Here is a 56,769-nt window from a genome sequence, read left to right as displayed (position 1 = left end):
CGGACGTGCGCGTGATCGGCGTGCAGGCCGCCCGCGCCGCGTCCTACCCCGCCTCGCTCGCCGCCGGGCACCCGATCCCGGCCCCGGAGCTGCGGACCATGGCCGACGGCATCGCGGTCGGGACGCCGGGCTCCGTGCCGTTCGAGATCCTGGCCGGACACCACATCGAGGTGGTGACCGTCTCCGAGGAGGACCTCTCCCGTGCGCTCCTGCTCGTCGCAGAGCGCGCCAAGATGCTGGTCGAGCCGTCCGGGGCAGCCGCCGCGGCCGCGGTCATGGCAGGCCTCGGACCCCTCGAGGGTCCGGTCGTGGTGATCCTGTCCGGCGGCAACATCGACCCGCTCGTGCTCATGCGGGTGGTCCGCCACGGGCTCGCGTCGGCGGGGCGGTTCCTGCAGCTGCAGGTCCGGATCGACGACACCCCCGGCGCGCTCGCGGACCTGCTGCGGGCCCTGGCGGACACCGGCGGGAACGTCATGCACGTCTCGCACGCGCGGACCGTCGGCGACCTGCAGCTCGACGAGGTCGCGATCGTGGTCCAGGTCGAGACCAAGGGCCCCGACCACTGCGAGCACGTCGTGGAACGGTTGCGGGCGGCGGGCTACCGGCTCGGCACGTGAACGACGACGAGGCGCCACCCCGTGGGGTGACGCCTCGTCGTGGTGTGCGGGTCAGCCCGCGAAGGGCTTCGCGTCGGTGATCTTGACCTTGATCTCACGCCCGTTCGGCGCGGTGTACGAGGTGGAGTCACCGATCTTGGTGCCGTTGATCGCCGCGCCGAGGGGGGACGTCGGCGAGAAGACCTCGATGTCGGACGTCCCCGCGATCTCGCGGGAGCCGAGCAGGAAGACCATCTCGTCACCGGCGACGAGGGCGGTCACGACCATGCCGGGCTCGACGACGCCGTCGTCCGAGGGCGTCCCGATCTGGACGTTGCGCAGCTTCTCCTTGAGCTCACGGATGCGCGCGGCCTGCTTGGCCTGCTCCTCGCGAGCGGCGTGGTAGCCGCCGTTCTCCTTGAGGTCGCCCTCGTCGCGCGCGGCGGCGATGCGTTCGATGATCTCGGCGCTGCCCTCGCCCTCGAGGTGGGCGAGCTCGGCCGTGAGGCGGTCGTAGGCCTCCTGGGTCAACCATGTGGCCGCAGTCGTATCGGTCACGATCGCTCCTTTCCTGACGTGTGTGCCGGACGGGGCCGATCTGCACGCTGCCCGGGGGGTCAGCGCTCGGCAGTCCGATCGACCGGACGCATCCTGCGGACGCGTCCGGATAGCGGGTACTCCAGGGGTGCTCCGCCGTTCCCTCGCGGTCGGGTGGACCAGTGATGGCGCCGGACCGGGGCGGCGTTGAAACGAACAGGATAGCAAGGCGGGGCCGACGGAACCCCGAGTTCACCCGCCGCGCGGCCGGATCAGGGCGCGGGGTCCTCGACGAGCTCGCACGACTCCACGATCCCGGTCACGGCGAGCTCGGTGGTCTGCACGGTGACGGTGACGCGGCGGGTGGCGGTGTCCGCCGGGCCGACCTCGACCGTGCGGACCCCGACCTCGGCGTAGGACTCCGACAGCGCCGAGACCGTGCAGGTCACCGTCGCCTCCTTGGGCTTGGTCACCTCGAAGGTCACGTCGACCGACCGGGACCCGTCGACGTGGAAGCCCACGTCCTTGGTCGAGACGGGCTTCCCGGCCATGGCGAGGCCGATCCAGACGACGAGGGCGACGCCGACGACCGCGGCCACCACGATCCCGATCCGTCCGCGCCGGGCGGACCGTGCGGTCGGCTCGGGACCGTACCGACCGGCGGGCGGTCGGGTGGCGGGCGACTCGGTCACGGGGCTCCTCGTGCTCTCGCGCGGGCGACGAGAGCGGACGGTGTTCGGTGCGGATGGTGGCGCGACGTGCGCGTCGCGTGAGCGATCATTGTCTCTCGTCCAGCCACCCGCCCGTGCCGAGCGGACCGCGCCCCCGCGGTCCCGGCGGGCCACCGGCGGGCGACCGACGGGAGGCCCGAGGTGACCGGAGAGCGGCTGCGCCTGATGGCGGTGCACGCCCACCCCGACGACGAGTCGAGCAAGGGCGCCGCGACCACGGCGAGGTACGCGGCCGAGGGCGTCGACGTCCTCGTGGTGTCGTGCACCGGTGGGGAGCGCGGCGACGTGCTCAACCCGCAGCACCCGGCGGTCGAGGGCGGTCTGGACGGCATGCGGGAGTACCGCAAGCACGAGATGGCCGCCGCCGCGGCCGCGCTCGGGGTCCGGCACCGGTGGCTGGGCTTCGTCGACTCCGGGCTGCCCGAGGGTGACCCGCTGCCGCCGCTGCCGGAGGGCTGCTTCGCGCTCCTCCCGCTGGAGGAGGCGTCGGCCCCGCTGGTCGAGCTGGTCCGCGAGTTCCGGCCCCACGTGATCACCACGTACGACCCGTCGGGCGGCTACCCGCACCCCGACCACATCATGTGCCACCGCGTGTCGGCGGAGGCGTTCGAGGCCGCGGGCGACCCCGAGCGCTACCGCGGCCGCGGTGAGCCGTGGGCGCCCTCGAAGCTCTACTACAACCACGGCTTCTCGCTCGCGCGGATGCGCGCGGTGCACGACGCGATCGTCGCCGCCGGCCGCGAGTCCCCGTTCGGCGACTGGCTCGACTCCCGGCAGGCCCGCGAGGTCCCGGAGCGCGAGGTGACCACGCGCATCGAGTGCTCCGCGTACTTCCCGCAGCGGGACGACGCCCTGCGCGCCCACGCCACCCAGATCGACCCGGACGGCTTCTTCTTCGCGGTGCCGCGCGAGCTCGAGATCGCCCAGTGGCCCACCGAGGAGTACGAGCTCGCGTCCTCGCGCGTGCCCGTGACGCTGCCGGAGGACGACCTGTTCGCCGGCCTGCGTGAGGGCGCGACGCCGTGACCGGTGCCCTGCTCCTCGTCGCGCCGAGCCCGTCGCCGACGGACGTCTCGATCGACGGCACCCCACTGGGTTCGCCGGGGTTCCTCGGGTTCGTGTTCACGTTCGCGCTCGCGCTCGCGGTCGTCTTCCTGTTCCTCTCCCTGACCAAGCAGCTGCGGGTCGTCGACCGTCGTGCCAAGGCCCTGGGCCTCGACGACGACGAGGACGGGGACGACCGGACCGCCCGACCGCACCAGGACCTCGGGATGATCGACGCCGGCCCCGGTGGCCCGGACCTCGAGGTCGACGCGGACGTCGAGGTAGCCCCGAGGGACGTCCGTCCCGACGACGAGCCGGGCGACGGGTCGCCCGGACAGCCGGGCGCGCCCCGGTGAACGCGGCCCCGGCGCCGCCGCAGCGGCCCTCCGTGCGGGTGACCGTGGCGCAGCTGCAGGTCAGCGACGACCACACCGCCAACCGCGAGGTGGTGGAGGACGCCTTCCAGACGGCGTCCCGGGCCAGTGCGGACGTGCTCGTGCTGCCGGAGTACGCGTCGGGGTTCGACCCTCGCGGGGTCGGCGCCGAGCACGCGGAGCCGCTCGACGGGCCGTTCGTGTCGATGCTCCGCGCGCGCGCGAAGGCGACGGGCGTGGCCGTGCTGGCGGGTACGACGCTGCCCGCGGACGGTGACGACCCGCGCGCGGTGAACGCGGTCGTGGCCGTCGACGGGTCCGGCGTGCTGGTCGGGGTGTACCGCAAGGTGCACCTCTACGACGCGTTCGGCCAGCGGGAGTCGGACCGGTTGGCGCCGGGGCCGACGGACGCGCCGCCGCTCGTCGTCGAGGTCGGTGGCCTGACCTTCGGGGTGCTGACCTGCTACGACCTGCGGTTCCCGGAGTCGGCGCGCCGGCTGGTCGACGCGGGCGCCCAGGTGCTCGTCGTGCCCGCGGCGTGGGCGGCCGGCGACCTCAAGGCGATGCACTGGCGGACGCTCGCGATCGCGCGTGCGATCGAGAACACCGCTGCGGTGGTCGCCGTCGGGCAGGCCGGCAGGGGGGTCACCGGGCGCTCGCTCGTGGTGGCGCCCGACGGGATCGTCGGCCTGGAGATGGACGAGCAGCCACAGGTGCGGACCGTGGACCTGGACGGTGCGGCGCTGCTGCGCGTCCGGGAGCAGAACCCGTCGCTCGGCAACCGACGCTACACGGTGGTCGCGCTCGACTGACCCGTCAGACCGACCCGTACGACGCCAGCGAGACCGCGACGTAGTGGCACCCGTACCCGACCACGGTCAGCACGTGGAAGATCTCGTGGAACCCGAACCAGCGGGGGCTCGGGTTGGGCCACTTGGTGCCGTACACCACCGCGCCCAGCGTGTACGCGAGGCCGCCTCCGGCGATGAGCAGGACGATCGCCAGGCCGCCGGAGCGGTAGAACTCCGGGAAGAACCAGACCGCGACCCAGCCGAGCGCCACGTACACCGGGACGTAGACCCAGCGGGGCGCGCCGAGCCAGAACACGCGCGCGAGCAGGCCGACGAGCGCACCCGACCAGACGACGATCAGCAGCGTGCGAGCCGTGTCGGCGGGCAGCAGCAGGACCGACAGCGGCGTGTAGGTGCCGGCGATGATGAGGAAGATGTTGGTGTGGTCGAGCCGGCGCAGGACCCCGGCGACCTTGGGCGACCAGTGACCCCGGTGGTAGACCGCGCTGGTGCCGAAGAGCATGACCGCGGTGACACCGAAGACGGCGGTGGACCACTTGGCCAGCGGCGTCGGCGAGAGGACGACGAGGACGATCGACGCGACGAGCACGAACGGGGTGACGCCCGCGTGGATCCAGCCGCGCAGGTGCGGCTTGACGGTCTCGGCGACCCGGTCCACCAGCCCCTCGTGCTCGACGGCCTCGGGCGAGGCCGTGGCCGGTGCGCCCGGCTGTCCGGGCGCGGGCGCGGGGGTGGAGCTCATGGACCGGACTCGATTCGTCAGCGGAAACCTACGACACCGTAGGTTACGACACCGTAGGTAGCGTGTCGACCGTGTCGGGGGCGATGTGACGCGGTCGACGGAGCCCCCGGGTGATACCTCCGAAACTACCCCGCGACCGGTCCTGGGCGAGGCCTGTGAAGGTCCGGTGGCTGTCGTCCCGTGGGCGGGGACACCGGGTCCGCGGGGCGCCCCCGGCGAGTACGGTGAGCGGGTTCCCGTCGCCTGGACCAAGGAGTGCGCGTGCGTCTGCCCCACCCGCTCTACGGGCTGTACGAACGCCGGCTCGCGGCGTCGCTCCCGAAGGACGGACTGCCACGCCACGTCGGCGTGATCCTCGACGGCAACCGCCGCTGGGCGCGCAGCGTGGGGGAGTCCACCCGGCACGGGCACCAGGCGGGCGCGGACAAGATCGCCGACCTGCTCGAGTGGAGCGAGGACATCGGCGTCGAGGTCGTCACGCTCTGGATGCTGTCCACGGACAACCTCGCCCGCAGCGCCGACGAGCTGGAGCCGCTCCTGCGGATCATCGAGGACGCGGTCGGCGCCCTCGCGGCGACCGGGCGGTGGCGGATCCAGGCGGTCGGCGCGCTCGAGATGCTGCCGGACCAGACCGTCAAGGCCCTCGTCGCGGCGCAGGACGCCACGGCCGGTGTGGTCGGTCTGCACGTGAACGTCGCGGTCGGGTACGGCGGCCGCAAGGAGATCGCCGACGCCGTGAAGTCGTTCCTGCGCCAGCACGCCGACTCCGGGTCGAGCCTGGACGAGCTGGCGGAGGCGTTCGACGTCGAGCACATCGCCGAGCACCTCTACACCAAGGGGCAGCCGGACCCCGAGCTCGTCATCCGGACCTCGGGGGAGCAGCGGCTCGGGGGGTTCCTCCTCTGGCAGAGCGCGCACTCCGAGTTCTACTTCTGCGAGGCGTACTGGCCGGACTTCCGGCGCGTCGACTTCCTGCGCGCGGTCCGCGCCTACGCCGCGCGGGAGCGCCGCGGCGGACGCTGACACCGTTCGGGTTAATTCTGCGGACGCGCGTCCAGGCCGTTCCGGGCTGATCTGCCGCTCCCACCTGCGGCTCCGCCGCGAGTCGGCCGTCGGAGCCTCGAAACGTCAGATGAACGGCGTGTAACACCTTCGCGTGCCTCCCCGTGGCGGCGTCGCGACGGGCTTATGTTCCGCCGTAGAGGACAGCGACCGCCGTCCCCGGGAGGCCAGCCCATGGAGCATCCGCTCCGGGAGGAGGGCCGGATCCGGCCCTCTGTTCCTGGAGGGGCCGACCGCCCCCGTCCCGTCGCCGTACGTCGGTGCGTGGTCCTGCTCTGGCAGGACGCCGGTGTCCGGTGCCCGTCTCGGCGCACGTAGCGCCAGAGGGAGCCTGCCGTGGTCAGCAAGGCGCAGCTCGACCCCCAGTCCACGACCCCCGTCACCGTGACTGATGGCCGCAAGACCCACGTGCTCGACACCTCGGTCCTGCTCTCGGACCCGCGGGCGATCCTGCGGTTCGCGGAGCACGACGTGGTCCTCCCCGTCGTCGTCATCACGGAGCTCGAGGCCAAGCGGCACCACGCCGAGCTCGGCTACTTCGCCCGGTCGGCCCTGCGGATGCTGGACGACCTGCGCATCGAGCACGGCCGCCTCGACATCCCGATCCCCCTCGGGGACGACGGCGGCACGCTGCGCGTCGAGCTCAACCACACGGATCCCAGCGCCCTGCCGGACGGCTTCCGGCTCGGCGACAACGACACCCGGATCCTCGCCGTCGCGGCCAACCTCGCGGCCGAGGGGCGCGACGTCGTCGTCGTCTCCAAGGACCTGCCGATGCGCGTCAAGGCGTCGGCGGTCGGGCTGACCGCCGAGGAGTACCGCGCGGAGCTCGCCGTCGACTCCGGCTGGACCGGCATGGACGCCCTCGACCTGGCCGAGCAGCAGATGTCGGCGCTCTGGGAGCACGAGTCGGTGGCGCTGGCCGACGTGGCGAGCGGCTTCGGCGGGGGCCAGAACCCCAACGACATGCTCTGCCACACCGGCGTCGTGCTGCACAGCCCGCGCGGCTCGGCGCTCGGCCGGGTCACCGCGGACAAGCACGTGCAGCTGGTCCGCGGCGACCAGGACGTGTTCGGCCTGCACGGGCGCAGCGCGGAGCAGCGGATCGCGATCGACCTGCTGCTCGACGAGGAGATCGGCATCGTCTCGCTCGGCGGGCGCGCCGGGACCGGCAAGTCGGCGCTCGCGCTGTGCGCCGGGCTCGAGGCGGTGCTGGAGCGTCGGCAGCACCGCAAGGTCATGGTGTTCCGGCCGCTGTACGCGGTCGGCGGCCAGGACCTCGGCTACCTGCCCGGCAGCGCCGACGAGAAGATGAACCCCTGGGCGCAGGCCGTCTTCGACACCCTCGGGGCGCTGGTGTCCAAGGAGGTCGTCGAGGAGATCATGGACCGCGACATCCTCGAGGTCCTGCCGCTGACCCACATCCGCGGGCGCTCGCTGCACGACGCGTTCGTCATCGTCGACGAGGCCCAGTCCCTCGAGCGCAACGTCCTGCTCACGGTGCTGTCGCGCATCGGGCAGAGCTCGCGCGTGGTCCTCACGCACGACGTGGCCCAGCGGGACAACCTGCGGGTCGGCCGGCACGACGGGGTCGCCGCCGTGATCGAGGCGCTCAAGGGCCACCCCCTGTTCGCGCACATCACGCTCACCCGCTCGGAGCGCTCACCCGTCGCCGCACTCGTGACCGAGCTGCTGGAGAGCATCGAGGTCTGATCGACGACCGGACGCCCGGGCACCCGTGGGGGCCCGGGCGTCCGGCTGCCGGGCCTACCCGTGGCTCGCGTGCCCGTCGTGCTCCTGGTGGTGGGCGTCGAGCTCGCGGACGAGCGCGCCGAGCCCGACGCCGAGCGCGACCCGCTCCTCGTGGCTCAGCCGCGCGAGCAGCCGGCCGTGGTGCTCGCTCAGCTCCGTTCCCACGCGGTCGGCGACGTCCCGTCCGTGCGGCGTCAGCGTCAGCCGGTACAGCCGCCGGTCGTCGGCGTCGCGCTCGCGGCTCAGCCAGCCGCGCTCCTGCATCGCCGCCGCGAGACGGCTCACGGTGCTCTTCTCCAGGCCGAGCCGGGCGGCGAGCTCCTGCTGCGAGAGGGCGCCTGCCTCGACCAGCTCGCCGAGCGCGAACGTCTCCGACACGGACAGCCGGACCCCGGCGTGCTCGTGGGACCGCTGGACCGACTCGAGGAAGCCGCTCGAGCGGGCGATCTGCTGGATGAACCGGCGCAGGTCGTCCTCGGGGAAGGTTGTGCTCTGCAACTGTTTCGCCTACTGTCGTCGTCAAGAGTTGTGACGTACAACTGTAGGGGAGAAGCTCCATGACCGACACCGACCATCACCAGCACGAGCACCGGCACGGACGTGGGCGCCTGCACCGCCGGCTGACCCCGCACGGTCACGGGATGGGGCCGATGAACGACCCCGGGCGGTACGAGCGGCTCTCGGGTCGCCTGGCCGCGCGGCTCTACCGTCGTGTCGCCCGCGACGTCACGGCTCTCCGCCTCCCCGACGGAGCGCACGTGCTCGACGTCGGCACCGGCCCGGGGACGATGCCGCGTCTCATCGCAGAGTCCGCCCCCGGGCTCCAGGTCGACGGGATCGACGTCGCGCCCGAGATGATCGCCTGGGCGCAGCAGACCGCGACCCCGGGCGTGACGTACACGGTCGCCGACGTCGCGGCGCTGCCCTGGCCCGACGCCACCTTCGACGTCGTCGTGTCCACCCTCAGCCAGCACCACTGGGCCGACGTCGACGCCGGGCTGCGGGAGGTCCGACGGGTGCTGCGACCCGGCGGGCAGGCGTGGGTCTACGACGTCCGCTGGGCGCTCCCGCACGAGGACTCCGTGGCCGCGGCGCTCGGGACCGGCATGTCCGTCGTGCGCGAGCGGCGGCTCGCCCGGACGTCCTGGCTGAACCCCGTCGGTCGGCTGGTCCTGCGCCCCCTCTGACGCCTCAGGCGTCGACCAGCTTCCCGTCGGCGATGTGGATCACGCGGTCGGCCAGCGACACCATCAGGGGGTCGTGCGTCGACACGATCGCGGTCATCCCCTCGGCCTCCACGACCGCGCGGATCAGGGCCATCACGGCGGTGCCGGTCTCGGTGTCCAGCTGGCCCGTCGGCTCGTCGGCCACCAGGAGGCGCGGGGAGTTGGCCAGGGAGCGGGCGATGGCGACGCGCTGCTGCTGACCGCCCGACAGCTCGCCGGGCCGCTGCAGCGCGTGCGGTCCGAGGCCGACCAGGTCCAGCAGGAGCTGGACCCGGGCCTCGCGGTCGGCGGTCGGCAGCTTGCGCAGCCGTAGCGGTACGCCGATGTTCTCCGCGGCTGACAGGACCGGCACCAGGCCGAACGTCTGGAACACGAACGAGACGACGTCCCGGCGCAGCTCGACCAGGCCCCGCTCGTCGAGCGTCGAGACCTCGCGCCCGTCGACGACCACCCGGCCACCGTCGGGGCGGTCCAGCCCGCCGATCACGTTGAGCAGAGTGGTCTTGCCGGAGCCTGAGCGACCGACGAGCGCGACCAGCTCACCCGGCGCGATCGTGAAGGAGATGTCCTGCAGCGCGTGCACCGCGGCGGAACCCGTGCCGTAGGTGCGGCTGACGTGCTCCACGCGGACGACGGGCTCCGCGTTCCCTGCGGACGGGGGGACGGGGGTGCTCACGGCGGTGGTCACCGGTCGGCCTCCTGGTCGGCGGGGGGAGCCGGGACAACGGGGGTCGCCCCTGTCGGGGTGGCGGAGTGCCGCCCGGCAGGTCGGCCGGGGTCGCGCGCCGGCACCGGCCGGTCCGGCCACAGCGACACGTGCGACTCCTCGAGGGCCAGCCGGACGCGGCCCACCAGGTTCAGCGCCTCGCGGTACTCGCGCGGCAGCTGCACGCGGCCGGCGCGGTCGAGCACGGCCAGCTCCTCGGCGACCACGTGCTCGGTGCCGTCGTCGCGGGTGTGCGTGCGCCGGACGGTCTCCGAGCTCGTGCGACCGTCGCGGATGGCGACGGTCCGCTGCACGTGCTCGCTGACGCCGGGGTCGTGCGTGACGACGACGACCGTGGTGCCCAGCTCGCGGTTGACGGTGCGCAGGCCCTCGAGGACGTCGTGCGAGGTGGCGGAGTCGAGCTCGCCGGTGGGCTCGTCGGCGAAGAGGACCTGCGGCGAGTTGGCGAGGGCGACCGCGATGGCGACGCGCTGCTGCTCGCCGCCGGACATCTGCCCGGGCCGACGGTCGGCGCAGTAGCCGACGCCGAGGACGTCGAGCAGGTCCGTGGCCCGACGGTCGCGCTCCTTGCGGGGCACCCCGGCCAGCGCCATCGGGAAGGCCACGTTCTCGGTGCCGGTCAGGTACGGCACGACGTTGCGGGCGGTCTGCTGCCAGACGAACCCGACCATGGATCGCCGGTACTCCACCCGCTGCTTGCTCGACATCGCCATCAGGTCCCACGGGCCGACGCGCACCTTGCCTGCGGTGGGGACGTCCAGCCCGGACAGCACGGACAGCAGCGTCGACTTGCCCGATCCGGAGGCACCCACGATCGCGACGAGCTCGCCGTCCTCGACCAGCAGGTCCAGGCCCTGCAGCGCCTGCACCTCGACGCCCTCGGACTGGTAGATGCGCACGAGGGAGTCGCACACGATGAGCGCGTGCTCGCCGAAGTCCCCGGTCCGTCTCCGGGCGCGCGCCTCGAGCGTGTCCAGCGTCGGCTCCTCGACCGTCTGCACCGCGTTCATCCGTGCCTCCTTGTCGTCGTGCTCATCGCTCGCCCACCCGCAGGACCTCGCCCAGCCGGTCCCGGCGCCGGACGGCAGACTCGACACCCACCGCGACCGCGAGGGAGCCCAGGACCACGACCGTCGCCCCGACCACGGGGACCCACGTGACCTGCAGCTGCGTCGCCGCCGGGTGACCGGTGACGAGGTCGAGACCCAGAGCCCCGGTGAGCAGCCACGGCACCGCGACGCCGATCGCCGTCCCCGCCAGCACCGCGGCGAGAGCCAGGGGCGCCAGCTCGCCGAACGTCATCGCGCGGGCCGTGCGTGCGTCGAGGCCGAGCGTCCGCAGCGCCGACAGGGTGCGGCCCCGCTCGCGGCTGGTGGCCACGACGGTCAGGACGAGCCCCAGCGCCGCGTACCCCGCGAGGATCAGGCCCGTGGCCACGAGCAGCGCCAGCAGCCCCGCGTTCAGCGGCGACTCCTGCCACGTGCGCAGCCAGTCGTCGCGCTCCGTGACGACGACGCCGGGCGCCTCGGCCAGCTGCGCGTCGCGCACGGCCGCCACGGCCCCCGGACCGTCGACCCAGGTCGTGGTCGCGGGCACCTCGAGCTCCGCGGACTCGGCGAACACCGTGCGGTCGACGATCACGAGGCCTTCCGTCTGGGAGGGCGTCGTCGACTTCTCGGGCAGGACGGGCGGGTGGTCGGCGCTGCCGACGACGCTCAGGTCGACGAACTCCTGCCCCCCCAGGAGGGCGGGCGCGACGAGCGCCGCCGTGCTCCGCAGCGACGGGGAGATGAGCGCCGGGATGCCGTCGTCCCGCAGGGAGCCGAGCTCGGTGAGGCCGGGGTCCACGGGATGGTCGTGCGCAGCGAGGATCACCGCGAGCTCCGCGGAGTCCACCAGCATCAGCCGGGTCTTGACCCCGCTGGACCGGCCGAAGGTGCGCTCGCCGAGCGTGGCGGCGCCGGCCACGCCGGTCACACCCGGGGCGGACCGCAGGAAGGCGGTGACCGCCGGGTCGAGGGTGCCGTCGACGCGGACCTCGGCCCCGACGATGATGTCCGCGGCCGTGCGCTGCCCGGCGGCGATGGTGACGGCGGTCGTGCCGCAGAAGACGACCAGCGCGATCGAGATCGTCAGCGTGAGCAGGGGGACGCGTGTGCCGGACGTGCGGCTCGCCCGGGCGGTCGCGACCACGGGCACCAGCCCGCGTCGGTGGGAGGCCAGGCCGGACAGTGCGCGCAGCGTGGGCGGCAGGACCCGCGCGACCAGGACCGTCGCGGCACATGCCAGCAGCACCGGTGTCGCGGCGAGCAGGAGGTCGACGCCCCCCGTCGCGGTCTGCACGAGCCCACGGCCACGTGCCGACACCAGCGCGGCCGCGGCGATCGCGACGAGCGCGAGCTCGGCGGTGAGCCGGCGGGCACGACGTCGGCCGAGCACCCGTTCGCGGTCGGCGCGGTTGGCGGGCAGTCGACGCCCGGTCCACGCACCCGCGACGACGACGGCCGCGGAGACGGCGGGCGCGGCCGCGGCGACCAGCACGATCGTCGCCGCCACCGTCCAGTTGCCGCGCACGTCGGGTGCGACGAGCCACGCGGCGGCGACGCCGACGGCCGTGGCGAGGGCGACGAGCGGCACGCTCTCCACCAGCGCCCGCACGGCGACGGAGGCCACCGATGCCCCGCGAGCCCGCTCGGCCAGCAGGAAGGTCTCGCGCCGGACCACGAGCAGCCGAGCGGCCAGGACGAGGGTGAGAGCCCCGACGGCCGCGAGCCCGACCAGCAGCACCGACGTCTGAGCCGTCGCGGAGAGGAGGCGGGCCTCGGCCGCGCGCAGCACGGTGTCCAGCTCGGTGTCGATCGACGGCGTGAGCCCGTCGGAGTTCGTCAGCGGACCCGGCAGGGCGGCGATCTGCGCGACGGACCGGGCGACCGCCCCGGCGTCGGTGGCCCGCAGCGCCGACGGCTCCGCGGGGAACCGGAAGGCCACGGTGACCGCCTGCGCGGACTGCATCGCCAGCAACGCGTCGGGCAGCGAGGCGTCCGAGGCGAGGAGCCCCAACCGGCCGACGACCGCTGCGGTCGCCGGTGGGGGCCCGAGGTCGAGGAGGTCGCCGTAGGTCGACCACACCGCCGACGTGGCGTCCACGGGCTCGTACAGGCCGGTCACCACGGCCTCGACGTCACCGCGCGTCGGCCCGGTCAGCGGCAGGTGCTGCCCCACGTCGAGGCCGAGCCGGTCCGCGGCCGCGGCGGACACGCCGACCTCGACGAGCCGCGCTTCCGTCGAGCCGGCTGCAGGCTCGGGCGTCATGCGGGGTTCGATCCCGGTGACCCACCGGACGACAGGCTCGGTCGTGGTCGGCGTCCCCAGCTGCACGATGCGGGTGGCCAGCAGGTCGTCGTCGAGGCGTGCGGTGAGCGGCGAGGTCCGGACCGCGCTCACGACCGGCCCCGTCGCGGCCTGCACGGGCTCCGGCAGGGACGTCGCCATGGCGTTCGCGGCGTTCGCGACGAGGGTCGCGGCGTTGTCGGGCCGGATGGGCCGCCCGTCGGCGCCCACGCCGCCGCCCACGCCGGGCGGGCGACTCAGGAGCGCCACCACGTCGGCTGCGGGTCCCGCGTCCCGGACGGCGCCCTGCACGCCCGAGTCGGCTGTCCGCAGGACGATCCGGGGGACGGCCAGCGCGATGAGCACGGTGACGGCCAGCACGACGGCGGCGAGCGCCAGGAGCCCGGCGTCCTGGCGGCTCCGTCGGCGTGCCACGAGGCCGGCGTCGCCGGTGGTCGTCCGCCAGCCCGTCGCGGTCCGGGCACGCAGCGTCGTCATGGTCATCGCTCGTCCCCCAGCCGCAGGAGCTCCCCGGACGCGCGGCGCAGCAGCGAGTTGGTGGTCAGTGCGACGGCACCGCCGACCAGCACCACGAGCACGGCGACCAGCGCCACCTGCGTGGGCCACGGCCACTGCACGACCACGGCGGGAATGGGCCGGCCACCCTCGGCGGAGACCGTGACCAGCGGTGCGACCACCTGACCCAGCACGGCGCCGAGGACGAGCCCGGCCACCAGGGCCAGGACGCCGAGGATCCCGTGCTCGACCAGGACGGACCGGACGAGGCCGGAGCGCGGGGTACCGAGGGCCTGGAGCCGCGCCAGCTCGAGCCGTCGGGTGCGCACGGCGACGGTCGCGCTCATGGCGAACCCGGCGACCGCGAGGGCCACGGCCGCCACGGTCACGATCCAGAGCGCCGCCTGCACGCCGACGCGCAGCGGGCCGTCGGTGGCCACCTCGCGGGCGGTCACCCGGGCGACCGCCGTGCCGAGGTCCTCCTGGCGGACCTCCTCGACCAGGGCGGGGGCGCTCGCGTCGGGTACCTGCAGCCACCACTCGTCGAGCAGGGGGCTCGTCACCGAGCCGAGCAGGGCGGCGCGCGTCAGCAGGTCGCGGTCGACCAGCACGGCTGCACCGGTCGGGATCCCGGGCAGGTAGGCGACGACCCGGTCGACGACGATGTGCACCCGCGTCCCGTCCAGGTCGAGGTCGAGCAGGTCGCCGACGGCGACACCGAGCCCGACGGCGACCGTGTCGCTGACGACGGCCGGGATGGCGTCGGGCACCGGGAACGTCGCTGCGGCGAACCCGGCGACGCCGAACAGGACTTCCACCGGGTCGATCCCGCCCGTGACGCGCAGGGCCCCGTCCTCGGTCCGACCCGCCAGCAGCGGCCGGCCGCCGCCGAGCTGCAGAGCGCCCTGCACCGTCCAGGTCGCCGACGTGAGGTCCACGGGGGTGACGGTGTCCTCCGTGGCACCTGCGCGTCGTTCGACCGCGCGCAGGTCCGACACGCGCACGTCGAGCTGGACGTTCGAGCCCGGTCCGACGAACGACTCCGGGGAGGCGTCGGGAAGGGGGAGGACCTGCGCGACGACCCCGACCAGCTGCAGCCCCGTCGTGGTGGCCGGCAGCTCGGCGACGATGTCGTCCGCCGGCTCGAGCAGGGGGATCGGGGGCAGCTCCAGGGGGGTGCGGGTGCCGTGCGGGTCCTCGACGACCAGGCTGACCAGCAGGAGCCCGTCGCGGTCGCCGGACAGATCCCCGTCGACGTCGACCACGAGGCTGCTGGGTGAGCCGGGCAGCGCGATACCGGCTGCGGGCTCGGTGGGGCGCAGGGGTGCGGCGATGGTGCTCCAGGGCGGCACGATCCGGCCGCGGAGCAGCTCGTCCGCCTGGGTGGTGTCCAGCGCGAGGAGGCTGACCGTCCGGCCGGTGCTCTCGCCCGGCAGGTCGGAGGGCTGCCCGAGGGGCACCGACCGGAACGTGACAGGGCTGACGGCCTGCGCGCCGGGCAGGGCGTCGACCGCGCTCGCCTGGGCGATGCCGGAGCCGTCCATCCGGTCCAGGCGGACGTCGGTCCCGACCGCCAGGTCCACCTGGTCGACCTGGGACGTGCGCCACGTGCTGAGGAACGACTGGGAGAACGTCCCGACCGCCAGCGCGAGCGTGAGCAGGAGCACCGCACCGGCGGCGCGACCGGGCCGCCGGCCGACCTCCCACGCGGCGAGCGGGGAGACGAGCGAGCGGCTGCGGGCTGCCATCCGCTCGCCGGCCCGCGCGACCAGGGGCAGCAGGCGCAGCGCCAGGACGGCGCCGGCGAGCAGCAGGAGGGCGGGCGCGAGGACGAGCACGGGGTCGATCTGTGCCGGTCCGGACGCGGCGACGGGCGACCGGTAGGAACGGAGCTGCCACACCGCGAGCCCGGCGAGCACGAGCAGCGCGAGGTCGGCCCCGGAGCGCGCGAGCCCGCCGCGACGGTCCTGGCGCACGAGCTGCTGCTCGGCGTCCACGACGCTGCCCCGGCGTCGCAGGAGCGGTCCGAGGAGCACTCCGGCCAGCACGAACGACGAGACGGCGCAGGTGATCCACAGCGACGGTGGGCGGCCCGGGTCGTGGTGCAGACCGGCCTCCGCGAGGGGGCCGACGGCGGTGATGGCCTGGAACAGCAGCCCGGCCAGCCATGGCGACACCAGCGTCGTGATGAGCGCGACGGCGGCCGCCTCCAGGGAGGCGAGCGCCAGGAGCTGGCGCCCCGACGCCCCACGGGACGACATGAGCGTCTGTTCCGGGGCCCGGCGGTCGGCGAGCAGGCGCGCCGCCAGCAGCAGCACCGTGACCGCGAGCACGACGAGCATGAGGCCGACGATGACCAGGCTGACCCGGGTCACCGCGAGGTTGTTCTGTGCCGCGTCGATCGTGGTGGCGATCTGCGAACGGAACTGGGCGGTGAGCACGTTGCCGTCGGTGCTGGAGACGAGCGTGGCCTGCGCGTCGTCGAGGCGGGTGCGCAGGCTGTCGACGGCGCCGGGGGCACTGTCCGCCAGTCGCGGGGACGCCACGAGCCTGGCTGTGGCGACCGAGGCCGGTGCCGTCAGCGCGTCCGGCGTGACGAAGAACGGGCCCCAGGCGTCGGTGGCGATGAAGCCGAAGCTTCCCGGCACCGGGTACCGCGGGTCGTGCTGGGCGCCCACCAGCAGGTCGCGGGTCCACAGGCTGCGCGGCTTGCCCAGGGTGTGGATGCCGGTGACGACGACCTCGCTCTGGTCCTGCGAGGTCGTGTTCAGCACGGGGAGGACCGTGCCGACCGTCCAGCCGTACCTGTCGGCGGCGACCTGGGGGACGACCGCCTGGACACGGCCCTCGGCGTCGGCCGCCGTCGTGGGCCAGGCGCCGGACACCAGCGTGACGTGCTCCGGGACCTCGGGGCTGCTGGCCAGGTAGGCCATGGGCGGCACCGTCTCGGGCCCGCCGAGGAGCTTGTACATCGGCGACGTGAGCCACTCCGTCCGCGTCGCCGGGACGTCACCGAGCAGCTCGTCGAGGAACGCCTCCCCGGACCCGATCGCGGCCTGCGGGCCGTCGCGGTCGAGGCTGAGGATCACGTCGATGTCCGTGGCCGTGGCCGGCGCCCGGTTCAGCGCGGTGTCCAGCGCGCGGTTCTCGCTGGAGAACAGCAGGAGGGCGAAGGTGCCGAGCAGGGACGCGCCGACGAGGGCGACCGCGACCACGGTCGCCAGGAGGGTCCGTTGGGCGGCCGCGCGGTGGCGCAGGACGCGCAGGCTCCAGCCCATCCGACCTCCTCGTCCCGGGGCGCAGCGGAAGGGGGACGTCACTGCGCGGTCCGGCGATCGTAAAGGAGTCGCAACGGGGTGTGGGAGCGATCCCGCAGTTGTGATCGAACCGATACGAACGAGCGCGACAGCGGACGCTCCGTCGGGTATATTCCAACCGGAATAATTGACCCGGAGGTGAACGCATGGCCGAGCTGTCGGCGGTCGCGGTGCTCGTGCTCGGGCTCCTGCACGAGCAGCCGATGCACCCCTACCAGCTCCACCAGACCCTCGTGGAGCGCGGCGACACCCGGATCGTCCGCGTCAACCCCGGCGCGGTCTACCACGGTGTCGAGCGGCTCGAGCGGGACGGCCTGGTGGAGGTCGTCGGCACCGACCGCACCGGCAAGCGCCCCGAGCGCACCACGTACCGGATCACCGGCGCCGGCCGTGCCGAGTTCGCCACCCGGCTCACCAGCCTGCTGGGCGACGAGCACCCGGCCTACCCGCTCTTCTCGGTCGGTCTGGCCGAGGCCAACGAGCTGCCCGCCGACGAGGTCCTCGCGCAGCTGGTCCGGAGACGGGACCGCAAGGACGCCCACCGGGCCCGGCTCGCGGAGTCCTACGACTCCCTCAGCCGGCTCGGCCTGCCCCGGCGGTACCTCCTCGACGTCGAGCACGACCTGGCCACCCTGCGCGCCGAGAGCGACTGGCTCGACCGCACGATCACCGAGCTGCAGTCCGGCGCCCTCGACTGGACCAGCCCGATCCCCGACTCGTTCCACGACGCGAAACGCGCCCAGCGCGCGCTGCGCCCCCTCGATCCACACCCGAAGGACAACTCATGAGCTCTGAGCAGCCTCGCGCGCTCGTCGACCTGCACGGACGCAGTCCGTGGAGCATCCTGCCCGCCCTCTGTCTGGGTTTCTTCATGATCATGGTGGACACCACGATCGTGAACATCGCCATCCCGTCGCTGGTCTCGGCGTTCGACGCCGACCTGACGGCGGTCGGCTGGGTCAACAGCGCCTACCTGCTGACGTTCGCCACGCTGCTGCTGGTCACCGGCCGCCTGGGCGACCGGTTCGGGCCGCGGCCCGTCTTCGTCCTCGGGCTCGTCATCTTCACCATCACGTCGCTGCTCTGCGGCCTGTCGGGGTCGATCGAGATGCTCATCGCCGCCCGTGCGCTCCAGGGCGTCGGTGCCGCGCTGATGACCCCGCAGACCATGTCGATGATCACCCGGGTGTTCCCGCCGCAGAAGCGTGGCGCCGCAATGGGCCTGTGGGGTGCCGTCGCCGGCATCGCGACCATCACCGGCCCGGTGCTCGGCGGTCTGCTGGTCCAGACGGTCGGCTGGGAGTGGATCTTCTACGTCAACATCCCCGTCGGCGTCGTCGCCCTCGTGCTCGCGCTGCGGACGCTCCCCACGCTCCCCACGGCCAACCGCTCCTTCGACGGCCTCGGCGTCCTGCTGTCGGTCGTCGGCATGTTCCTCGTCGTGTTCGGCCTCCAGGAGGGTGCGACCTACGACTGGGGCACCATCACCGGACCGATCACAGTGTGGGGCGTCATCGGCGCCGGCGTGCTCGTGCTCATCGGCTTCGTGCTCTGGCAGCGCCACCGCGGCAGCGACGCGCTGCTGCCGCTGACCCTGTTCCACAGCCGCAACTTCTCGCTGTCCAACGTCGCCGGCGGCGCCGTGACCTTCGCGATGATCGGCATCTTCTTCCCGTTCACGCTGTTCCTGCAGGAGGTCCTCGGCCTGAGCCCGCTGAACGCCGCGCTCGTCGGGCTGCCCGGCTCGCTGCTGTCCGGCGTCGTCGCGCCGTTCGCCGGCCGGCTGTCGGACAAGGTCGCCGGCAAGTGGGTCGTCGCCAGCGGGTTCGCCATCCTCTCGGTCGCCATCACGTGGCTCGCGCTCGCGATCCAGCCCGACGCACCGGTCTGGCACCTGGTCCTGCCGATGGCCCTGTTCGGCATCGGCACCGGCGCGCTCTTCTCGCCGCTCGCCAACCTGGCCACCTCCGGTCTCGACGGCCGCACCGCCGGTGCGGGCGCCGGGGCGTTCAACACGACCCGGCAGATCGGCGGCGTCATCGGCTCCGCGGCGATCGTCGCGATGCTCACCTCGCGCCTCGCGGTCACCATCCCGGCCGCCGCCGAGGCTGCCGCTGACCAGGTGCCGGAGCAGTTCCGGCAGTCGTTCGTCGACGGGTTCGCGTCCGGGAACTTCGCCAGCGGAGCGGCCCCGCAGCTGCCGTCGTCGGTGCCGGCGGACGTCGCCGCGCAGATCGGTCAGGTCGCGCAGCAGGCGGTGCACTCCGGCTTCGCCACCGCCGTGACGCAGACGATGCTGCTCACGGTCGCGGTGCTGCTGCTGGGGCTCGTCGCCAGCCTCGCGATGAAGGGCGGCCGCCCGGTGCACCACGCGCCGGTGGCAGCCGCGAAGGTCACCGCCGAGGTCTGACGGTACGACGAAGGCCCCGGGGAGAACCCCGGGGCCTTCGTCGTCGGCTCAGGCCTGCGGCGGCCTCGTCATGCTCAGCACGTCGAGCGCGCTGTCCAGCTGCTCCTCGGTGACCTCGCCGCGCTCCACGAAGCCGAGGTCGACCACGGCGGCCCGCACGGTGATGCCGTGCTTGACGGCGTGCTTGGCGATCTTGGCCGCCGCCTCGTACCCGATCACGCGGTTCAGCGGCGTGACGATCGACGGCGACGACTCCGCCAGGGCACGGGCGCGCTCGACGTTGGCGACGAGCCCGACCACGGTCTTGTCCGCGAGCAGCCGCGAGGCGTTGGCCAGCAGGCGGACCGACTCCAGCACGCCGGCCGCGATCACGGGGATCTGCACGTTGAGCTCGAACGACCCGCTCGCGCCGGCCCACGCGACGGTGGCGTCGTTGCCGACGACCCGCGCGGCGACCATGAGCACGGCCTCGGGGATGACCGGGTTGACCTTGCCGGGCATGATCGACGAGCCGGGCTGCAGGTCGGGGATCGCGATCTCGCCGAGGCCGGTGTTCGGGCCGGAGCCCATCCAGCGCAGGTCGTTGCAGATCTTGGTGAGGCTGACCGCGATCGTGCGCAGCGCGCCCGACAGCTCGACCAGCCCGTCGCGGGAGCTCTGCGCCTCGAAGTGGTCGCGGGCCTCCGTCAGCGGCAGGCCGGTGTCCTCGCGGAGCAGCGCGATCACGCGCTGCGGGAAGCCCGCCGGGGTGTTGATGCCGGTGCCGACCGCGGTGCCACCCAGCGGGACCTCGGCGGCGCGGGGGAGCGCGGCCTCGAGCCGCTCGATGCCGTACCGGACCGCCGCCGCGTACCCGCCGAACTCCTGGCCCAGCGTCACGGGGGTGGCGTCCATGAGGTGCGTGCGGCCGGACTTCACGACGGTCGACCACTCGGCGGCCTTCGCCTCCAGCGACCCGGCCAGGTGGGCCAGCGCCGGGATCAGGTCGCGGACGACGCCCGCCGTCGCGGCCACGTGCACCGACGTCGGGAACACGTCGTTCGACGACTGGGACGCGTTCACGTGGTCGTTGGGGTGCACGTCGCGCCCGAGGCGTCGCGTCGCCAGCGTCGCGAGCACCTCGTTGGTGTTCATGTTCGAGCTGGTGCCCGAGCCGGTCTGGTAGACGTCGATCGGGAAGTCGCCGTCGTGCGCCCCGCTCGCGACGTCGTCGGCGGCGGCGACGATGGCGTCCGCGACGTCCTGCTCCAGCACGCCCAGCTCGGCGTTCGCGCGGGCCGCGGCCTTCTTGATGCGGGCGAGCGCCTCGATGTGGCTGCGCTCGAGGCGGCTGCCGGAGATCGGGAAGTTCTCGACCGCCCGCTGGGTCTGTGCGCGGTAGAGGGCGTCGACGGGGACGCGCACCTCACCCATCGTGTCGTGCTCGATGCGGAACTCAGAAGTCATGCGAGCCATCCTGCCGCACGCGTCAGGACTCGACGTCCCCCAGCGACTCCGTCAGGTGCACGGTCCCGTCGGCCAGCGTGTACTCAAGCCCGACGATCGCGACCCGCCCCTCGGTGACGGCCTCCGCGAGCGACCGTGAGTACCCCTGGAGCATCTGCACCGTGTGCCGGACGTGCTCGTGGCCCAGGGCGGCCGGGTCGATCGTCTCCAGGGCGCCCAGACCGCCGCCCGCGAGGTTGACGATGCTCGGGATGACCCGGTCGACGATCGCGCGCACGAAGCCGGTCGGCAGCTCGCCCGTGGTCAGCGCGGTCGTCGCCGCGGCGACGGCACCGCAGCTGTCGTGACCGAGGACGACCACCAGGGACGCACCGAGGATGTCGACGCCGTACTCGATCGACCCGATGACCGTGGTGTCGAGGACGTGGCCGGCGGTGCGGACCACGAACACGTCACCGAGGCCCTGGTCGAAGATGATCTCGGCGGCGACCCGGGAGTCCGAGCACCCGAAGATCACGGCGAACGGGTACTGGGCGACGCTGAGCTCGGAGCGGTGGTCGACCCCTTGCGACGGGTGGATCATCTCGCCGCGGACGAACCGCTCGTTCCCCTCGCGCAGCGCGGACCAGGCTTCAGCGGGTGTGGTGGGGCGGGGCACGGCGTCATCGTCGCAGGTCGTGAGGCGGTTGGGGAGAACCGTTCAGCGTGCGAGAAAGCTCGCCACCGGTGGCGCGCACAGGCCGAACGGGTGTAGCCCTAGAGCGTGAGGCGTCGACGCCTCGGTTCGGAGGTGCTCCGTGCGACGACGCACACGGGCGCTCGCCCTCCTGCTGGGGGTGGGGCTCGTCGCTCCGTTGGCAGCCTGCGCAGGATCGGGGTCCGGGACCCCCGTCCTCACCTGGTACATCAACCCGGACGACGGCGGCCAGGCCGAGATCGCCAAGCAGTGCACGGAGGCCGCGGACGGGGAGTACATCATCGAGACCTCCGTCCTGCCGCGCGACGCCAGCGCCCAGCGCGAGCAGCTGGCCCGACGGCTGGCCGCCAAGGACTCGTCGATCGACATCATGAGCCTCGACCCGCCGTTCATCCCGGAGATGGCCGAGCCCGGCTTCCTGGCCCCCGTGCCCGACGACGTCGCGGAGCGGGTGACGCAGAACGTCGTGGCGGGCGCCCTGGCGGGGGCGACGTGGGACGACAAGCTGGTCACCGTCCCGTTCTGGGCGAACACGCAGCTGCTCTGGTACCGCAAGTCCGTCGCGAAGGCCGCGGGCCTCGACCCCGCCGCGGCGCCGGTGACGTGGGACCAGATCATGACCGCGTCCAAGGAGCAGGACAAGTACCTCGCCGTCCAGGGCACCAAGGCCGAGTCGCTGACCGTGTGGATCAACGCGCTCATCGCGTCGGCCGGCGGGAAGATCATCGAGAACCCCGAGGCTCCGGCCGACGAGGTCACTCTCGGGCTGGAGAGCCCGGCGGGTGAGGCGGCCGCGACGATCATCGGCACGATCGGCAAGGAGAACCTCGGAGGTCCCGCCCTGCCGACGGAGGACGAGGGGGCGTCGCTCGCCATCTTCCAGGGCGACAAGGGCTCCTTCATGGTCAACTGGCCGTTCGTCTGGTCCGCCACGAAGGCGGGCGTCGAGGACGGCACGTTCGAGCAGTCGCTCCTGGACGACATCGGCTGGGCGCTGTACCCGCAGGTGACCGCGGACCAGCCGACCGCCCCGCCCTACGGCGGCATCAACCTCGGCATCGGGGCCTTCAGCAACTACGTCGACCTCTCCTACCAGGCGGCGGAGTGCATCGTCACTCCCGAGCACCAGGCGCAGTACTTCGCGACGAACGGCAACCCGCCGTCGAACACCGAGGCCTTCGACGACCCCGCCGTCGTCGAGGCGTTCCCGATGGCGGACGTCATCCGGGAGTCGCTCGAGCTCGCCGTGCCCCGGCCACAGACGCCGTACTACAACGAGGTGTCGACCGGCCTGCAGCAGACCTGGCACCCGCCGAGCGCGGTGTCCCCGGAGGTCACCCCGGCCGAGTCGAGCGACCTGATCACCGCCGTGCTTCGAGGGGAGCAGCTGCTATGACCGCCGTCGCCGACAAGCCGGACCTGCGCGACGCCGCAGCCAAGGCCGGCCGCAGCGACCGCGCGAAGTCCGAGGCCCGCCTCGGCTGGCTGCTCGCCGGGCCGGCGTTCGTCGTGATGCTCGCCGTCACGCTGTACCCGATCCTGCAGGCGTTCTACGACTCGCTCTTCCACTTCCGGCTCACCGCCCCGGACGACAAGAGCTGGGCCGGTCTCAGCAACTACGCCGTCGTGCTGACCGACACCCTGTTCTGGCAGGCGCTCGGCGTCACGGTCTTCATCACCGTGGTGACCGTGGTGGTCGAGCTGCTCCTCGGGTTCGCGCTCGCGCTGGTCATGCACCGCGCCATCACCCAGCTCCGCGGCCTGCTCCGGACGGCGATCCTGGTGCCGTACGGGATCATCACCGTGGTCTCGGCCTTCGCGTGGTTCTACGCGTTCGACATCAACTCGGGGTACATCAACCACTGGTTCGCCTGGGTTCCCGGGATCAGCGAGGACCTCAACTGGTTCGCCCAGCAGGGCACGAGCCTCTTCGTCATCATCATGTCGGAGATCTGGAAGACCACGCCGTTCATCTCGCTCCTCCTGCTGGCCGGCCTCTCGCAGGTGCCGACCGAGCTGGAGGAGGCCGCGGAGGTCGACGGCGCGACCTGGTGGCAGCGGCTGACACGAGTGGTCCTGCCGAACATGAAGGCCGCGATCATGGTGGCGGTGCTGTTCCGGGCCCTCGACGCGTTCCGCATCTTCGACAACGTGTTCATCATGACCAACGGGGCCAACGGCACCGAGGTGCTGTCGCTCCTCGCCTACCGGACGTCGATCGGACGGCTCGAGATCGGGCTCGGCTCCGCGATCTCCGTGCTCCTCTTCCTGTGCGTGATCGGGATCTGCTGGGTCGCGGTGAAGCTCTTCAAGGTCGATCTCGCCGGCGGCGCGAGGGGAGCGAGCTGATGAAGCAGCTGTCGGGTCGCGCCAAGGTCGCCTGGGCACTCATCACGGTCTTCGTCCTGGCGTACGCCCTGTTCCCGATCGTCTCGATCTTCGCGACGTCGTTCAAGCTGCCGTCCCAGCTCAACCTCGGGCTGTTCTGGCCGAAGACCTGGTCGACCGTGAACTACGAGGAGATCCTGGCGCCGGGCGGGTCCGCGCAGACGTTGTTCCTGTCCTCGCTGCGCAACTCGATCGGCATCTGCCTGATCGCCACGGCCATCGCGGTCGTCCTGGCCACGCTCGCGGCGTACGCGATCGCCCGGCTCGACTTCCCCGGCAAGCGGCTCGTCCTCCTGACGGCCCTCGGGGTCTCGATCTTCCCCGTCATCTCGATCGTCACGCCGCTGTTCAACCTGTGGCGCAACATCGGTCTCTACGACACGTGGCTCGGGCTGATCATCCCGTACCTGTCGCTCACGCTCCCGATCTCCATCTGGACGCTCGCGGCGTTCTTCCGCCAGATCCCGTGGGAGCTCGAGCAGGCCGCCCAGGTCGACGGCGCGACCACGTGGCAGGCCTTCCGCAAGGCGATCGTGCCGCTGGCCGCACCCGGCGTGTTCACCACCGCGCTGATCGCGTTCTTCATCGCCTGGAACGACTTCGTCTACGGCATCTCGCTCACGTCGACCGACCGGGCCCGTCCCGTGCCCGCGGCCCTGGCGTTCTTCACCGGTGCCTCGCAGTTCGAGGAGCCGACGGGGTCGATCTCCGCCGCCGCCATCATCGTGACCATCCCGGTGGTCGTCCTCGTCCTGCTCTTCCAACGCCAGATCGTGTCCGGCCTGACCCAGGGCGCCGTCAAGGGCTGACTTGTCAGGGGCCCAGTCCCACGCAGCCCGTCCCACGAAGGAGATCCGATGGCCGCCATCACCCTCAAGGACATCGTCAAGCAGTACGGCGACGGCTTCCTCGCCGTGAAGGGCGTCAGTCTGGACATCGCCGACGGCGAGTTCGTCATCCTCGTCGGCCCGTCCGGCTGCGGGAAGTCGACGCTGCTGCGCATGATCGTCGGCCTCGAGGACATCACCGCCGGTGAGCTGACCATCGGCGGGACGCGCGTCAACGACAAGGCGCCGCGCGACCGCAAGCTCGCCATGGTGTTCCAGAACTACGCGCTCTACCCGCACCTGACCGTCTTCGAGAACATCGCCTTCCCGCTGCGGCTCCAGAAGGGGCAGTTCACCGAGGCGCAGATCCGGGAGAAGGTCGAGCACGCCGCCAAGACCCTCGAGCTGCAGGACCACCTCGACCGCAAGCCCGCCAACCTGTCGGGCGGCCAGCGGCAACGTGTCGCGATGGGCCGTGCGATCGTGCGCGACGCGGAGGCGTTCCTGTTCGACGAGCCCCTGTCCAACCTCGACGCCAAGCTGCGCGGCCAGATGCGCACCGAGATCGCCCGCATGCAGCGCCGCCTCGGCACCACGACCGTGTACGTCACGCACGACCAGACCGAGGCCATGACCCTGGGCGACCGCGTCGCGGTGCTCCGCAAGGGCGAGCTCCAGCAGGTGGCCAGCCCGCGCGGCCTCTACGAGCAGCCCGTCAACCTCTTCGTCGCCGGCTTCATCGGCTCCCCACCGATGAACTTCCTGCCGGGCGAGGTCAACGGCTCGACCATGAAGCTGCCGTTCGCCGACGTGCCCATCTCGACCGACCTCGCGTCGAAGCTCGGCGGCAAGAAGCTCGTCATCGTCGGCATCCGCCCGGAGCACTTCGAGGACGTCAACCTGCTGGAGGAGTCCAAGGTGTCCGAGGGCGTCACGTTCACGGCGCCCGTCGACGTCAGCGAGTGGCTCGGCTCGGAGCTCTACGCCTACATCCCGTTCGAGACCAACCCGAACGTCGCCCAGACTCTCGAGGAGCTCGACCGTGACCTCGACGGCGAGGGCCTGCGCACCCAGCTCATCGTCACGCTCGGGTCCGAGACGAAGATCCGCGACGGCGACGACGCCAACCTCTGGTTCGACCCCGCCCGCATGATGGTGTTCGACCCGGAGACCGGCGAGAACCTCACCTGGGACGCCGAGGCGGCGAAGACGATCGACCAGGAGAACGAGGCCGACCGCAAGGCGTCGCTCGAGCGGGCGCAGGCGCGCGAGAAGGCCAGCGCCTGACGTCCGCTCGCTTCGCTCAGACGAGCTCGGCCGAGCGGGGTGGGTTGGCGCCCGCGCGCGACACGGTGATCGCAGCGATGCGCGCGCACCGCTCCAGCACGCCCTCGACCGTCGCGGCGTCGACGTCTGCCAGCGCCTGGCGACGGTCCGCCCCGAGCAGCCCCGCCGACCAGAGCCCGTCGATCAGCCCGCCCATGAACGAGTCCCCGGCGCCGACGGTGTCCGCCACCCGCACCTTCGGGGCCGCGACCGAGATGCGCGCCCCGGCGGACGTGCTGGCGAACGCGCCCTCGCCCCCGTGCGTGACCACGACGAGCGACGGCCCGGAGCGGCTCCACTCCTCCGCGATCTCCGCCGGCGCGACGCCCGGGTGCAGCCAGGCCAGGTCCTCGTCGCTGACCTTGACGACGTCGGCCAGGCGCACCAGCGCGTCGACGACCGGCAGCGCGTGCGCGGGCGAGCCCATGAGCACGGGCCGCAGGTTGGGGTCGTAGGTGATCGTCGACGTCGCGCGACGGCGAGCGACGATCGAGGCGACGGCCGCGCCGCCGGGCTGCAGCACGGTCGCGATCGAGCCGGTGTGGACCACGAGCGGGTTGCCGGCGTCCTCGTCCCAGGTCTCGGGCAGGTCCCACTCGAGGTCGAACTCGTACGAGGCGGTCCCCTCGGCGTCGAGGTGCGCGGTGGCCACGGGGGTGCGCAGTGCCGATCGGTTGCCGTGCAGGACGTTCACCCCGGACCCGCGCAGGTGGCGGCGCACCAGGTCGCCGTCCGCGTCATGGCCGAGCCACGTCAGCAGGTCCACCCGCCGACCGAGGCGGCCGAGCCCGAGGGCGACGTTGGCCGGGCTGCCACCGGGGTGCTGAGCGCGACCGCCGTCGGGACGTGCGACCACGTCGATGAGCGCCTCGCCGATGACGAGGGCCCGGTCTGCTGTCGGCGTGGTCATCGCGTCTCCTCGTCGTCGGTGCTGTCGTTCGTGCTCGCCGGCCGCACCGCGCTGTCCCGCACGGCGGTGAGCCGCTCGCGTGCTCCGTCCAGCCACTCCTGGCACCGCGTCGCCAGCGCCTCGCCGCGTTCCCAGAGCGCGAGCGACTCCTCGAGAGTCGCCGCACCGGCCTCCAGCCGGGCCACGACCGCGACCAGCTCGTCGCGCGCCTCCTCGTAGCCGAGAGCGGCCACGTCGGCGTTCGGGTCGGCGGGCGGGGACGCGGAGGACGGGGACGGCTTCGGCACGGGGACAGTCAACCAGGACGCGCCCACAGCACCGTCGACGGGAGCCGCCTGGCGAGACGCGACCGGACCGTCCCGCCTCGTGCCCGCGACGTCGTCAGGGTGTCGAGGTCGAGGACCACGAGCCGCCCGTCGCGGCGTCGGGTCCCGCGGTCACCTGAGCCGATCGCGGGCGACAAGGCTGGGCAGCGAGTCCTCAGTCCCTGGTCACCCGAGCCGTCAGCTGACCGCGGGCGACCCGGATGCGCAGCGACTCGTCCGGCGCGACGTCCTCCGGGTCGCGCACCACGTGCCCGTCGGACTTCTGCACCACGGCGTACCCGCGGTCGAGCGTCGCGGCCGGAGACAGGGCCCTGACCTGCGCCGAGAGCCCGGCAACCTCCGCGTGACCGTGCACGAGCGCGGTGTGCAGCGACCGTCGTGCGCTCTCCCGCAGGGCTGTGACGCGGTGCTCGTGGACGTCGACGAGCGTCGTGGGGTTGGCCAGCACCGGCCGGCTGCGCCAGTGGTCGAGCCCGCTCTGCTCCCGGGTGAGCCGCATCGTGAGCGCGGCGCGGGTGCGCAGGCGGGCCTGGGTGAGCCGCGCCCGCTCCTCGCTCACGTCCGGCACGATCCGCTTCGCCGCGTCGGTGGGCGTCGAGGCTCGGAAGTCCGCGACGAGGTCCAGCAGCGGGGTGTCCAGGTGGTGCCCAATCGCGCTGACCAGGGGCGTCCGGCAGGCCGCGGCCGCGCGGACGAGGGACTCGTTGCTGAACGGCAGGAGGTCCTCGAACGACCCGCCACCGCGGGCGACCACGATCACGTCGACGCGCGGGTCCCGGTCCAGCTCCGCGATCGCCGCGCTGACCTCGGGCACCGCCCGCGGCCCCTGCACGGTCACCCGGCGGATCTCGAACTGCACGGCTGACCACCGGGCGCGCGCGTTGGACACGACGTCGTGCTCGGCGTCGCCCTGCTGCGCGACGATCAGCCCGACCACCGCGGGCAGGAACGGCAGTGCGCGCTTGCGCGACGGCTCGAAGAGCCCCTCGGCGCCGAGCACGCCCTTGAGGTGCTCGATCCGCGCGAGCAGCTCGCCCAGCCCGACCAGCCGCACGTCGTCGGCGGCGAACGTCAGGGTGCCCTTCTTGGCGTGGAACTGCGGCCGGGCGTGGACCACGAGGTGCGCACCGTCCGCCAGCTTGTCCGCCAGCTTGTCGATGGCGAAGGCCGGGGCGGTGACCGACAGGGACATGTCGAGGTCCGTGTCCCGCAGCGTGAGGAAGTAGAGGCTGTTCCACCTCTTGAGGTTCAGCACCTGCCCCTCGACCCAGACCGGGGGCATCTTCGCGATGTAGTCGGCGATCTTCGGTGCCAGGTGCCGCACCGGCCAGGGGCGGTCGGGGGTGGTGTCCGCCGCGCGCAGCGGGGGAGGCCCGGCGGTCGCGGGGGTGCTCAGGGGGCCGGTGCTCACGCGCTCAGCCTGCCTCATCGCGCCGACATCGCCGCCCGTCCCGCATGTGACGGGGCCGTGCGGGTCGGGTGCAGGTCACACCCGGAGGGCGCCTCCGAGCAGGGCCGACGCGGCCCGCCGATCTAGACTCGTGCCGTGACTTCCCCGACCGTCTCCGCCTCAGGCCCGGCCACCGGCCAGAACACAGGGGCCAAGCGCGTCCTGCTGGCCGCCCCCCGCGGCTACTGCGCCGGCGTCGACCGCGCGGTCATCGCCGTCGAGAAGGCGCTCGAGCACTACGGCGCCCCCGTGTACGTGCGCAAGGAGATCGTGCACAACCGGTACGTCGTCGAGACGCTGGCCACCCGCGGTGCCGTGTTCGTGAACGAGACCGACGAGGTGCCGGAGGGCGCGCACGTCGTCTTCTCCGCCCACGGGGTCTCCCCGGCGGTGCACGCGCAGGCGGCCGCACGGAACCTGCACACGATCGACGCCACCTGCCCGCTGGTCACCAAGGTCCACAAGGAAGCGGTGCGGTTCGCGTCCGAGGACTACGACATCCTCCTCATCGGCCACGACGGTCACGAGGAGGTCGAGGGCACGTACGGCGAGGCGCCCGACCACATCCAGGTGGTGAACTCCCCGGACGCCGTCGCCGACGTGGTGGTCCGGGACCCGGACCGTCTCATCTGGATCTCGCAGACGACGCTCTCGGTCGACGAGACCATGGACACGGTCCGTCGGCTGCGCGAGCGCTTCCCCAACCTGCAGGACCCGCCCAGCGACGACATCTGCTACGCCACGCAGAACCGTCAGGTGGCGGTCAAGAAGCTCGCGCCGGAGTGCGACCTGGTCATCACGGTCGGCTCGGCGAACTCGTCCAACTCCGTCCGGCTGGTCGAGGTCGCCCTGGACGCCGGTGCTCGGACGTCGTACCGCGTCGACCAGGCGTCGGAGATCGACCTCGCGTGGCTCGACGGCGTCACGACGGTCGGCGTCACCTCGGGGGCCTCCGTGCCGGAGATCCTGGTCAAGGACGTCCTCGCCCTGCTCGCCGAGCACGGCTTCGGTGACGTCCAGGAGGTCCGCACCGCGACCGAGGACCTCATGTTCTCCCTGCCCCGCGAGCTGCGCGCCGACCTCAAGGCCGCCGGCAAGGCCCCGGCCGTGCCGCGCCGCGAGGGCCGCACGTCGCTGGACGTCCAGCCCGCCTGACGGACCGCAGCCTGCCGCTGACGCAGGCGTCGCGACGCGCGTGAACACCACCCATGTCGGGTTCGATGCGCGGTGCGCCGGGTGTCAGGCCGTCGACGCGTCCGGGGGTTGTGCTGCGCGCTCGTCCCGCAGGGCGCGGTCGTCGCGGTCGGCGCGGCCGTCGAACATGACGATCAGCTCCTCCGCCGACGCCACCAGCTCGGGCGCGCTGACCGCGGACAGCTGCGGGTTCACAGGGGCGGGCGTCTCCAGGCCCCCGTCGACCACGTGCAGGTCGGCGAACCGGCGGGCGCTGACCAGGACCCGGGTCTCGAGCGACGACACCGTCTGGTTGTACGCGCCGGCCGCGGAGTCGATGGCGCGGCCCAGCTTGGCCAGGTGCGAGCCCATGGTCGCGAGCCGGCCGTGCAGCTCCTTGCCCAGCGACAGGACGGCTTGCGCGTTGCTGGCCAGCGCGTCCTGCCGCCACGCGTACGACACGGTGCGCAGGAGGGCCAGCAGGGTGGTCGGGGTCGCGATGACGACATTGCGCTCGAACGCGTACTCGATGAGCAGCGGGTCCTGCTCGGCGGCTGCGTGCAGGAACGACTCGGCCGGCACGAACATCACGACGAACTCCGGCGCCGGGGCGAACTGGTCCCAGTAGCGCTTGCCCGCCAGGTCGTCGACGTGTGCGCGGACGTGCCGGGCGTGCGCCGCGAGCCGCTCGGTGCGGACGCGCTCGTCGGTGGCCTGCGCGGCGTCGAGGAACCCGAGGAACGCGACCTTGGCGTCCACGACGACGTTCTTGCCGCCCGCGAGCCGGACGACCATGTCCGGCCGCAGCAGCCCGTCGTCGGTGCGCACCTGGTCCTGCTCGACGAAGTCGACGTGGGCGAGCATGCCTGCGGCCTCGACGACCCGCTTGAGCTGGACCTCGCCCCACTTGCCCCGCACCTGCGACGAGCGCAGGGCCGTGACCAGCTGGGCGGTCTCACCCCGCAGGTGCTCGGACGCCAGGTGCATCGCACGGACCTGCTCGCCGAGGGCGGCCTGACCGGCGGCCCGGGCCTGCTCGGCGGTGGAGAGCTCGACGCGCACCTGGTCGAGCGTGCGGGACAGCGGCTCGACCATCGCGCGCACGGCCTGCTCGCGCTGCGTGAGCTCGCCGACCTGCGTCTGGTGGTCGGCGGCGAACCGCTGGTGCGCGAGCGCGAGGAACTGGTCGGTGCTCGTCGCCAGCGCGTCGGCCGCCAGGGCCCGGAACTGGTCCGCCAGCCGGTCGGAGTCCTCGAGCCGGGCCTGCGCGCCGTGCCGCTCCGCCTCCAGCAGCGCCCGCGACCGCGCCGCCTCGAGGTCCGCGGCACGCAGCCGGGACGATGCGAGCATCCAGCCGGCGAGCGCGCCGACGACGACGCCGATCGCCAGTCCCAGCAGCAGTCCTGTGTCCATGCGTGCAGGCTCCCAGCAGCCACCGACATGCCGCGGCATCCCACGCCACCGACCTGCCTGCGGCATCTCGCGGCATCCCGGTGACATCCCACCGCAGGAGGAGGCACCGGAGGTCCGCGCCGCCTACGGTGGTCCGATGTCGAACGCACCCGCTCTCGAGCTGCGCGGACTGTGGCGCAAGTTCGGGGACAAGATCGCCGTCTCCGGCATCGACCTCACTGTCCCGGCCGGCTCGTTCTACGGCCTCGTCGGCCCCAACGGCGCCGGCAAGACCACCACGCTCTCGATGGCGACGGGTCTGCTGCAGCCCGACTTCGGCACCGTGCTCGTGCACGGCCACGACCTGTGGGCGTCCCCGATCGAGGTCAAGGGCATGCTCGGCGTGCTGCCCGACGGCGTCCGGCTCTTCGACCGCCTGACGGGCCAGCAGCTCATCACCTACGCGGGCCTGCTCCAGGGCCTCGACCGCGAGACGGTCGCCGCCCGCGCCACCGACCTGCTGGCCGCGCTGGACCTGACGGCCGACGCGACGAAGCTGGTCGTCGAGTACTCCGCGGGCATGACCAAGAAGGTCGCACTGGCGTGCGCCCTGGTGCACGCGCCCCGGCTGCTGGTGCTGGACGAGCCGTTCGAGGCGGTCGACCCGGTGTCCGCGGCGAACATCCGCGACATCCTGCGCTCGTACGTCAGCTCGGGCGGCACGGTGATCGTGTCGTCGCACGTCATGGACCTGGTCCAGCGCATGTGCGACCACGTCGCGGTGATCGCCGCAGGGCACGTGCTGGCGGCGGGGACGATCGACGAGGTCCGCGGAGACGGCAGCCTCGAGGACCGGTTCGTCGACCTGGTCGGTGGCCGTGTGAGCGGGGAGGGGCTGGCGTGGTTGCGCACCTCGTCCGCCTGAAGCTGACCCTGCTGCGCAACGCGCTGCGGCGCAGCGCGTGGCAGGTGGTCGGGCTCGTGGTGGCCGCGCTGTACGGGCTGGGTGCCCTGGTCGTCGTCGTGGTGTCGATGGGCGTGCTCAGCGTGCAGGAGCCCGACATCCGTGGCCTCGTCACGGTGCTCGCCGGTTCTGTGCTGGTCCTCGGCTGGTGGGTGGTGCCGCTCATCGCGTTCGGCCTGGACTCGACCATCGACCCCGCGCGGTTCGTCACGTTCGCCATCCCGCGGCGGTCCTTGCTCACGGGTCTGGCGATCGCGGGGGTCATCGGGGTGCCCGGCGCGGTCACGGTCGGTGCGGCGCTCGCGATGGCGGGCGTGTGGTGGCGGACCCCGGAGGCCCTCGTCGTCGGGCTCGTGTGCTCGGTCCTCGCGGTGGCCACCTGCGTGATCGGTGCGCGGGCCACGACCTCCGCCGCGGCCACCCTGGTCACGGGCCGCCGCTTCCGGGAGGTGATGGCTGCCGTCGCCGTGCTGCCCATCATCGTCGCTGGGCCGCTCCTGGGCCGGCTGACCTCGGGCTCGACCATCACCGCCGACGTGCTCGAGCAGGTGGCGGACGTCCTGTCGTGGACCCCGTTCGGCGCGTCCTGGGCGGCCCCCGCCGCGGTCGCCGAGGGGCAGTGGGGCCTGGCGGCGGCGCGCTTCGGGATCGCCGTGGCCACGCTGGCCGTCGTCGCGGTCGTGTGGGACCGCGCGCTCGCGCACGCGCTGGTCAACCCGGCGCACCAGAAGGTCTCGTCCAAGGGCCGTGGCCTCGGCTGGTTCGACCGCCTGCCCGCCACCCCGCTGGGCGCCGTCACCGCGCGCTGCCTCACGTACTGGGCCCGCGACCCCCGGTACGCGCTCGCCGTGGCCGTCGTACCAGTCCTGGCCGTCGTCCTGTACATCGCCAGTCCGGGCGGTGGGCTGGTCCTGTTCATCGGTCCCATCGCCGCCTACCTGATGGGCTGGGGGATCTCCGCCGACGTCGCCTACGACGGGACGGCGTTCTGGACGCACGTCGCCGCACCGCTGCACGGGACAGCGGACCGGCTGGGTCGGGTCATCGCGGCGGGGGCGATCGCGGTGCCCGCCGTCGCCCTCCTCGCGGTGGGTTCCGCGCTCCTCACCGACCAGCCGCAGACCATCCCCGCGCTGCTCGGGCTGTCGTTCGGGGTGCTGCTCACGTCGCTCGGCGGCTCCAGCGTCCTGTCCGCGCTCGTCGTCTACCCGGTCCAGCTCCCGGGCGAGAGCCCGTTCCAGACGAAGCAGGGCGCGTCGACGGCGTCGGTCGTGTCCCAGCTGGTCGGCTGGCTCGCCGTCATGGTCCTGTGCCTGCCGGAGATGATCCTGGCGCTGGTCGCCGTGCGCGGCGGGTCGGTCGCGCTCGGCTGGGCGACGCTCGCCGTCGGCCTGGTGCTCGGCTCGGCGCTGCTGACGATCGGCGTGCGCATCGGCGGTCGGACGCTCGACCGCACCGGACCGAGCCTGCTGAGCAAGATCGTGGCGTTCGCCTGACGGGCGGCCCCCGTAGACTTCCCCGACGTGGCACTCACCATCGGCATCGTCGGCCTGCCCAACGTCGGCAAGTCCACCCTCTTCAACGCGCTGACGCGCGCGCAGGTCCTCGCGGCGAACTACCCGTTCGCGACGATCGAGCCCAACGTCGGCGTCGTCCCGCTGCCGGACCCCCGGCTGGAGACGCTCGCGGAGCTCTTCGGTTCCGAGCGGATCCTGCCCGCGACCGTGTCGTTCGTCGACATCGCGGGCATCGTCAAGGGCGCCAGCGAGGGCGAGGGCCTGGGCAACAAGTTCCTCGCCAACATCCGCGAGGCCGACGCGATCTGCCAGGTCACCCGCGCGTTCGCCGACCCGGACGTCGTGCACGTGTCCGGCGCCGTCAACCCGAAGGACGACATCGAGATCATCGCCACCGAGCTGATCCTCGCGGACCTGCAGACCCTCGAGAAGGCGATCCCGCGCCTCGAGAAGGAGGTCCGTGCGAAGAAGGCGGACGCCGGCCTGCTCGCCGCGGCGCAGGAGGCGTTCGCGATCCTCGAGACCGGCCAGACGCTCGCGCAGAGCGGCAAGAAGATCGAGCACCTCGACGAGCTCCAGCTCATGACGAGCAAGCCGTTCATCTACGTCTTCAACACCGACGACGCCGGCCTGGCCGACACCGCGATGCAGGACGAGCTCCGCGCGCTCGTCGCCCCCGCCGACGCCATCTTCCTCGACGCCAAGTTCGAGTCCGAGCTGGTCGAGCTGGAGCCCGACGAGGCCCGCGAGATGCTCGCCGACAACGGCCAGGAGGAGGCCGGTCTCGACCAGCTGGCCCGCGTCGGCTTCCACACGCTCGGCCTGCAGTCGTACCTGACCGCCGGCCCCAAGGAGTCTCGCGCCTGGACGATCCACCGGGGCTGGACCGCCCCGCAGGCCGCCGGCGTGATCCACACCGACTTCCAGAAGGGCTTCATCAAGGCGGAGGTCATCTCGTTCGACGACCTCGTCGCCGCCGGCTCCGTCGCCGCCGCCCGCGCCGCCGGCAAGGCCCGCATCGAGGGCAAGGACTACGTCATGGCGGACGGCGACGTGGTCGAGTTCCGGTTCAATGTGTGACCGTCTCGGGCTAACCGTCGACAGGGACTGCGTTCCGGAGAGTGGCGTTGCGTCGAGCCAGCTCGGTCTGGAGTGCCTCGATCTGCGCCTCGACCTCGGCTGTCGCTGACATCGTTGTCCGGGACCAATCGCTAGGGCGCCTGAAGTCCTTGATGTTCAGGTAGACGATTCCAACGCACCCCGTGGCTGCCGCGACCGCGACGCTGATTGCGACGACGGAGTCACCCCGAGCCGACTTGAATCCGAAATCGAACACGAGCAGAGCGGTTTCCGCGAGCTCTACACACATTTTCGCCATTCGCAGAGGGACGTCGGTACATGTGCGCTGAAGGTTGAGCGCTTCGCGCGTCTTCTTGTCGGCAAGCCTTTCGTCACCGGCCGACCTGGCCGCGTCACGCGCTTGGCGGGCGCGGATGACCTTGTCGAACTGGAACGAATCTTCCTGGAAGTCAACGCGAAGCTGGGCCTCTATCTCGTAGACGCGCTCTTCCAAGGCTGCGGTTAGGTTCGTGTCGTCGTAGCCTTCATGCCCCGCAGTGAGCGCCATGACGGTATGAATGAGGGCAGCCGACAGGAGGCCGCCGAGTGCTGCGGCACTCCCGGATCCCGGCTTGTGCTGGCCAGCCCCGAACCGCTTGAGAAGTTCATCGGTCGGGAGGCCGATGAAGTCCTCCATCATGCGGAAAGGGTACATTTTCGCCTCGAGGCCGAGGGGGTGAATCGCGGTCTAGACGCCCTTGTCATCTCTGGGGCACGACGGGGCCTGACTGGATGTAAGACTTCTCGGAGCTGCCGTTGGTCGGCCGCTCCATGCGTTTGAGTTCAGATCTTGCGCTTTTCGTCGATAGCAGGCGGCATCACGCACCGTCGTTCGCTACCTGCTGCTGACCTCGTGCCCTTGATGCGCGAGGTCGTCTTGTAGGGGCTGCGAAGCCGACTGGCACCCGTCGGCCGCGCGGCGACCCAGCCTTCCGTGCAGTGACGTAAAGCCAGACGTGGCAGGCCGACGATGGAGATTGGTGGTACCTCGCTAGGGCGGACTGCGATGTTGATCGGCGACGCGACGTGGTGGAGTTCCGCTTCAACGTGTAGCGGCGATCCGCCCAGGGCGGCCCGGGTCAAATTCCCCCGCTCGGTCGTAGAATTCGACCGTCGGCTCCGATTGGCGACGGGTGCTTTCGGTGGACAGTTCAGACACCCCGTGGTTCTCCGCGAGGTCAGCAGGCTGACCCATGGTGGACAACGGGGCGATCCCAGAGGACCAGCTCCGGGCTCTCTCGACCCCGGGCTCGTTGCTCCCTGCCGCAGCGGCCTCGTTCGAGCAGCTCCTCAGAGAGGCTGCCGCCGACGGGCAGCCGCTCACCGGGACCGAGGCCGCGATCGAGGCGTACCGGCCACTGTCGCAGCAGGTCTCGCTCTTCACGGACCGCTACCAGACGGCGTTCTGCGAGTTCAAGCCCGGCAGGGTGGATCGCCGCGTCTTCGGCGACGTCCCGCACTTCCGGAGACCCGGCCAGGCCGCGGCGGCGGTCCCCGGCGAGTCGAACCACGGCTTCGGCAACGCGGTCGACTTCCAGAACCTCGGGGGAGACGGCGGCCCGGGCCACAGGTGGATGACCGAGCACGCACCCGCGCACGGCTGGTCGAACGACGAGGGAATGTCCGTCGAGGAACCACACCACTGGGTCTTCGTCGCTGACCTGGACCCGCTCGCCACGGAGGAGGAGGACGACATGACCCCTGAACAGGAACGGCTGCTCCTTGATGTGCATGCCGCGCTGGGCGCCGGTGGCGCCCAGGGTATGGAGGCAGCCGAGACAGTCCTCGGGGTCGCACGAACCATCCGAGCAAGCACCACGGGCGTCCCGGAGGCTTTCGGCCATCTCGTCCGCGTGGTCGAGGCAGTGCCGGCCGCCACCTGGTCGACGCTGGTCCAGCGCACGACGGGCGACGTCGCAGCGCTCCAGGAGCTGGCCGACATCAAGACCTTCCTGCTGAACATGCCCCCCACGACTGTCGACGTCGACGAGGCAGCACTGGCCGCGTCCCTCGCTCCGCTGCTGGAGCAGGCCGCGAACACCCTGAGCGACGAGGCTCTGGACGACCTCATCGCGAAGCTCGCCGCAGTCAAGGCTCACCGGAGCGGCTGACCGCTCGACGCCCCCATCGAGCGAACAACCCACGCACCCGCGAGGAGCGCTACCGTCGCGCGCATGGACACGGACGCCCAGTACCAGGTCGTGGCTCAGCGGCGGATGCAGTGGGACAACCTCGTGTGGCAGGTGCCGTTGCTGAGCCTGACGGCGCAGGCGTTCCTCTTCGCGATCGTGCTCGGCCGGGACACGACGTCGCTCGCGAGGGTCGACTCCGGGCTCCTCTCGTTCGTCGTGACCGTCCTGTCCATCACGCTGATGGCGCGCCACCGGCAGGCGGAGATCGCCGATGCGCACTGGCTCGAGGAGTACGAGAAGGCCAGGTTCGGGGCCTCTGTCCACGGGGAGTCGTTCCGCGCGGCCCGGGACAAGATCGTCCTGCGGGGCAGGCTCGAGTCGCGCGTGCCGATGTGGCCGCAGTTCCGGGTCTGGATCATCGGCATGTCGGCGTTCGGGCTCGTCGCTGCCGTGGTCGTCGTGCTGTCGATCGTGCAGGCGATCCGCGGCACCGCCTGAGTCCGGGCTCAGGCCGGAGCGAGCAGGTCTGGTCCGAGCTCGTCGACGGACCGCACGCCCGACAGCGCCATCGTCAGGTCGAGCTCGGCCCAGACGTGCTGCATCACGGCGCGCGCACCTTCCGCGCCGGCGAGCGCCAGACCGTAGACCCACGGCCGTCCGACGAGCACTGCCGTCGCCCCGAGAGCGAGCGCCGTGACGACGTCGGCGCCGCTGCGGATGCCGCTGTCGAAGAGCACGGGGACCTTGTCGCCGACCACCTCGACCACCGCGGGGAGGGCGTCGAGCGAGCCGATCGCGCCATCGATCTGCCGCCCACCGTGGTTGGACACGACGATCCCGTCGACGCCGTGCTCGAGGGCGAGGGCGGCGTCGCCCGGGTGCTGGATGCCCTTGAGCACGATCGGCAGGGACGTCCGCTCGCGCAGCCGTGCCAGGTCGGACCACGTGAGGGACGAGCGGGAGAAGACGTCGAGGAACGTCTCGACGGCGGACCGGGGGAGCGGCGAGCGGAGGTTGTCGCGCGTCCGGCCGGGGTAGTGGCGTGCCATCGAGTGCAGCGCGCGCACGGCTGCGGGGGTCGGGCGGGGAGTCGGCTCGTCGTTCGGGACCCGCGCCTCGACCAGCCGACGGAAGGCCGGGTCGCTCGTGTACTGGGCGATGCCCTCGGCGCGCGCGAACGGCAGGTAGGCGAGGTCCAGGTCGCGGGTGCGCCAGCCGAGCACGTGCGTGTCGAGCGTGACGACGAGCGCGTCGCTGCCGATCGCCTCCGCGCGCGACACGAAGGAGTCGACGACGTCGTCGTCCTTGCTCCAGTAGAGCTGGAACCAGCGCGGTGCGCCCCCGAGCGTCCGGGCGACGTCCTCCATCGGGACGGAGGCCTGCGACGAGATCACCATCGGCAGGTCCAGCGCCCGCGCTGCGCGGGCGACGGCGTGGTCGGCGTCGCGGTGCGCCAGCTCGAGCACGCCGATGGGCGCGAACAGGAGCGGGGCGGGCAGCCGGCGACCGAACAGCTCCACCGACGTGTCTCGGTGCTCGACGTCGACGAGCATCCGCGGCACGATCCGGTGCCGGTCGAAGGCGTCACGGTTGGCCTGCACGGTGCGCTGCCGGCCTGCGCCGCCCGCGACGTAGGCCCAGGCCACGTCGCTCATCCGGGCACGCGCCGCGGTCTCGAGCGCCTCGGGCTCGACCGGGACGACGGGCCTGCGGCCGAACACCCCCGCGCGGTAGATGCGGGACTGGACCGTCCGCCCGACGGCAGCAGCGGTCCGGTGGTCGGCGTCGTCGCTCACCCTGCGCAGTCTGCACCAGGGTCTGCGCCGGCCGGTCCCGGTCGGGACCGGCCGGGCATGGGTCAGCGGGTGACGGAGCGGCGACCGCCGACGCGGATCCAGATCAGCAGCACGATGATCGCGCCGATGATCGACCCGATGATCCCGGACGGCTGGAGGAAGCCGTCGGAGGCGTCGTCGCGGAAGAACAGGTAGCCGAGGAAGCCGCCGACGAACGAGCCGATGATCCCGATGACGATCGTCATGGCGATCGACAGGTCCTGCTTGCCCGGCACGATCAGGCGCGCGAGCAGCCCGGCGACGAGCCCGACGATGATGATGGTGACGATGAGTCCCAGCATGGTGGTGCCTCTCTGCGAACGGTTGTGTCACTCCCAGAACACCACCCCTAGGGCGGGTGCAGTACACCCCTAGGGGGGTCTACGGTCGCAGCATGCCTGCACCCATCACCGTCGCCCTGGTCGACGACTACGACGTCGTGGTGATGGGCGTCGCGAAGATCCTCGACCAGTACGGGGACCGCGTCGTGGTGGCCGAGATGGACACCAACAGCCCGCTCAGCGACACCGTCGACATCGTGCTCTACGACGCGTTCGCGCAGCCCGAGTCCGACCAGCAGGAGATCGGCGTCCTGCTGCGCAACCCCCGCGCTCGCCGGGTGGTGGTCTTCACGTGGAACTTCCATCCCGACCTCGTCGCCGCAGCCCGCGAGCAGGGCGTGCGCGGGTACCTGTCCAAGGCGCTGCCGGCGCGTGAGCTCGTCGCGGCCCTCGAGGCCGTCCACGCCGGCGAGGTCGTCGTCAGCGAGGTCCCCGGCCGCGCACGCCCGGCCAACGGCCTGGACTGGCCGGGGCGCGACGAGGGTCTGACGGACCGTGAGTCGGAGATCCTCGCCCTGATCACGCAGGGCCTGAGCAACGCCGAGGTGGCCGCGCACACCTACCTCAGCCCGAACACGGTGAAGTCCTACATCCGCTCGGTCTACCGCAAGATCGGGGTGGAGAGCCGCACGAAGGCGGTCCTGTGGGGCGTGGACCACGGGTTCGTCCCGGACCACCGGCGCATCGACCACTGGCGCGGGGGACCGTAAAGACGGAGACGGCGTGCCCGCGTCGGACCTAGCGTCCCGCGCATGGCAGACGACGGATTCGAGGTCCCGCGCCTCGCACAGCTCTACGACCCGCTCGACCCGGACCGCGGCGACCTCGACGTGTACGCGGCGATCGTCGACGAGCTCGGGGCCCGCAGCGTCCTGGACGTCGGCTGCGGGACGGGGACGTTCGCGCTCCTGCTGGCGGCGCGGGGGATCGACGTGGTCGGCGTGGACCCCGCGGAGGCGTCGCTCGACGCGGCGCGGGGCAAGCCCGGGTCGGACGCGGTCCGGTGGGTGCACGGTGACGCGACGAGCCTGGGGGACGTGCGGGTCGACGTCGCGACGATGACCGGGAACGTCGCGCAGGTGTTCGTCGCCGACGAGGAGTGGGTGGCGACGCTCGACGCCCTGCACGCCGCCCTGGTCGAGGGCGGTCACCTGGTGCTCGAGACGCGTCGTCCGGAGCGCGAGGCGTGGCGGGAGTGGACGCGCGAGGCGACGCACCAGGTCACGGAGGTCGACGGGGTCGGGTCGGTCGAGACGTGGGTCGACGTGACGGAGGTCGCCGGTGACCTGGTGACGTTCCGCGCGACGTGGGTGTTCGGGTCGGACGGGGCGGTGCTGACCTCGGACTCGACGCTGCGGTTCCGAGACCGGGCCACCGTCGGGCGGACCCTGGAGGCGGCGGGCTTCGACGTGGTCGACGTGCGCGAGGCACCGGACCGTCCGGGCAAGGAGCTGGTGTTCGTCGCCCGCCGTCAGCCGTAGACCCGCGCGCGGTGCGCGGCGAACTGCCGCCGGCCGACCAGCCGCCACAGCACGCGGGCCGGCACCGGCAGGTTGGTGCGCAGCCAGCCGGCGCGCTCGTCGGCGGGCACGACCTCGAGGATCCAGCCGAGCTGCAGGAGCATCCGCTCCTTCGGGATCGAGGCCATGCCGTGCTCGTGCAGCAGGCTCCACTCCCGCTGCGACATCACCGTCGACGCCGTCGGGAGGATCTGCGTCTCCTCCTGGCCGAGGTGCGCCAGGAGGGTGTCCCGCACCTCGTCGAGCAGCGCGGCGACGGCGTCGCGCTCGTCGGCGCCGGCGTGCTCCTCCCACGCGTCCATGAGGCCGCCGAGACGCTCCAGCTGCTCGGCCGTGGCGGCGTGCTGGGAGCGCATCAGGCCGACGTGCAGCGCGCAGGCGGGCGCGCGCTGCTCGAGGGTGTCCCAGAGCAGCAGGTCCTCGCCCTCGTGGTGGTGGTGCAGGGCCGCGGCCACCTCCCGGACGTGGTCGGCGACGGGCAGCATCCGGGCGGTGTCTCCGTCGGCGACCCCGCGGACCAGGACCGGGGCGTCGGTGAACGCGCGGCGGAACAGCGCGTGGATGGTGAGCATGTCGGAGGTGTCGCAGCCGAGCGTCTCGGTGCTCGTGGTGGTGGTCATCGTGCGGCTCGCTCTCGTGGTCGGGACTCCGGTGCGTCACCAGTAAAACCAGTACGCTGGTGATGACTATGGTGGCGAGGCGCTGACGACGTCAAGGGAGGTGCTGTGCCGGACCAGCTGCTGCGGTGGGTCGAGCTCGGGAGCGAGCCGGGCGTCGCGCCGGGAGCGCTCGAGCGTGTCCGCGCGCTCCTCAACACCGACGACCGCTTCCACGGCGTCGACCGCCTGGCGGGTGGGCCCGACGGCCTCGTGACGTTCCGCGACGTCCTGCGTCGGTATCTCGAGTCCGGCGACGCCGCCGAGCTCGACGTGCTCGCGGCCGCCCGCCCGCTGGTGGTCGCGTTCGGGGGCGGGGCGGCGACGCTCAGGGCCGCCGGTCCCGACGACGGGGTCACCGGGCTGCTCGCCGACGTGCACGGCGCCCACGCGGCGGGGGAGTGGCCGCGCCTCAAGGCGTGCGCGAACCCCGACTGCCAGTGGGTCTACTACGACAGCTCACGCAACCGGTCCGGCCGCTGGTGCTCGATGAACGAGTGCGGCGACGTGATGAAGGCCCGCGCGTACCGGCGCCGGGCCCGTCAGGCCTGAGGCCGCAGGAGCGAGTACATGTCCATGTCCCGGCGCTCGTCGCCGACCTTCTGCCACGACCGCAGGAGCCCCTCGCGCACGAAGCCCGCGCTCGTCGCGGTGCGCGCGGAGGCCACGTTCCAGGGCTCGACGTAGAGCTCGAGCCGGTCGACGCCGCGCACGGTGACCGCCCACCGCGCCACCGTGCGCAGGGCGTCCCCGGCGAGCCCGCGACCGCGTCGCGAGCGGGCGATCCAGTACCCCACGGCCGCGCGGCCGAGGTCGACGTCACGCAGCCCGACGTAGACGTGCCCGACGGCGATGTCGGTCGACCGCTCCGCGACCGCGAACGCGTAGCCGGTGCCGGCCGCGAGGCGGTCGCCCTGCCGCGCGATGAAGGAGAGGCACGCGTCGTCGTCGCCGTGCGCCGGCACGGACGAGATGAGAGGGATCAGCGGGTCGACCGTCGCCTCGCGGACGAGCGGGAGGTCGGCGGGGGAGAAGGCGCGCAGGCGGACCGCGTCCCCGTCGAGGGTCGGCAGGACGAGCGCCGTGCTCATGCGGGGGCCAGCCGGAACACCCGCAGCTCGCGGTCGGTGCGGTCGGCGTAGTCCGCGTACGCGGGCCACACGGCGAGCAGCGCGCCGAGCAGACGGGCGCGTTCGTCCGCGTCGGCGAGCGTCGCGACGACCGGGGTGGTGCGGCCCGCGATGGTGACGCTGGCGTGCGGGTCCGCGAGGAGGTTCCCCGACCACGCCGGGTGGCGCTCCTGCCCCCAGTTGGACCCGATGAGCACCCAGCCGTCGCCGTCGACCGCGTACAGCAGGACGGCCTCGCGTGGCTCACCGGAGGTCCGGCCGGTCGTCGTGAGGACGAGGTGGGGGAGCGTCGGCCTGCCCAGGACGCTGAGCCGGCCGCGGCTCGCGCGGTGCAGCCAGCGGTCGATCCGGGAGGTCGCCCGGCCGATCCGGGCGAAGCCACGGGTGCGTCCGACCCGGCGGACGATTGCGGTGAAGCCCATCGGGCCAGTGTCGCCGACGCGGACCGGCGTCGTCGGAGAAAACCGCAGGTGGGGCGGTATGTCCGCTTGTCCGCGGCGTTGCTATAGCAGGAGTTCCCCGGATGGTGTCTGATGGTGCTGTCGCAGGCGCGCCGCACGCAAGGCAGCGGGAAGGCATCGGGTGCGCCGGGCGACGGGTTCCAGATGGTGAGACGTACCGCTCAGTATCAATCGCGTAACAATCGGGTTGCGCTCTGTGAACTGTCCGTTTTGTCCACTATTCCCTTGACTACCGTGTCGCCACACCCCGGCGGACCTCTGGACCGCGTGCTGGTCGCCCAGCACCTCAGAGCCCACCACCCTTCTCGGGAGGAAAATTGAGGATCACACGCAAGGCCGCGTTCGCTGCGGTCGCCGCGACGAGCGTGCTCGCCCTCGCGGCCTGCTCCGGTACCGGTAGCAGTGACGACGAGACCGACGACGCTGGCATCAACACCGAGACGGCGATCAACATCGCCTGGAACCAGCCGTTCTACTCGGCCAACGGCACGAGCATCACCGGCAACGCGACGGCGAACAACATCATCCTGTACATGCTCAACTCGGAGTTCAACTACTACGACCCCGACCTGAGCCTCGTCCAGAACACCTCGTTCGGCAGCTACGAGAAGATCTCCGACGACCCGCTGCAGGTCAAGTACACGTACGCCGACACCGCGAAGTGGTCCGATGGCACGCCGGCCGGACCGGCCGACCTCCTCCTGGAGTGGGCCGCGCAGAGCGGCAAGTTCAACAACGTCGAGGCCGAGTACGACGAAGAGGGCAACATCTCGAACCAGGACGCCCTGGACGCCGGTGTCTACTTCGACGCCGCCGACCCGTCCGTCGCTCTCATCGAGGAGACGCCGGAGATCGACGGCAACTCGATCACGCTGACCTACACCAAGCCGTTCGCGGACTGGGAGACGGCCATCGACCAGAACCTGCCGGCGCACATCGTCGCGCAGCGCGCCCTCGGCATCGAGGACGCGGAGGAGGCGACCGACGCGCTCGTGTCCGCCATCCAGGACAACACGGTCGACGACCTCTCGAAGATCGCCAAGGTCTGGAGCACCGACTGGAACTACGCGTCGATGCCGTCCGACGAGGACCTCCTCGTCACCAGTGGCGCGTACAACATCTCGGAGTTCGAGCAGGACCAGTTCATCACCCTGACCGCCAACGAGAACTTCGAGGGCGACAACAAGGCCGTCTTCAACAAGGTCACGGTCCGCTGGAACGGCGACCCGATGGGCCAGGCGCAGGCGCTGCAGAACGGTGAGGTCGACCTCATCAACCCGCAGGCCACGGCGGACTTCAAGACCGCCGTCGAGGCCATGGACGGCATCGAGGTCTCGAGCGGGCCCGAGGGCACGTACGAGCACGTCGACCTGCAGTTCACCAACGGTGGCCCGTTCGACCCGGCGACCTACGGTGGCGACGCGGAGAAGGCCAAGAAGGTTCGCCAGGCGTTCCTCAAGACCATCCCGCGTGAGCAGATCCTCGAGAACCTGATCAAGCCGCTCGACCCCGAGGCGGAGATCCGCAACTCGTACACGCAGGTTCCCGGCTCGCCGATGTACGACCCCATCGTCGAGGCGAACGGCCAGGCCGAGACGTACGCGACGGACATCCCCGGCGCCACCGCTCTGCTCGCCGAGGCCGGCGTGCCGGCCGTGACGGTCCGTCTGCTCTTCGACCCGGCCAACACGCGCCGGCAGAACGAGTACGAGCTCATCAAGGCGTCGGCCGCCCAGGCCGGCTTCGACGTCCAGCCCTACCAGGTCCAGACGGACTGGGGCACGGACCTCTCGAACGCGACGAGTTTCTACGACGCGGCCCTCTTCGGCTGGCAGTCGACGTCCACGGCCGTCACGGCCTCGGACGCGACGTACCGCACGGCGGCGACGAACAACTACTACGGGTACTCCAACCCGGAGGTTGACGCGTTGTTCGACGAGCTCCAGACCGCCACGGAGCCGGAGGACCAGGAGCGCATCCTGGCCGAGATCGAGACGCTGATCGTCGACGACGCGTTCAGCGTGACGATCTTCCAGTTCCCGGGCGTCACCGCCTGGAACCCGGAGAAGATCGGCAACGTCTCGAAGCTGACGATCGCGCCGACGATCTTCTACGGCTTCTGGGAGTGGACGCCGGGCGCCGCTGCGTCCGAGTGATCCACGGTTCCTCCGCTGGGCTCCGAGCCCGGCGGAGGAACCTCCCGGTCAGACGTCACCGGGGCGCCGGCACCACCATTCCCGGCGCCCCGGTGACGTGCCTGTGGTCGTTCGACCCCGGCCCGCGGTCGCCTCGGGGATACGATCCCCCCGACCAGTGGTGCCCGATCCCAGCGAGGTAGCCCACCCGTGCTGAACTTCCTCCTCCGCCGCATCCTGGCGGGTCTGGCCACGCTCTTCGTGGCTCTGTTCCTGATGTTCCTCCTGGTCAGCGCAGCGATCAATCCGCTCCAGGACCTGCAGGAGAGCACCGCGCCGAACAAGGCGCAGCTCATCGCCGCCCGCATCGAGCTGTTGAACCTGGACACCAACGTCGTGGTCCGGTTCTTCCAGTGGCTGGGCAACGTGGTCACCGGCGACTTCGGCATCGCATGGCGCTCGATGCAGCCGGTCAAGGACCTCCTCGCGCACGCCATCGGCTCGACGCTGCAGCTCGTCACCGCCGCGACGGTGCTGTCCCTCGTCATCGGTGTCACCGTCGGCATCGTCAGCGCCCTGCGCCAGTACAGCGGCTTCGACTACGGGATCATCTTCCTGTCGTTCCTGCTGTACTCGCTGCCCTCGTTCTGGGTCGCCGTCCTGCTCAAGCAGTGGGCCGCGATCGGCTTCAACGACTTCCTCAAGGACCCGGTGATCTCCTGGTCGGTGATCGCGGGCATCGCCCTGATCGCGGGACTGTTCTGGTCGCTCGCCGTCGGCGGGCGTGCCGCACGCCGCTGGCAGGTCTTCGGGGTCGCCTTCGCCGCGACGTTCGCGATGTTCGCCTACCTCCAGCTCTCCGGCTGGTGGGAGCGTCCGCAGATCGGCCCGATCCTGCTGCTGATCCTCGCGGGCGGCTCCGCGGTCGCGATCGCTGCGGTCTTCGCGGGCGTGCACAACCGGCGCGCCATGTGGACCGGGCTGACGACGGTCGGGGTCGGTCTCGCGCTGTACCTGCCGATGCAGGTCGTCTTCGACTCGATCGAGCCGAACAACTGGATCATCTTCCTGCTCGGCCTGATCGCCATGGCCGTCGGGTTCCTGATCGGCCGGCTCTACGGCGGGCCGGACTGGGGCATCTCCGCTCGCACGGGCGCCGCGGTCGCGTTCATCACCGGTGGGCTGATCTTCATCGACCAGGTCATGCAGGTCTGGCCGCCGTACTTCCGCGCGCTGAGCGGGCGGCCCATCCCGACGTTCGGTGACCGCACCCCGGGACTGGGCGGCAACTACTGGGTCGGCGTGCTGGACTCGTTCACGCACCTTCTGCTGCCCACCGCGACGCTCGTGCTCATCGCGTTCGCCGCGTACACGCGGTACTCGCGCTCGAGCATGCTCGAGGTGATGAGCCAGGACTACATCCGCACCGCACGGGCCAAGGGCCTGCCGGAGCGCGCCGTCGTGGTCCGGCACGGGTTCCGCAACACCCTCATCCCGCTCGCGACCATCGTGCCGATCGACATCATCACGCTCATCGGTGGAGCGGTCATCACCGAGGCGGTGTTCGCGCGGCCCGGCATGGGCCAGCTGTTCGTGCGCTCCCTCGGTGACGCCGAGATCGAGCCCGTCATGGGCTACCTGCTGATCACGGCCACGCTCGCCATCATCGCCAACATCGTCGCGGACATCGTCTACGCGTCGATCGACCCGAGAATCCGGTTGGACGCATGAGCACCTCCACGCACCCCGAGACCCCGTCGTCGGGCGACACCGTCGAGAACGCGATCGAGCTCCAGGACGTCGTGGGGCTCTCCCAGGGGCAGATCGTCCGCCGCCGGTTCTTCCGGCACAAGGGTGCGCTCGTCGGCCTGGCGGTCCTGGGCGGCACCATCCTGCTGGCGATCACCTCCGTGGGCATCGGGCCCATCCCCGGCTGGTGGATGTGGACCGGGTACGAGACCGGGAACCCGATGTCGAACCCGGGCGGGGCGCCGACGCTGTCGGTGATCCCGCCGGTGTGGGGCGACCACCCGTTCGGTCAGGACGAGCTGGGCCGCGACATCTTCGCCCGGGTCATGCACGGCGTGCAGACCTCGCTCATGGTCATGTTCGTGATCGGCATCGTGGCGGGCGTGATCGGCGTGCTCGTCGGCGCCATCGCCGGCTACTACCGCGGCGGTCGCGACACGGTCCTGATGCGGTTCACCGACCTCGTGATCACCGTGCCGACGATCGTCATCGGGGCCGTGATCGGCAAGCTCTCGGGCCAGATCAGTGCCCCCGTCTTCGCGATCTCGCTCGGGCTCATCCTGTGGACCACGCTGTCCCGGCTCGTGCGCGGCGAGTTCCTGGCCCTGCGGGAGCGGGAGTTCGTCGATGCCGCGCGGGTGGCCGGTGCCAGCAGCGGGCGGATCATCTTCAAGCACATCCTGCCCAACGCGATCGGGACGATCATCGTCAGCACCACGCTGCTGATGAGCTCGGCGATCCTGCTCGAGACTGCGCTGTCCTACCTCGGGTTCGGCATCAACCCGCCGACGATCTCGCTGGGCCAGATGATCCAGCAGTACCAGCAGGCCTTCTCCACCCGTCCCTGGCTCTTCTGGTGGCCCGGCATCTTCATCGTGATCATCGCGCTCAGCGTGAACTTCATCGGTGACGGCCTCCGGGACGCGTTCGACCCCCGCCAGAAGCGGATCCCGTCCGAGCGCAGGATGGCCAAGGCGATGGCCCAGGACGCCTCGACGGCGCGGGCCGGGCTCTCGCCCCTCCCGCAGTCCCTCGGCCACACCAACAACCCCACGGGTGGGTACGGGCTGTGACCGTGCGCAGCCCAGCGGACCGCTCAGGCGGTGGCCAGCACGGCCGCCGCCGCAGCGGTCAGCAACACGAGCGCCGCGATCGTCGCGACGTGCCAGTGGCGCTCCGGGCGGATGCCCCCGGCGGTGCGGGCCTGTTCCGCGTCGCGCAGGAAGCCGGCGTCGGCCAGCGCGCGGTGGCGGTCGCCGATCGCCGCCGCGACGTCCTCGGCGGTGCCGGGCAGCCGGGCGTCCTTCGTGGGAGCCACGACGACGTCCTCCGCCGAGCGATGCATCCGGGCAGCCGTGCCGCTCGACCGGGGTGCCGCCCAGGCGGTCACGTCGCCGTCGGTGGTGTGCAGGACCAGGGACCACTGCACGGTCAGCCCGCGGTAGGTGGGCCAGGGGACGTGCGTGCTGCGCAGCGGGTTGCGGACCAGCACCCCGCCGTCGCTCACCACGACCACCGGACGCCAGAACAGCGCCCACACGGCGAGCACGATCGCGCCGGCCAGGGGCAGCGCCCGGACCACCTCTCCGAGGCCGTCCTGCAGGGCCACCGCAACCACGGCGACGAGGCCGACGACGCCCGCGGCGACCGTCAGCGCACGGCCGTACCTCGACGAGAACTCCAGAGTGGGACGCACATGCCCATGCTCGCAGAACCGCAGGTGGTGGCCGTCCTGACCGGACGTGCCCACCGTGCGCAGGAAGGAACCTGATGGCCATCGACATCTCGGACGCCCCGCCGCCCACCGACACCCGCACGCCCGTTCTGCAGGTGCGGGACCTCGGCGTCGACTTCTACGTGGACGGCACCTGGTACCCGGCTGCGGAGGGCATCAGCTACGACGTCCGTCCGGGCGAGGTGCTCGCGATCGTCGGCGAGTCCGGCTCCGGCAAGACGCAGTCGTCGATGGCCCTCATGGGGCTGCTCCCGCCGAACGGCCGCGCCCGCGGGTCGGCTGTGATCGGGGACCGCGAGCTCATCGGGATGCCGGCGCACAAGCTGCGCCGGATCCGCGGCAAGGAGATCGCGATGATCTTCCAGGAGCCGATGACCGCGCTGAACCCGGTCTTCACCATCGGCTTCCAGATCGTCGAGACGCTGCGCACGCACTTCGAGATGGGTCCGGCGGACGCGCGCGCCCGGGCGCTCGAGCTGCTCCGCCTGGTCGAGATCCCCAACCCCGAGACCCGCATCGACGCCTACCCGCACCAGCTGTCCGGTGGGCAGCGGCAGCGCGCGATGATCGCGCAGGCGCTGGCGTGCGACCCGAAGCTGCTCATCGCGGACGAGCCGACCACGGCCCTCGACGTCACCGTGCAGGCCGAGATCCTCAAGCTCATGCGCGACCTGCGCTCGCGCATCGACTCGGGCATCGTGCTGATCACCCACGACATGGGCGTCGTCGCCGACATGGCGGACACGATGATCGTGATGAAGGACGGCAAGGTCGTCGAGCAGGGTGACGCTCGCCAGCTGTTCGCCGCACCGCAGCACCCGTACACGATCAAGCTGCTCGACGCGGTGCCGCACCTCGGCCGCAGCGGCGAGGCGCTGGCGGCGGAGCGGTCGGGCACCACGACCAGCCCGGTCGACGCCCCCGTGGTCGTCGACGAGCGTGTGGTCGTCCTCGAGGCCGAGCAGATGGTCATCGAGTACCCGGGCCGCCGTCGCACGCCCGCGTTCCGCGCGGTCGACGGGGTGGACCTGACCATCCGCGCCGGTGAGGTCGTCGGGCTGGTCGGCGAGTCCGGGTCGGGCAAGACCACGATCGGCCGCGCGGTCGTCGGGCTGCTGCCGGTGACGTCCGGGTCGTTGAAGATCGTCGGCCAGGACATGGTCGGCGCCTCGAACAAGGACCTCAAGCCGCTGCGGACCAAGGTCGGCATCGTCTTCCAGGACCCGGGCTCCTCGCTCAACCCGCGCCTGCCCATCGGCGAGTCCATCGCCGAGCCGCTCCTGCTGCACCGCGGGCTCAAGGGCACCGCGATGTCGAAGGCGGTCGAGACGCTGCTGGACCAGGTCCAGCTGCCGCGCGCCATGCGCAACCGGTACCCGCACGAGCTGTCCGGCGGTCAGCGCCAGCGCGTCGGCATCGCGCGGTCGCTGGCGCTGGAGCCGGCCCTGCTGGTGGCCGACGAGCCGACGTCCGCGCTCGACGTCTCGGTGCAGGCGACGGTGCTCGCCCTGTTCCAGGACCTGCAGCGCGAGCACGGCTTCGCCTGCCTGTTCATCAGCCACGACCTCGCCGTCGTGGAGATGCTCGCTGACCGCATCGCGGTCATGCACAACGGCAAGCTGGTCGAGGTGGGGGAGACCTCGCAGGTGGTCAACCACCCGCAGGACCCGTACACGCAGCGCCTGCTCGCGGCCGTGCCGGTGCCGGACCCCGCCGCGCAGCAGGCCCGTCGGGAGGCGCGCGACGCGCTCCTCGAGGCGCAGCGCGACGAGCTCGAGCGCGACGAGCTGCTCCACGCCCAGGACGCCGAGAAGATCGACGCGCACGACATCACCGACGTCGACAACGAGCGGATGACCGGCCGCGGGTTCTGATCGCCGCGGCCACGCCGAACAAGCACAGCGAGCGCCGTCCCCCCGGGGGACGGCGCTCGCGGCGCGTCCGCCTCTCTTCTGCCGGTTCCGGCGGATGTGTCCGGCATGGTTGACCTTCGGGTGGAAACGACCGATACCTCGGTGACGGGGTGCGGTGGTCCGCCTCGACGGTGTCGGTCTGCGGGAGGCGTGCGGTGCTCAAGGGTTCACGGTTCGGGGTCGTCGCGCTGGTCGCGCTCGTGGCGGTCGGCGGCTGCACGCAGGAGGCGCCCCAGCCGGACCGGACGGGCACGGTGGTCGTGACGGTGGGGATGCCGTTCACGTCGCTGAACGCGGGCACCCCCGAGGGCCGGGCACCCGGCAGCACGCTGGTCCGGTCGCTGGTGCAGGCCGGGTTCGTCTCGCTCGACGAGGACGGCACGGCGGTGCTCGACGAGGGCTTCGGCACCGTCGAGAAGGTCAGCGACGCGCCCCTGACGGTCACGTACACGATCGACCCGTCGGCCACCTGGTCCGACGGGACGCCGGTGACGCCCGCCGACCTGCTGCTCGAGTGGGCGGCGCGCAGCGGCCAGCTCGACGACGTGACCCCTGAGCTCGACGCGCAGGGCGGGATCACCAACGACGACGAGCTCGACGCCGGGGTGGCGTTCGCGGCGGCGTCGCCGGCCCTCGTGCAGGCGCAGCAGGTGCCGACCGTGGCCGGAGCCACGCTGACCCTGGTCTACGCGTCCCCCGTGCCGGACTGGCAGGTGGCCCTCGACGTCAACGTCCCCGCGCACGTGGTCGGACAGGTGGCGCTGGGGGTCGAGGACCCGACGGAGGCCGCGGCCGCGGTCTCGGCGGCGATCGTCGGGGAGGACAAGGCGGCACTGAGCTCGATCTCCGCGGCCTGGCGGACGGACTTCGACGCCGACTCCCTCGCGCAGCACGTCGACCAGGCGGTCTCGACGGGTCCGTACGCGGTGGACGTCATCGTGCCGGGCGAGCGCGTCGAGCTGGTCCGCAACGACGAGTACCAGGGCGACGGCGCCGCGAGCTACGACCGCGTGGTGGTGCGCAGCGACCTGGAGCCGCTGGCGCAGGTCGAGGCGCTCGCTGCCGGAACGGTCGACGTGGTGGCCCCGACGGACACGAGGGACGTGCTCGACGCGCTCGGCGAGGTGACCGGCGCCGACGTGCGCACCGGCGGCGACAGCACGCTCCAGCTGCAGGTCCAGGCGGCGGGGACCGGTGCCTTCGACCCCGCCACGTACGGCGGGGACGCCGCGGTCGCGGCGGCGGTCCGCCAGGCGTTCCTGCTGACGGTGCCCCGGGACGCCCTCGTCTCGACGGTCGTCGCGCCGCTGTGGCCGGAGGCGGTCGTCGCGACGGCGCTGCTGCCGACCGTGGGGCCGGACGCCGGGGGTGACGTGGCACCGAGCGGCCCGGCGGACATCGCGGGGGCTCGGCGGCTGCTGGACGACGCAAACGTCACGGAGCCGGTGACCGTGCACGTGCTGGTCAACACCACGGACCCGTTGCGTGCCGCGATGCTCGCGCTCATCACTGAGTCGGCGTCCGACGTCGGGTTCGAGGTCGAGCCGTACACCCCGGTCGACGGCCTCGGCCCGGACCTCGTGGGCGCGCCCGACGCGTGGGACGCGGCACTGGTGCCAGTGCCGCAGTCGGACCTGCCCGTCGACTCGGTGCTGTCGCGGTGGCGGACCGGGGGCGCGACGAACGTCACCGGCTGGTCGGACCCGGCGACGGACGCCGCCGCGGGGACGCTCGCGCAGACGCTCGACCCGGACGCGTTCGAGGACCGGCTGGCGGGTGTCGCGGAGAGTCTCGACGCCGGCGGTGCGGTGCTCTCGCTCGTGCGGCAGCCCGTCGTCGTCGCCACGCGCGGGTCGGCCGCACCGACGGCGGGGGCCACCCCGGCGGCTCCCGACGTGGAGCCGCTGGCGCTCGGTCGGGCGGACCTGACCGACTGGTGGGCCTGGGCGCGCACCGGCTGACGTGGGTCTGGTCACCTTCTGACGCCTCGGTACGGGTCTGCGGGTAGAATCGATCGGCGCGACCGGCGACCCGGCGCGCTCCCCACCTTCTGAGATGAGTTCCCCCATGTCTGAGCCCACGTCTGCGCCGACAGGCACGAGCGTGCGCAACGACCTGCGCAACGTCGCCATCGTCGCTCACGTCGACCACGGCAAGACGACGCTGGTCGACGCCATGCTGTGGCAGTCCGGATCCTTCGGCTCCCACGCCCACGTCGACGAGCGCGCGATGGACTCGGGTGACCTGGAGCGCGAGAAGGGCATCACGATCCTCGCCAAGAACACGGCGATCCGGTACACGGGTCCCGCGGCGGCGGAGATCGGCGAGCCCGGCGGCATCACCATCAACGTCATCGACACCCCCGGTCACGCCGACTTCGGCGGCGAGGTCGAGCGCGGCCTGTCCATGGTCGACGGTGTCGTCCTGCTGGTGGACGCATCCGAGGGCCCGCTGCCCCAGACGCGCTTCGTGCTGCGCAAGGCGCTCGTCGCCAAGCTGCCCGTGATCCTCGTCGTGAACAAGACCGACCGTCCCGACGCACGGATCACCGACGTCGTGCACGAGGCGACCGACCTGCTGCTGGGCCTGGCGTCCGACCTGCACGAGGACGTCCCGGACCTGGACCTCGACGCGATCCTCGACGTGCCCGTCGTGTTCGCCGCCGCCAAGGCCGGTCGCGCGTCGCTGAACCAGCCCGCCGACGGTGGCCTGCCGGACGCGGAGAACCTCGAGCCGCTGTTCAAGACCATCCTCGAGCGGATCCCCGCGCCCACCTACACCGAGGGCGCGCCGCTGCAGGCGCACGTCACCAACCTCGACGCGTCGCCGTTCCTCGGCCGCCTGGCGCTGCTGCGCGTCTTCAACGGCACCATCCGCAAGGGTCAGACCGTCGCGTGGGCCAAGGCCGACGGCACCATGCAGAACGTGAAGATCACCGAGCTGCTGGAGACCAAGGCGCTCGAGCGCGTCAGCACCGACTCGGCGGGCCCCGGTGACATCGTCGCCGTCGCCGGCATCGAGAACATCACCATCGGCGAGACCCTCACGGACCCCGACGACCCGCGTCCGCTGCCGCTCATCACGGTCGACGACCCCGCGATCTCCATGACCATCGGGATCAACACGTCCCCGCTGGCCGGCCGCGGCGGCAAGGGCCACAAGGTCACGGCCCGCCAGGTCAAGGACCGTCTGGACAAGGAGCTCGTCGGCAACGTCTCGCTCCGCGTCCTGCCCACCGAGCGCCCCGACGCCTGGGAGGTCCAGGGCCGCGGAGAGCTCGCGCTGGCCATCCTGGTGGAGCAGATGCGCCGCGAGGGCTTCGAGCTGACCGTCGGCAAGCCGCAGGTGGTCACCAAGAAGGTCGACGGCAAGACGCACGAGCCCGTCGAGCGGATGACCATCGACGTCCCCGAGGAGTACCTCGGCGCCGTGACGCAGCTGCTCGCGCAGCGCAAGGGCCGCATGGAGACCATGTCGAACCACGGCACCGGCTGGGTCCGCATGGAGTTCCTGGTCCCGGCGCGTGGCCTCATCGGCTTCCGCACGCGGTTCCTCACGGACACGCGCGGCACGGGCATCGCGTCCTCGATCTCCGAGGGCTACGAGCCGTGGGCCGGCCCGATCGAGACCCGCATCAACGGTTCGCTCGTCGCCGACCGTTCGGGCCCCGTCACGCCGTTCGCGATGATCAACCTGCAGGAGCGCGGCTCGTTCTTCGTCCAGCCGACGCAGGAGGTCTACGAGGGCCAGATCGTCGGTGAGAACTCGCGCAACGAGGACATGGACGTGAACATCACCAAGGAGAAGAAGCTCACGAACATGCGGTCCGCGACGGCCGACAACTTCGAGAACCTCATCCCCCCGCGCAACCTCACGCTCGAGGAGTCCCTCGAGTTCGCCCGCGAGGACGAGTGCGTCGAGGTGACGCCGACCGTCGTGCGCATCCGCAAGGTCGTCCTCGACCAGACCGAGCGTGCGCGCATCACCGCCCGTTCCAAGCGCGCCTGAGTTGAGCTCGTCTGGCGGCCTCGTCGCGGTGCACGCGCACCCCGACGACGAGTCGCTCGCGACCGGCGCGCTGCTCGCCACCTGGGCAGCCGCCGGTCGTCCTGTCACGGTCGTGACCTGCACGCGCGGTGAGCGCGGCGAGGTCATCGGCGAGCGCCTGGCCCACCTCGAGGGGGACGGGCCGGCGCTCGCCGAGCACCGCGACCACGAGCTGGGCCGCGCGCTCGCCGCCCTCGGCGTGCGGGACCGCGGGTATCTCGACCTGATCCCCGGCGGGACCGACCAGCGGTTCGAGGACTCCGGCATGGCGTGGGTGGGCACCGGTCGCGCCGGGCTTCCCGACGAGGTCCCCGACGGCGCGTTCGTCGGCGTCGGTCTCGAGGAGGCCGCCGAGCGGCTCGCCCGAGTGATCCGGTCCCGTCGCCCCGACGTGGTCGTCACGTACGAGCCCGGCGGCGGCTACGGCCACCCCGATCACGTCCGCACCCACGAGGTGACGCAGTGGGCGGTCGACTTCGCCGGCTCGCGGCCCGACGAGACGTCCCCCGCGTTCGCCGTGCCCGTGGTGCTGTGGTCCGTGCAGGGGCGCCTCGCACTGCAGCGCGGCCTGCGGGCGCTGCGCGAGGAGGCGGTTCTCGCCGCGCTCGGGTCCCTGCACGACGACCTCGAGCTGCCGGACCCCGCCGCGGAGCTGCCGTCCGTCGCCGTCCCCGACGACGAGATCGAGGTCGAGGTCGACGTCCTGCCCGTGCGCGACCGCGTCCTGGACGCTCTGCGCGCGCACGCCACCCAGGTGCAGGCGATCCGCGCCGTCGACGACGACCGTGGCCTCGTCGCCTGCTACGCGCTCAGCAACCGCGTCCTGGCGCCGGTCCTGCCCACGGAGACCTACCGGCGGGCGACGGGCGGCTCGGCCGCCGAGATCGTCTGGCCCGTCGGCGTCCGCCCGGTAACGTGACGCGCGTGCAACGCCTCTCCGCCGGTGCGATCGGCTCGGCCGTCGCGGCCCTCCTGCTCGGGGTCGTCGTCGGCGCCCTCGGCACCGTGCTGCACCGCAGCATCCCGCCGTGGGGGGTCGTCATCTGCCTGACCCTCGCGTTCGTCGCCGCGGTCACCGTCCGCGCCTGGACCGGGTTCGTCGCGCTCGCGGGCTACGCCGTCGGGCTGCTCGTCACCGTCCAGCTGCTCACCCAGCAGGGCCCGGGCGGCGACGTCCTCGCGCCCGACGGGCAGGCGATCGGGTGGGTGTGGGTGCTCGGCTCGATCGCCGTGACCGCCGTCGCCGCCGTCCTGCCGCGCGGCCTGTTCGACGACACCCCGCGGTCACCGCGCACACCGACCTCTTCGCACGCACCGCGCACGCCGACCGCCGGGCCCGACGCCGTGGACCCCGCTCCGTGAGCGACCCGGACACCTTCCGCTCCGCCGTCGCACGCCTCCCGGCCGGGGTCGCCGTCATCACCCTGCGGTGGCGCGGCACCCTGCACGCCATGACCGCCAGCGCGATCACGTCCGTCTCCCTCGAACCGCCGATGCTCCTGTTCTGCGTGCACACCGACGCCCGGTTCCGCGACGCGCTCGACGAGGTGGACACCTGGTCCGTGAGCGTCCTGGCCGACGACCAGGGACCGACCGCCGACTGGCTGGCCTCGCCGGGCCGCCCTGCCGTCGACCAGCTCGCCCGCGTCCCGCACCGACCGGCACCCGTCTCGGACGCGGTGTGGGTCGACGGTGCCGCGGCGTGGTTCGACTGCCGGACCGACTCCGTGCACCGCGCCGGGGACCACGACGTCGTCGTCGGCTCCGTCCTGGTCGCGCAGCAGGGGGCGGCCGGTGCGGGCGGGCTCGTGCACCTGCGCGGACGTCTGCACCGCGTCCGCTGACCCGGCTCCACCCCTCTCCGGCGCCCACGGCCGCCGTTCGCGGAGCCCCGTCATGAGCGGTCCACGCGCCGTCACGTGCCGCGTCGGGTGAGAACGCCTACCCGTGCGTCGGCGTCGACAATTCGGTTCGCCCAGGCACGTAGACTCGCGCGGACGCGTTGTGCGTGTGTGGAGCAGCGGGGGAGCGGATGACTAACGGCACCGAGCGCGACGAGCCCGGACAGCGCAGCACGGACGGGCCCGACGGCACGGTTCCTGCACAGAGCAGCAGTCCGTCGTCGGACCCGGTCTGGCCCGTGTGGGGCGGGGGCACGGAGCCCGTCGCCGAGCCCGAGGCGCCGACGGACGAGCAGCAGGGTGGCGACGAGCCGACCGAGCCCGCTCCTGACGAGGCCGCTCCCGCCGAGCCTGCTGCCGACGAGGCTGGCGCCGACGAGGCGACCGTCGATGGTCCTCCCACCGACGACGACGCGATCCCGGGCGATCGCGCGGAGCCCGCCGCCGAGCCGGAGGTCGAGGACGAACCTGCCGACGAGTCGGTCGACGCCGACGTGTCC

The 56,769-nt window shown here is 72.2% G+C and carries 52 protein-coding genes and 1 pseudogene (1 of these 53 only partly in view); 32 read left to right on the top strand and 21 right to left on the bottom strand.

The genetic code is table 11. The features are described 5' to 3' along the window. On the top strand, positions 1-620 hold the 3' portion of the coding sequence (gene ilvA / locus ACXJKF_RS11755; RefSeq protein WP_456787901.1) for a threonine ammonia-lyase. The gene continues 580 nt to the left of window position 1, outside the view; the window shows 620 of its 1,200 coding nt (coding positions 581-1,200); the start codon falls outside the window, past its left edge; its stop codon occupies positions 618-620. Positions 621-671: 51 nt separating this feature from the next. On the opposite strand, the gene greA is transcribed toward ilvA, so the two are convergent. Further along, a complete protein-coding gene (gene greA / locus ACXJKF_RS11750) occupies positions 672-1,157 on the bottom strand; it encodes a transcription elongation factor GreA (protein ID WP_456787900.1) in 486 nt (161 codons plus the stop codon). A gap of 251 nt (positions 1,158-1,408) precedes the next feature. Beyond that, positions 1,409-1,828: a DUF4307 domain-containing protein gene (locus tag ACXJKF_RS11745; protein WP_456787899.1), complete on the bottom strand. Its 420-nt coding sequence runs from the start codon at positions 1,826-1,828 to the stop codon at positions 1,409-1,411. 180 nt (positions 1,829-2,008) lie between these two features. Between ACXJKF_RS11745 and mca the strand changes: the two genes are divergently transcribed. The 3 genes from mca to ACXJKF_RS11730 are packed head-to-tail and all read left to right on the top strand — an operon-like array spanning position 2,009 to position 4,097. After that, entirely contained in the window at positions 2,009-2,893 is an 885-nt protein-coding gene (gene mca / locus ACXJKF_RS11740; protein WP_456787898.1) for a mycothiol conjugate amidase Mca, read from the top strand. Further along, positions 2,890-3,267, top strand: a complete 378-nt coding sequence (locus tag ACXJKF_RS11735; protein WP_456787897.1) for a hypothetical protein — start codon at positions 2,890-2,892, stop codon at positions 3,265-3,267. Before mca ends, ACXJKF_RS11735 begins: the two co-directional genes overlap by 4 nt. Before the next feature lie 32 nt (positions 3,268-3,299). Then, positions 3,300-4,097 carry a carbon-nitrogen hydrolase family protein gene (locus tag ACXJKF_RS11730; RefSeq protein WP_456787896.1) on the top strand — a complete coding sequence of 266 codons (798 nt, stop codon included), beginning with the start codon at positions 3,300-3,302 and terminating at the stop codon, positions 4,095-4,097. A gap of 4 nt (positions 4,098-4,101) precedes the next feature. On the opposite strand, the gene trhA is transcribed toward ACXJKF_RS11730, so the two are convergent. Beyond that, entirely contained in the window at positions 4,102-4,839 is a 738-nt protein-coding gene (trhA, locus tag ACXJKF_RS11725; protein WP_456787895.1) for a PAQR family membrane homeostasis protein TrhA, read from the bottom strand. 261 nt (positions 4,840-5,100) lie between these two features. Here trhA and ACXJKF_RS11720 point away from each other — a divergent pair, with 261 nt between their 5' ends. Continuing rightward, complete coding sequence (locus ACXJKF_RS11720; RefSeq protein ID WP_456787894.1) at positions 5,101-5,862, top strand: isoprenyl transferase; 762 nt, start codon at positions 5,101-5,103, stop codon at positions 5,860-5,862. Positions 5,863-6,237: 375 nt separating this feature from the next. Then, on the top strand, positions 6,238-7,614 hold the full coding sequence (locus tag ACXJKF_RS11715; protein WP_456787893.1) for a PhoH family protein: 1,377 nt from the start codon (positions 6,238-6,240) through the stop codon (positions 7,612-7,614). 54 nt (positions 7,615-7,668) lie between these two features. On the opposite strand, the gene ACXJKF_RS11710 is transcribed toward ACXJKF_RS11715, so the two are convergent. Further along, positions 7,669-8,151 carry a MarR family winged helix-turn-helix transcriptional regulator gene (locus ACXJKF_RS11710; protein WP_456787892.1) on the bottom strand — a complete coding sequence of 161 codons (483 nt, stop codon included), beginning with the start codon at positions 8,149-8,151 and terminating at the stop codon, positions 7,669-7,671. A 59-nt stretch (positions 8,152-8,210) separates the two neighbouring features. On the opposite strand from ACXJKF_RS11710, the gene ACXJKF_RS11705 reads away from it, so the two are divergent. Continuing rightward, the gene (locus tag ACXJKF_RS11705) at positions 8,211-8,840 is read left to right on the top strand and encodes a class I SAM-dependent methyltransferase (RefSeq protein WP_456787891.1); all 630 of its coding nucleotides are present in this window, start codon (positions 8,211-8,213) and stop codon (positions 8,838-8,840) included. A gap of 4 nt (positions 8,841-8,844) precedes the next feature. On the opposite strand, the gene ACXJKF_RS11700 is transcribed toward ACXJKF_RS11705, so the two are convergent. The 4 genes from ACXJKF_RS11700 to ACXJKF_RS11685 are packed head-to-tail and all read right to left on the bottom strand — an operon-like array spanning position 8,845 to position 16,730. Continuing rightward, on the bottom strand, positions 8,845-9,567 hold the full coding sequence (locus ACXJKF_RS11700) for an ABC transporter ATP-binding protein (RefSeq protein ID WP_456787890.1): 723 nt from the start codon (positions 9,565-9,567) through the stop codon (positions 8,845-8,847). Further along, entirely contained in the window at positions 9,564-10,616 is a 1,053-nt protein-coding gene (locus tag ACXJKF_RS11695; RefSeq protein ID WP_456787889.1) for an ABC transporter ATP-binding protein, read from the bottom strand. The genes ACXJKF_RS11700 and ACXJKF_RS11695 overlap by 4 nt, the downstream gene beginning before the upstream one ends. Positions 10,617-10,638: 22 nt before the next feature. Further along, on the bottom strand, positions 10,639-13,440 hold the full coding sequence (locus tag ACXJKF_RS11690) for an FtsX-like permease family protein (RefSeq protein ID WP_456787888.1): 2,802 nt from the start codon (positions 13,438-13,440) through the stop codon (positions 10,639-10,641). Then, on the bottom strand, positions 13,437-16,730 hold the full coding sequence (locus ACXJKF_RS11685; protein ID WP_456787887.1) for an FtsX-like permease family protein: 3,294 nt from the start codon (positions 16,728-16,730) through the stop codon (positions 13,437-13,439). The genes ACXJKF_RS11690 and ACXJKF_RS11685 overlap by 4 nt, the downstream gene beginning before the upstream one ends. Before the next feature lie 185 nt (positions 16,731-16,915). On the opposite strand from ACXJKF_RS11685, the gene ACXJKF_RS11680 reads away from it, so the two are divergent. Both ACXJKF_RS11680 and ACXJKF_RS11675 read left to right on the top strand, forming a co-directional pair. Next, positions 16,916-17,557, top strand: coding sequence for a PadR family transcriptional regulator (locus tag ACXJKF_RS11680; protein WP_456787886.1), 642 nt, complete (start codon positions 16,916-16,918; stop codon positions 17,555-17,557). Further along, positions 17,554-19,179: a DHA2 family efflux MFS transporter permease subunit gene (locus ACXJKF_RS11675; protein ID WP_456787885.1), complete on the top strand. Its 1,626-nt coding sequence runs from the start codon at positions 17,554-17,556 to the stop codon at positions 19,177-19,179. Before ACXJKF_RS11680 ends, ACXJKF_RS11675 begins: the two co-directional genes overlap by 4 nt. A gap of 48 nt (positions 19,180-19,227) precedes the next feature. On the opposite strand, the gene ACXJKF_RS11670 is transcribed toward ACXJKF_RS11675, so the two are convergent. Further along, on the bottom strand, positions 19,228-20,625 hold the full coding sequence (locus tag ACXJKF_RS11670) for a class II fumarate hydratase (protein WP_456787884.1): 1,398 nt from the start codon (positions 20,623-20,625) through the stop codon (positions 19,228-19,230). Between the two features lie 22 nt (positions 20,626-20,647). Then, positions 20,648-21,283, bottom strand: a complete 636-nt coding sequence (locus ACXJKF_RS11665; protein ID WP_456787883.1) for a carbonic anhydrase — start codon at positions 21,281-21,283, stop codon at positions 20,648-20,650. A 139-nt stretch (positions 21,284-21,422) separates the two neighbouring features. Here ACXJKF_RS11665 and ACXJKF_RS11660 point away from each other — a divergent pair, with 139 nt between their 5' ends. The 4 genes from ACXJKF_RS11660 to ACXJKF_RS11645 are packed head-to-tail and all read left to right on the top strand — an operon-like array spanning position 21,423 to position 25,824. Beyond that, positions 21,423-22,718, top strand: coding sequence for an extracellular solute-binding protein (locus ACXJKF_RS11660; protein ID WP_456787882.1), 1,296 nt, complete (start codon positions 21,423-21,425; stop codon positions 22,716-22,718). Continuing rightward, positions 22,715-23,671: a carbohydrate ABC transporter permease gene (locus ACXJKF_RS11655; RefSeq protein ID WP_456787881.1), complete on the top strand. Its 957-nt coding sequence runs from the start codon at positions 22,715-22,717 to the stop codon at positions 23,669-23,671. The genes ACXJKF_RS11660 and ACXJKF_RS11655 overlap by 4 nt, the downstream gene beginning before the upstream one ends. Then, positions 23,671-24,519: a carbohydrate ABC transporter permease gene (locus ACXJKF_RS11650; protein WP_456787880.1), complete on the top strand. Its 849-nt coding sequence runs from the start codon at positions 23,671-23,673 to the stop codon at positions 24,517-24,519. The genes ACXJKF_RS11655 and ACXJKF_RS11650 overlap by 1 nt, the downstream gene beginning before the upstream one ends. 48 nt (positions 24,520-24,567) lie before the next feature. Continuing rightward, complete coding sequence (locus ACXJKF_RS11645) at positions 24,568-25,824, top strand: ABC transporter ATP-binding protein (protein ID WP_456787879.1); 1,257 nt, start codon at positions 24,568-24,570, stop codon at positions 25,822-25,824. A 16-nt stretch (positions 25,825-25,840) separates the two neighbouring features. Here ACXJKF_RS11645 and ACXJKF_RS11640 read toward each other — a convergent pair whose 3' ends face one another. The 3 genes from ACXJKF_RS11640 to xseA all read right to left on the bottom strand — a co-directional run bounded on the left by ACXJKF_RS11640 (position 25,841) and on the right by xseA (position 28,510). Next, positions 25,841-26,773 (bottom strand): carbohydrate kinase family protein, encoded by a 933-nt coding sequence (locus tag ACXJKF_RS11640; RefSeq protein WP_456787878.1) that lies wholly within the window; start codon positions 26,771-26,773, stop codon positions 25,841-25,843. Beyond that, positions 26,770-27,060, bottom strand: a complete 291-nt coding sequence (locus tag ACXJKF_RS11635) for an exodeoxyribonuclease VII small subunit (protein ID WP_456787877.1) — start codon at positions 27,058-27,060, stop codon at positions 26,770-26,772. The genes ACXJKF_RS11640 and ACXJKF_RS11635 overlap by 4 nt, the downstream gene beginning before the upstream one ends. Before the next feature lie 193 nt (positions 27,061-27,253). Then, entirely contained in the window at positions 27,254-28,510 is a 1,257-nt protein-coding gene (xseA, locus tag ACXJKF_RS11630) for an exodeoxyribonuclease VII large subunit (RefSeq protein ID WP_456787876.1), read from the bottom strand. Between the two features lie 135 nt (positions 28,511-28,645). Here xseA and ACXJKF_RS11625 point away from each other — a divergent pair, with 135 nt between their 5' ends. Beyond that, the gene (locus ACXJKF_RS11625; protein ID WP_456787875.1) at positions 28,646-29,704 is read left to right on the top strand and encodes a 4-hydroxy-3-methylbut-2-enyl diphosphate reductase; all 1,059 of its coding nucleotides are present in this window, start codon (positions 28,646-28,648) and stop codon (positions 29,702-29,704) included. Between the two features lie 84 nt (positions 29,705-29,788). Here ACXJKF_RS11625 and ACXJKF_RS11620 read toward each other — a convergent pair whose 3' ends face one another. Continuing rightward, entirely contained in the window at positions 29,789-31,135 is a 1,347-nt protein-coding gene (locus ACXJKF_RS11620; RefSeq protein WP_456787874.1) for a DNA recombination protein RmuC, read from the bottom strand. A gap of 136 nt (positions 31,136-31,271) precedes the next feature. On the opposite strand from ACXJKF_RS11620, the gene ACXJKF_RS11615 reads away from it, so the two are divergent. From ACXJKF_RS11615 to ychF, 3 genes are read left to right on the top strand one after another with little or no spacing between them, the layout of a single operon-like run. Continuing rightward, positions 31,272-32,039: an ABC transporter ATP-binding protein gene (locus tag ACXJKF_RS11615; protein ID WP_456787873.1), complete on the top strand. Its 768-nt coding sequence runs from the start codon at positions 31,272-31,274 to the stop codon at positions 32,037-32,039. Then, positions 32,015-33,574 carry a hypothetical protein gene (locus tag ACXJKF_RS11610; protein WP_456787872.1) on the top strand — a complete coding sequence of 520 codons (1,560 nt, stop codon included), beginning with the start codon at positions 32,015-32,017 and terminating at the stop codon, positions 33,572-33,574. The genes ACXJKF_RS11615 and ACXJKF_RS11610 overlap by 25 nt, the downstream gene beginning before the upstream one ends. Positions 33,575-33,601: 27 nt before the next feature. After that, complete coding sequence (ychF, locus tag ACXJKF_RS11605) at positions 33,602-34,675, top strand: redox-regulated ATPase YchF (protein ID WP_456787871.1); 1,074 nt, start codon at positions 33,602-33,604, stop codon at positions 34,673-34,675. A 10-nt stretch (positions 34,676-34,685) separates the two neighbouring features. Here ychF and ACXJKF_RS11600 read toward each other — a convergent pair whose 3' ends face one another. After that, positions 34,686-35,354, bottom strand: coding sequence for a cyclodeaminase/cyclohydrolase family protein (locus ACXJKF_RS11600; RefSeq protein WP_456787870.1), 669 nt, complete (start codon positions 35,352-35,354; stop codon positions 34,686-34,688). Between the two features lie 553 nt (positions 35,355-35,907). Between ACXJKF_RS11600 and ACXJKF_RS11595 the strand changes: the two genes are divergently transcribed. Beyond that, a complete protein-coding gene (locus ACXJKF_RS11595; protein WP_456787869.1) occupies positions 35,908-36,825 on the top strand; it encodes a D-alanyl-D-alanine carboxypeptidase family protein in 918 nt (305 codons plus the stop codon). Between the two features lie 63 nt (positions 36,826-36,888). Beyond that, positions 36,889-37,344, top strand: coding sequence for a hypothetical protein (locus ACXJKF_RS11590; protein WP_456787868.1), 456 nt, complete (start codon positions 36,889-36,891; stop codon positions 37,342-37,344). Between the two features lie 8 nt (positions 37,345-37,352). On the opposite strand, the gene ACXJKF_RS11585 is transcribed toward ACXJKF_RS11590, so the two are convergent. Together ACXJKF_RS11585 and ACXJKF_RS11580 are read right to left on the bottom strand one after the other, a co-directional pair. After that, positions 37,353-38,642, bottom strand: a complete 1,290-nt coding sequence (locus ACXJKF_RS11585; protein ID WP_456787867.1) for a lactate 2-monooxygenase — start codon at positions 38,640-38,642, stop codon at positions 37,353-37,355. Between the two features lie 62 nt (positions 38,643-38,704). Then, positions 38,705-38,983: a GlsB/YeaQ/YmgE family stress response membrane protein gene (locus tag ACXJKF_RS11580; RefSeq protein ID WP_456787866.1), complete on the bottom strand. Its 279-nt coding sequence runs from the start codon at positions 38,981-38,983 to the stop codon at positions 38,705-38,707. A 92-nt stretch (positions 38,984-39,075) separates the two neighbouring features. Here ACXJKF_RS11580 and ACXJKF_RS11575 point away from each other — a divergent pair, with 92 nt between their 5' ends. Continuing rightward, entirely contained in the window at positions 39,076-39,732 is a 657-nt protein-coding gene (locus ACXJKF_RS11575) for a LuxR C-terminal-related transcriptional regulator (RefSeq protein ID WP_456787865.1), read from the top strand. Positions 39,733-39,774: 42 nt separating this feature from the next. Next, the gene (locus tag ACXJKF_RS11570; RefSeq protein WP_456787864.1) at positions 39,775-40,503 is read left to right on the top strand and encodes a class I SAM-dependent methyltransferase; all 729 of its coding nucleotides are present in this window, start codon (positions 39,775-39,777) and stop codon (positions 40,501-40,503) included. Here the strand turns inward: ACXJKF_RS11570 and ACXJKF_RS11565 are convergent. Continuing rightward, positions 40,494-41,162 carry a hemerythrin domain-containing protein gene (locus tag ACXJKF_RS11565; protein ID WP_456787863.1) on the bottom strand — a complete coding sequence of 223 codons (669 nt, stop codon included), beginning with the start codon at positions 41,160-41,162 and terminating at the stop codon, positions 40,494-40,496. The two genes, ACXJKF_RS11570 and ACXJKF_RS11565, sit on opposite strands and share 10 nt — an antisense overlap. A 105-nt stretch (positions 41,163-41,267) precedes the next feature. Between ACXJKF_RS11565 and ACXJKF_RS11560 the strand changes: the two genes are divergently transcribed. Then, a complete protein-coding gene (locus tag ACXJKF_RS11560) occupies positions 41,268-41,750 on the top strand; it encodes a CGNR zinc finger domain-containing protein (protein WP_456787862.1) in 483 nt (160 codons plus the stop codon). On the opposite strand, the gene ACXJKF_RS11555 is transcribed toward ACXJKF_RS11560, so the two are convergent. Together ACXJKF_RS11555 and ACXJKF_RS11550 are read right to left on the bottom strand one after the other, a co-directional pair. Then, complete coding sequence (locus ACXJKF_RS11555; RefSeq protein WP_456787861.1) at positions 41,741-42,289, bottom strand: GNAT family N-acetyltransferase; 549 nt, start codon at positions 42,287-42,289, stop codon at positions 41,741-41,743. The two genes, ACXJKF_RS11560 and ACXJKF_RS11555, sit on opposite strands and share 10 nt — an antisense overlap. Continuing rightward, positions 42,286-42,750 carry a nitroreductase/quinone reductase family protein gene (locus tag ACXJKF_RS11550; RefSeq protein ID WP_456787860.1) on the bottom strand — a complete coding sequence of 155 codons (465 nt, stop codon included), beginning with the start codon at positions 42,748-42,750 and terminating at the stop codon, positions 42,286-42,288. The genes ACXJKF_RS11555 and ACXJKF_RS11550 overlap by 4 nt, the downstream gene beginning before the upstream one ends. Before the next feature lie 356 nt (positions 42,751-43,106). Between ACXJKF_RS11550 and ACXJKF_RS11545 the strand changes: the two genes are divergently transcribed. The 3 genes from ACXJKF_RS11545 (at position 43,107) to ACXJKF_RS11535 (ending at position 47,746) form a co-directional block, all read left to right on the top strand. Beyond that, the gene (locus ACXJKF_RS11545; protein WP_456787859.1) at positions 43,107-44,945 is read left to right on the top strand and encodes an ABC transporter family substrate-binding protein; all 1,839 of its coding nucleotides are present in this window, start codon (positions 43,107-43,109) and stop codon (positions 44,943-44,945) included. A gap of 189 nt (positions 44,946-45,134) precedes the next feature. Beyond that, the gene (locus ACXJKF_RS11540) at positions 45,135-46,655 is read left to right on the top strand and encodes an ABC transporter permease (protein ID WP_456787858.1); all 1,521 of its coding nucleotides are present in this window, start codon (positions 45,135-45,137) and stop codon (positions 46,653-46,655) included. After that, positions 46,652-47,746 carry an ABC transporter permease gene (locus ACXJKF_RS11535; RefSeq protein ID WP_456787857.1) on the top strand — a complete coding sequence of 365 codons (1,095 nt, stop codon included), beginning with the start codon at positions 46,652-46,654 and terminating at the stop codon, positions 47,744-47,746. Before ACXJKF_RS11540 ends, ACXJKF_RS11535 begins: the two co-directional genes overlap by 4 nt. A 23-nt stretch (positions 47,747-47,769) precedes the next feature. On the opposite strand, the gene ACXJKF_RS11530 is transcribed toward ACXJKF_RS11535, so the two are convergent. Continuing rightward, positions 47,770-48,369 (bottom strand): PH domain-containing protein, encoded by a 600-nt coding sequence (locus ACXJKF_RS11530; protein WP_456787856.1) that lies wholly within the window; start codon positions 48,367-48,369, stop codon positions 47,770-47,772. A gap of 74 nt (positions 48,370-48,443) precedes the next feature. On the opposite strand from ACXJKF_RS11530, the gene ACXJKF_RS11525 reads away from it, so the two are divergent. From ACXJKF_RS11525 to ACXJKF_RS11495, 7 genes and pseudogenes are all read left to right on the top strand, one after another. Continuing rightward, positions 48,444-50,282: an ABC transporter ATP-binding protein gene (locus tag ACXJKF_RS11525; RefSeq protein ID WP_456787855.1), complete on the top strand. Its 1,839-nt coding sequence runs from the start codon at positions 48,444-48,446 to the stop codon at positions 50,280-50,282. A 194-nt stretch (positions 50,283-50,476) separates the two neighbouring features. Further along, positions 50,477-52,282 (top strand): ABC transporter substrate-binding protein, encoded by a 1,806-nt coding sequence (locus tag ACXJKF_RS11520; protein ID WP_456787854.1) that lies wholly within the window; start codon positions 50,477-50,479, stop codon positions 52,280-52,282. 106 nt (positions 52,283-52,388) lie between these two features. Then, a complete protein-coding gene (gene typA / locus ACXJKF_RS11515; protein WP_456787853.1) occupies positions 52,389-54,329 on the top strand; it encodes a translational GTPase TypA in 1,941 nt (646 codons plus the stop codon). 1 nt (position 54,330) lies between these two features. Beyond that, positions 54,331-55,287, top strand: coding sequence for an N-acetyl-1-D-myo-inositol-2-amino-2-deoxy-alpha-D-glucopyranoside deacetylase (gene mshB / locus ACXJKF_RS11510; RefSeq protein ID WP_456787852.1), 957 nt, complete (start codon positions 54,331-54,333; stop codon positions 55,285-55,287). A gap of 5 nt (positions 55,288-55,292) precedes the next feature. Next, positions 55,293-55,730 (top strand): DUF6113 family protein, encoded by a 438-nt coding sequence (locus ACXJKF_RS11505; RefSeq protein ID WP_456787851.1) that lies wholly within the window; start codon positions 55,293-55,295, stop codon positions 55,728-55,730. Then, complete coding sequence (locus ACXJKF_RS11500; protein WP_456787850.1) at positions 55,727-56,212, top strand: flavin reductase family protein; 486 nt, start codon at positions 55,727-55,729, stop codon at positions 56,210-56,212. The genes ACXJKF_RS11505 and ACXJKF_RS11500 overlap by 4 nt, the downstream gene beginning before the upstream one ends. A gap of 188 nt (positions 56,213-56,400) precedes the next feature. Beyond that, positions 56,401-56,769, top strand: a pseudogene (locus tag ACXJKF_RS11495) (hypothetical protein); the annotation flags it as partial.

The organism is Cellulomonas sp. P5_C5, from assembly GCF_054049655.1.
Note: the sequence above shows the minus strand (reverse complement) of the source record. Positions and strands in the feature narration are given on the sequence as shown.

Excerpts from the sequence above, each read along its gene's own strand:
- ACXJKF_RS11645 (WP_456787879.1), top strand. The coding sequence starts at position 24,568 with ATGGCCGCCATCACCCTCAAGGACATCGTCAAGCAGTACGGCGACGGC.
- ACXJKF_RS11640 (WP_456787878.1), bottom strand. The coding sequence starts at position 26,773 with ATGACCACGCCGACAGCAGACCGGGCCCTCGTCATCGGCGAGGCGCTC.
- ACXJKF_RS11590 (WP_456787868.1), top strand. The coding sequence starts at position 36,889 with ATGGACACGGACGCCCAGTACCAGGTCGTGGCTCAGCGGCGGATGCAG.
- ACXJKF_RS11650 (WP_456787880.1), top strand. The coding sequence starts at position 23,671 with ATGAAGCAGCTGTCGGGTCGCGCCAAGGTCGCCTGGGCACTCATCACG.
- typA (WP_456787853.1), top strand. The coding sequence starts at position 52,389 with ATGTCTGAGCCCACGTCTGCGCCGACAGGCACGAGCGTGCGCAACGAC.
- ACXJKF_RS11580 (WP_456787866.1), bottom strand. The coding sequence starts at position 38,983 with ATGCTGGGACTCATCGTCACCATCATCATCGTCGGGCTCGTCGCCGGG.
- ACXJKF_RS11615 (WP_456787873.1), top strand. The coding sequence starts at position 31,272 with ATGTCGAACGCACCCGCTCTCGAGCTGCGCGGACTGTGGCGCAAGTTC.
- ACXJKF_RS11555 (WP_456787861.1), bottom strand. The coding sequence starts at position 42,289 with ATGAGCACGGCGCTCGTCCTGCCGACCCTCGACGGGGACGCGGTCCGC.
- ACXJKF_RS11595 (WP_456787869.1), top strand. The coding sequence starts at position 35,908 with ATGGTGGACAACGGGGCGATCCCAGAGGACCAGCTCCGGGCTCTCTCG.
- ACXJKF_RS11600 (WP_456787870.1), bottom strand. The coding sequence starts at position 35,354 with ATGATGGAGGACTTCATCGGCCTCCCGACCGATGAACTTCTCAAGCGG.
- trhA (WP_456787895.1), bottom strand. The coding sequence starts at position 4,839 with ATGAGCTCCACCCCCGCGCCCGCGCCCGGACAGCCGGGCGCACCGGCC.
- ACXJKF_RS11705 (WP_456787891.1), top strand. The coding sequence starts at position 8,211 with ATGACCGACACCGACCATCACCAGCACGAGCACCGGCACGGACGTGGG.
- ACXJKF_RS11525 (WP_456787855.1), top strand. The coding sequence starts at position 48,444 with ATGGCCATCGACATCTCGGACGCCCCGCCGCCCACCGACACCCGCACG.
- ACXJKF_RS11695 (WP_456787889.1), bottom strand. The coding sequence starts at position 10,616 with ATGAACGCGGTGCAGACGGTCGAGGAGCCGACGCTGGACACGCTCGAG.
- ACXJKF_RS11655 (WP_456787881.1), top strand. The coding sequence starts at position 22,715 with ATGACCGCCGTCGCCGACAAGCCGGACCTGCGCGACGCCGCAGCCAAG.
- ACXJKF_RS11690 (WP_456787888.1), bottom strand. The coding sequence starts at position 13,440 with ATGACCATGACGACGCTGCGTGCCCGGACCGCGACGGGCTGGCGGACG.
- ACXJKF_RS11685 (WP_456787887.1), bottom strand. The coding sequence starts at position 16,730 with ATGGGCTGGAGCCTGCGCGTCCTGCGCCACCGCGCGGCCGCCCAACGG.
- ACXJKF_RS11535 (WP_456787857.1), top strand. The coding sequence starts at position 46,652 with ATGAGCACCTCCACGCACCCCGAGACCCCGTCGTCGGGCGACACCGTC.
- ACXJKF_RS11570 (WP_456787864.1), top strand. The coding sequence starts at position 39,775 with ATGGCAGACGACGGATTCGAGGTCCCGCGCCTCGCACAGCTCTACGAC.
- ACXJKF_RS11675 (WP_456787885.1), top strand. The coding sequence starts at position 17,554 with ATGAGCTCTGAGCAGCCTCGCGCGCTCGTCGACCTGCACGGACGCAGT.
- ACXJKF_RS11575 (WP_456787865.1), top strand. The coding sequence starts at position 39,076 with ATGCCTGCACCCATCACCGTCGCCCTGGTCGACGACTACGACGTCGTG.
- ACXJKF_RS11670 (WP_456787884.1), bottom strand. The coding sequence starts at position 20,625 with ATGACTTCTGAGTTCCGCATCGAGCACGACACGATGGGTGAGGTGCGC.
- ACXJKF_RS11620 (WP_456787874.1), bottom strand. The coding sequence starts at position 31,135 with ATGGACACAGGACTGCTGCTGGGACTGGCGATCGGCGTCGTCGTCGGC.
- ACXJKF_RS11565 (WP_456787863.1), bottom strand. The coding sequence starts at position 41,162 with ATGACCACCACCACGAGCACCGAGACGCTCGGCTGCGACACCTCCGAC.
- ACXJKF_RS11680 (WP_456787886.1), top strand. The coding sequence starts at position 16,916 with ATGGCCGAGCTGTCGGCGGTCGCGGTGCTCGTGCTCGGGCTCCTGCAC.
- ACXJKF_RS11550 (WP_456787860.1), bottom strand. The coding sequence starts at position 42,750 with ATGGGCTTCACCGCAATCGTCCGCCGGGTCGGACGCACCCGTGGCTTC.